The organism is Streptomyces sp. NPDC037126 (assembly GCF_055605965.1).
Genome location: NZ_JBVJTD010000006.1, coordinates 112548 through 167411, shown reverse-complemented (window position 1 = coordinate 167411; position 54864 = coordinate 112548). Strand labels below are relative to the sequence as shown.

Sequence of the window (54864 nt, the reverse complement as noted above, 5' to 3'; positions counted from 1 at the left end):
GTGCCGAGGTGGAAGGCGGCGTCGTTGGCGGCGACCCAGTCCTCCCAGTCCTTCCAGCGGCCCTCGAACGCGATGTCCTGGTTCAGGTTGGCCTGGTACCAGATGTTCTCGCGGGCCGGGTTGACCACGCTGTCCACGATCATGCGGCGCAGGTGGCCCGGGAAGAGCGTGCCGTAGACGGCGCCGAGGTAGGTGCCGTAGGAGACGCCGAGGTAGTTGAGCTTCTTCTCGCCCAGCCCGGCGCGGATGACGTCGAGGTCACGGGCCGTGTTCGGCGTGGTCATCTGCTGGAGCATCGCCCGGCCGGTGCGGTCCAGGCAGCCGTCGGCGTACTCGCGGGCCAGCTTGCGCTGGGCCAGCTTGTCCGCCCCGGTGTCGGGGACCGGGTCCGCCTTCGGCGCCTTCACGAACTCCTGCGGGTCCTCGCAGGAGATGGGGGCCGAGTGGCCGACGCCGCGCGGGTCGAAGCCGACGAAGTCGTAGGCCTTGGCGACGTTCGCCCAGACGGGGTTCTTGTTGGTGACCCGGGTCGGGAAGCGCAGCCCGGAACCTCCGGGGCCGCCCGGGTTGTAGACGAGGGCGCCCTGGCGCTCGGCCTGGGTGCCGGTGTTGCCTATCCGGTCCACGGCGAGCTTGATCTGCTTGCCGTAGGGGTGCGCGTAGTCGACGGGCACACTGACCCAGCCGCACTGGATGGGCTTCGCGAGCCCCCAGTCGGCCGGGCAGTCCTGCCAGTCGATGCCGGCCTTGGCGGCCCGTGCGGCGGCCACCTCGGCGCCCTGGGCCTCCCGGTCCTGGCTCGGCCGCCCGGCGGCGGTGGCCGCGGGAGCCGAGACGGCGCCGGCGATCAGGGTGGCGGTGACGAGTGCTCCGGCCGAACCGAGCGCCAGCAGACGGCTCTTCGGTCTGTTCTCCCTCAAGTGGGGCCCCTCCCGTGCATCGCTGCGAGTTCGTCAAGCGGGGATCCTCTCCGCTGTGAGGTCCCTGTGAACAGGGGGTGCCACCCATCTTTACCAATCCGATAACCGGATGATCATGTCCCGCTGAGCGGAACGGAGTTGATCAGCCGAGCAGGGCCCGGGCGTCCTCCAGCAGCCGCCGCAGCCGCAGCGCGTCCGGGGCCAGGGCGGTGACCAGTACGGCGGGCCCGGGAAGCGGCACCAGGGCGGCGCACTCCCCCAGCAGCCGTGCAGCCGGGGGCTGATTATCGAACTCAGGGCGTACAACGACGAGTTGGCCCACCGCACGGTGGCCGGCGAGCACGGCGGGGCCGTCCCAGCCACCCGGCGCCCCGAGGCCGCAGGCCAGTTCCTGGTCCAGCACGGTCCGGCCCTCGACCCGCACCGTCAACCGGCTGGTGAGCCGCCCGGGTTCCTCCCCCACCCGTCCGAGCACCTGCTCCTCGCGCAGCACCAGCCGGGCCCCGGCTTCGAGTTCGGCCCGGGTGGCGACGTACAGATCGCTCCCGTTCGCCGAGATCAACTGCTCGGGCAGCCAGTGCAGTTCGCCGCCGGGGGCGACGTCGAGCCGTACGTCGTAGCGGGCCTCGCCCTTGGCCTGGCCCGGCAGCGCGAGGGTGGCGGCGGCCGATCCGACGTGCAGCCGGGCGCCCGCCTCCACCCGTGCGCGCAGCGAGAAGCGGTCGCCGCCGAGCGGGCCGCTCATCGCGCCGACGACCATGACCCGCGCCTCGCCGCCGCTCGCCCGGGTGCGGCGCAGCGCGAGGGGGCCCTCGCCGTCCAGCACGGGCAGCGCCGTACCGCCGCGGCCGTCCGGGCGGGCGACGACGCGGGCGCGGGCCAGGACGCCGGTGGCCGTCATGCCGTCCACGCGGCGAGCCGCCCCCGGACCCAGGCGGCCACGTCGGCGACGCCGGTCTCGCCGCGCAACGACTGGAGGACCACGGGGAGCCGGTCGCGCTGGGCCTTGGCGTCGGCGGCCATCCGGACGAGGTCGGAGCCGACGTGGGGCGCCAGGTCGGTCTTGTTGACGACGAGCAGGTCGGCGGTGGTGACGCCGGGGCCGCCCTTGCGCGGAATGTCATCGCCCCCGGCCACGTCGATCACGAAGATCTGCGCGTCCACGAGGCCTTTGGAGAAGGTCGCGGTGAGGTTGTCCCCGCCCGACTCGACGAGGATCAGGTCCAGCGGGCCGACCGCGTCCTCCAGGTCCTCGACGGCTTCGAGGTTGGCGGAGATGTCGTCGCGGATCGCGGTGTGCGGGCAGGCGCCCGTCTCGACGGCCGTGATCCGCTCGGGCGGCAGCACGGCCTCCCGGAGCAGGAACTCGGCGTCCTCGCGGGTGTAGATGTCGTTGGTGACGACCGCGAGGGACAGCTCGTCGCGCAGGGCCCGGCAGAGCGCGGCGACGGTGGCGGTCTTCCCGGATCCGACGGGCCCCCCGAGCCCGATCCGCAGCGCGCGGCGCGTTCCGTCGGGGCGGTGCGCGTCGGCACTGAGGGCGGCCGGCCCGTCGTGGGTGTGGTCGAGGTGCATGGGTACGGCTCCTGTGAGGCCTGTCGCCCGGTCGGGATTGCCCCCGCGGGGGCGGCCGTTCCTCGGCCGGGCGGGTCGGACGGATGGGTGGGGGTGGGTGGGCGGGGTCAGGACGCGAACAGGCGTACCGGCCATGCGGCGTGCGCCTCGGCCATGACCTCCAGCAGCGGTGCGGAGGCCGCGGGCAGCGCGTCGACGCCCTCGTCGGGCACGGCGCGCGCCGCCCGCACCGCCGCGTCCGCGACACGGTCCAGCTCCGGCGCGAGGCGGGCCAGCACCCCCGTCGCCTCGAACGGGTCGAGGCTCAGCAGGCGCACGGTCGCCGTCGCCGGGCCGCTGACGCTCTCGTACGCCGCGCAGTGGGCCGCGTCCTCGGGTCCGAGTCCGGCCGCCCGTGCCGCGAGCCCGAGCACCACCGGCTGGTGCGCGCCCTTGGGGAACTGCCGTGCCAGCGCGTCCAGTTCGTCGCAGGGCCAGGCGGCCCTGGCGGCCCGCAGCAACTGGCGGCCGAGCCTGCGCGCGGCCGCCCGCAGCGCCGGGGACGGCGTACGGGCGTCCGCCGCCGCGTCCAGCTCACCGGGGTCGGCGCCGAGCACGGCGGCCGCGGCCAGGGAGCCCGCGACCAGACCGGTCGTGTGCAGCCGGCCCCGGCAGAAGTCCTCCAGACCGGCGGCGGAGGTGATGCGGCCCGCCCTGACGGCGGCCTCCGCCCCGCCCGAGTGCGCGTGTCCTCCGGCGGGGAAGCGCCCGTCCGCCAGGACGAGCAGCGCTGCCCTGGACATCAGAAGAGGAAGTAACGCTGGGCCATGGGCAGTTCGGCGGCCGGGGTCGCCTCGACCAGCTCGCCGTCGATGCGCACGGCGAAGCTGTCGGGGTCGATGCGCACGTCCGGTCTGGCGTCGTTCTCGCGCATGTCCGCCTTGGTCACCGCGCGCGTGGACTCGATCGCCACGAACTGCTTGCCCAGCCGCAGCCGTTCCGGCAGCCCGTCCTCGATCGCCTGCCCCGCCACGAAGTTGACGGAGTTGGCGGCCGGGGCACGGCCGATCGCGCCGTACATCGGGCGGGGCAGGATCGGCTGCGGGGTGGGGATGGAGGCGTTGGCGTCGCCCATCTGCGCATAGGCGATCTGGCCACCCTTGAGCACGAGGAGCGGCTTCACGCCGAAGAACGCGGGCTCCCACAGCACCAGGTCGGCGAGCTTCCCGGTCTCCACGGAGCCGATCTCGGCGGCGAGTCCCTGGGCGAGCGCCGGGTTGATCGTGTACTTGGCGACATATCGACGTACCCGATGGTTGTCCGCCCGCCCGTCGCCGGGCAGGGCACCGCGCCTCCGCTTCATCACGTGCGCGGTCTGCCAGGTGCGCAGGATCACCTCGCCGACGCGGCCCATGGCCTGAGAGTCGGAGGAGATGATCGAGATCGCCCCGAGGTCGTGGAGGATGTCCTCCGCCCCGATGGTGGAGGGCCGGATCCGGGACTCGGCGAACGCCAGGTCCTCCGGGACCGCCGGGTTGAGGTGGTGGCACACCATCAGCATGTCGAGGTGTTCCTCGGTGGTGTTGACGGTGAAGGGCCGGGTCGGGTTGGTGGAGCTGGGCAGCACGTTCGGCTGGGAGACCACGGTCATGATGTCCGGGGCGTGCCCGCCGCCCGCGCCCTCGGTGTGGTACGAGTGGATGCCCCGGCCCGCGATCGCGGCGAGGGTGTCCCCGACGAAGCCGGCCTCGTTGAGGGTGTCCGTGTGGATGGCGACCTGGATGCCCGTGCGGTCGGCGACCGTGAGCGCGGCGTCGATGACGGCGGGGGTGGAGCCCCAGTCCTCGTGCAGCTTCAGGCCGACGGCGCCGCCGCGGACCTGGGAGAGCATCGCCTCGTGCGAGACGGTGTTCCCCTTGCCGAGGAGGCCGACGTTGACCGGGTAGGCCTCCATCGCCTCCAGCATCCGGGCCAGGTGCCAGGGGCCGGGCGTGACGGTGGTGGCCTTGGAGCCCTCGGCGGGGCCGGTGCCGCCGCCGACCAGGGTGGTGATGCCGGAGGCGAGCGCCTCGTCGGCGACCTGGGGACAGATGAAGTGGACGTGCGCGTCGATGGCGCCCGCGGTGAGGATCCGCCCGTTGCCCGCGATGATCTCGGTCTCCGGGCCGATGACCAGGTCGGGGTGGACGCCGTCCATGGTGTCCGGGTTGCCGGCCTTGCCGATGCCGGTGATACGGCCGTCACGGATGCCGACGTCGGCCTTGACGACGCCCCAGTGGTCGACGACGACGGCGCCGGTGATCACGGTGTCGGGGGTGCCGTCGGCCCGTGTCGCGCGGGACTGGCCCATGGACTCGCGGATGACCTTGCCCCCGCCGAAGACCGCCTCGTCCCCGGCGGAACCGGGCCCGCCGGAGCGGTCCTCCTCGATCTCGATCAGCAGGTCGGTGTCGGCGAGCCGGACGCGGTCGCCGGTGGTGGGGCCGAACAGGTCGGCGTAGGCGGCGCGGGAGAGCTCAGGCATCGAGGGCGCCTCCGGTCTCCCCGCGCAGGCCGGGCACGATCCGGGCGCCGGTGATCGGCACGAGTCCGACCTCGACGGGGATGCCGGGCTCGAAGCGAACGGCGGTGCCGGCGGCGATGTCCAGCCGCTTGCCGCGGGCGGCGGCGCGGTCGAACTCCAGGCCGGGGTTGGCCTCGGCGAAGTGGTAGTGGGAGCCGACCTGGACCGGCCGGTCGGCGGCGTTGAGTACGGTCAGACGAGTGATCTCACGGCCGTCGTTGATGTTGACGGGATCGTCCGCGAACAGGACCTCTCCAGGGATCATCGCGGCCCCCTCAGACGATCGGGTCGTGGACGGTGACGAGCTTGGTGCCGTCCGGGAAGGTGGCCTCCACCTGGACGTCGTGGATCATCTCCGGGATTCCGTCCATGACGTCGTCCCTGGTGAGGAGCTTGCGGCCGCTGGACATCAGCTCGGCGACGGTACGGCCGTCGCGCGCGCCCTCGAGGATGTGCGACGTGATGAGGGCGACCGCCTCCGGGTGGTTGAGCCTGAGTCCGCGGGCCCTGCGCCTCTCGGCCACGTCGGCCGCCACATGGATGAGCAGCCGCTCTTGCTCGTGCGGGGTCAGTTGCACGTCCCACCTCACAGTCCTTGCTCCGGACCGTGCGGGGTCCGGTCGCCGCAGCCACCGCGACGGGCCAGGTGTAACACACAGACAAATGGCCCGAGGGGTGATCAACTCGGGCAGAAAAACCCCTGGTGGCGTGGAGTGGCAGGCTAGTTCGCCGGAGTTTCAAGGACGTTAACCAGCCTTTGATCGGCTCATGACCGCGCGAAGAGCCCGCCCATACCCGGGCGGCCGACGGCACACGCCCGCGCGGCGAGCCCACCCGCAACCGGGCGATCAGGACACGCCCGGCCTCCGGTGCTCGGCCGCGATGCCGAACCGCTGCCGTTCCCGCGGGGCGGACGCGGTGTCGCGCACGGTGGACACCGAGCGGACCACGGGCTCCTCGGCCGGCTCGTCGAGCGCGTCGAGGCGTTCCAGGTCGGCGGCCGAGACCAGCGCGACGAGCGGCTTGCCGTGCCGCGTCACGACGACACGCTCGCCGCCGTAGACCACCCGGTTGATCAGGTCGGCGAGCTCAGCCCTGGCTTGCGTCACCGGAATCTCGTAGGCCATGCCCCCATCATAACGTCAGGTACGTCCTGTACATTCTGTACAGAAGCCGGAGAGCGCCGGCTCCGCCGTGAGGAGGGGTGTGCCCATGTCCCGACCGTCCGCCCGTTATGTCCTGCCCGAGTTCACCGAGCGCACGACCAGCGGGGTGCGCACGCTCGATCCGTACGGAAAGCTGTTCGAGGAGCGAATCGTGTTCGTCGGGACACCGCTCGACGAGGCCGCGGCGAACGACGTGACGGCGCAGCTCATGTACCTCGAACACACGGCCCCCGACCGGGACATCACGCTCTACGTCAACTCCCCCGGCGGCTCCTTCGCGGCGCTGACGGCGGTCTACGACACACTGCGGTACATCGGTTGCGACGTGGCGACCTACTGCCTGGGCCAGGCCGCCGCGTCGGCCGCGCTGCTGCTCACGGCGGGGACCCCGGGCAAGCGGTTCACCCTGCCGGGCGCGCGCATGGTGCTCGAACAGCCCCGGCTGTCCGAACCCGCGCAGGGCACGCCCAGCGACCTGGCGATCCAGGCGGCGGAGCTGGAACGGACCCGCGCGCTGATGGAGGAGATGCTCGTCCGGCACACCGGACGCACGGCCGGGCAGGTCCACCGGGACCTGGAGCGGGACCTGGTCCTGGACGCCGCGGAAGCGGTGGCCTACGGCCTGGTGGACGCCGTCGTGCCAAGCCGCCGGACCGCTCCCGGCGCTTCCGGCGCGAGGTGAGCGGGCCGTGCTGCCGCCGGAGCCCCCTCCGCTGCCCGCGCTGACCCGCGCCGAGGGCGAGCTGATCGACCGTTACCTGGAGGCCGTCGACCTGCTGGGCCGGATCAACCCCGCGCGCCACGGGAACACCTACCAGGGGCTGCGCGCGGCGCAGGCGCTGGTGCGCAAGGCGGCCGAACTGCGTGACGCGCTCGCCCTGATGCACCAGCGGGGCGAGACGGAGCTGCACGGCGACACGCTGGCACGCGCCCTGCGGGTCCTGGACGGCGAGCGCCGTGCCGCGCGCGTCGCGCTCCCGCCGGACGGCGTCGGCTGAGCGGGACGCCCCTCCGGCCCGACGGGAGCGCCGAGTAGACGCACCGTCCGGGCCGGAGTTGAAACGGTCCGAACGACGTACGGCCGACCGGTGTATATCCGGATCGGTTTCCGGGCTTCCCGAGTTGCGCACCGGGCCGGTCCGAGGGGCATGAGAAGACACTTCGTCCCAGGTCCGGGGCTACGTCCGGATTCTGACGGTGTCTCGAACAGAGCAGTGTCCACCCGAACGGGTGAGTGGTGAGTAACGCCACAAATCCCCGGTTCCGTTGGGATTTTCGGACAGCTGTGAGTGAAGATCCCTGTCTGACGACAAGACCCCGCCACCGCGGCGGGGCGATCCGGGCGGACGCCGAGTCCTGCCGCCGCCCGGATGACCGGTCGACAGGAGTGGATCGGCAGGAGTGGAGGACCCAGGCAAGGCGGGTCGCCAGAACGGATGTTCGTCCGCGTGGAGCGGGCGGGCCGATGCTCAGGGCGACCCTTGGGGTGAAGCCGCGGCAACGCGGCCGGGCTACTTCGCCAGCCCGAATCCGACAGGTCATCCTTCACAGGCGGCTGACGAAGGGTTGCGCATGACTGCGCTCAATCGTGTCCCGTCGCTCATGGCCCGAGCCGGTACGGCCTCGGCTCTCACCCTCGCCGCCGTGGGTGGCTCGATCGCGGTCCCGGGCCTCGCCACCGACGCCTCCGCCGCGACCATGGGCGCGAAGGCTCTCCAGGTCGCGGCGTCCAAGAAGGGCTCCCCGTACCAGTGGGGCGCCACCGGACCGTACCGGTTCGACTGCTCGGGGCTGACGCTCTACTCGTTCAAGAAGGCGGGCAAGTCCCTGCCGCGCACCGCCGCCGCCCAGTACAACAAGACGCACCACATCTCCGCCGGCAGCCGCAAGGCCGGTGACCTGGTGTTCTTCCACTACGGCTCCAGCGTCTACCACGTCGGCATCTACGCCGGCCACAACAAGATCTGGCACGCCCCGAAGACCGGCGCAGTGGTGAGGCTCGAGAAGATCTGGACAAGGAGCGTCTGGTACGGCCGCGTCAGCTGACCGGGCCTCAGGGCCGGGAGCGGCTCCAGCAACAGGGCCGCTCCCGGCACCGCCGTCGTCACCCCCGGTGCCCGCCTGAAGCCCACGGGCGCCCCGGGGCCCCCACGGCCACCGGCAGCACCTCCCGGCGACGAGACCCTGCCGAGCGGGCGCACGGCCCCCTCGGACGTCCTGGCGGGCCGTCACAGCGGCCACAGGACACGAGCCCCGTCCGTGCGCGCCCAGCGCTCGGCGGGAGGGACCGACGCGCGTACCTGGCGACACCGCTCCCGTGCGGCCGCTACTCATCGGCACGGCATCGCGCCGTCCCGCGCGGCGGGAGATCGAGGCCCTGGCGGCCGGGGCGGGGCCCGTACCGGTGCTGTCGGTGCACGCTGTGCGCGCTCGTGGGCGTGGAGCCGGGTGTGGCGGGCGTAGCGGAGCCGGTGGGGCTCAGGGTGGCCACGGTGGTCGGCGTACGGCCGCTGGAGGCGGGGCGTCCGCGCCGCCCGGTCCCGGCCGGGACGCCTTCCGGGACCCCCGCTGCGCGGAGCCGGCGGCAGCCGGGCCGTCGGGTCAGGGCTGCTGGCCCGCCGCCGTGACCGGTTCGGCCGGGATCGCCCAGGGGAGTTCGATGGAGACCGTCTTGCCGCCCTCCCGGGTGGGGCGGACGCGGAGTTTGCCGCCGCACTCGGCGGTGAGCCAGCGGATGATGACCATGCCGCGGCCGTTGTCCTGCTGCACGGCGGCGGGCAGTCTCTTCGGAAAGCGCGGATGACTGTCCGTGACCCCGATGCGGAGGTGTTCGTCGCGGTCCAGCGCGATGTCCACCGTGAAGGTGGGTGACTGACCGAAGGTGTGCTGTACGGCGTTGGTCGCGAGTTCGGAGACGATGAGCCGCACGGTGTCGGCCACGTCGGTGTCGGACGGCAGGCCCCACTCCGCCAACGTGCCCACGACGTACGAGCGGGCGGCGGAGACCGAGGCGGGATCGCTCGGCAGAGTGACGGATGCTTCCAGATGGTCTGCCATGGCGAGGTCGTCCCTTTCCCACGGGACCGCAGTCCGACAAGCAGCGGATGGTTCGAGTACGGTCCCGGACTGGTGCTTGCTCGCCAGATTGCCATCACCGGGCCGGTCACGGGGAGCGATCCACCAAGATGTGCATATATCTGTCGCTCAAAGCGGTGAACTCTGCGACGCGAGACCGTATTTGGGCGGCACGTAGGGAGTAAGGAGGAGCCCATGCAGAACGGGCCGGCCGTGCGCCGCCGCAAACTGGGCGCCGAACTGCGCACGCTGCGTACCGACGCGGGGCTCACGAGTGGGGACGCGGCCCGTCTGGTCGGCTGGCACCAGTCGAAGGTCAGCCGCATCGAGACGGGCGCCAGTGGCGTGAAACCGACGGACGTACGGCTGCTTCTGGACGCCTACGAGGTACGGGACAGCCAACTGCGCGAGCTGCTGCTGATGTTGGCGGGGTCCGACGACACCGGTGACCGCAACCGCTGGTGGCACGCCTACCGCGGGGTGCTGCCCCCCACCTACCGGGACTTCATCAGTCTGGAGTCCCAGGCGGGCGCGATGCGCACCCTGGAGACCACCGTGGTGCCCGGCCTGCTGCAGACGGCCGAGTACGCCCGTGCGGTGACCCGGGCGGCCGTCAACGACCTGGACGAGGAACGTCTGGACACGCTGGTCGAGGTGCGCCTGGCCAGGCAGGACGTGCTGCGTTCGAACCCGCCGCTGGAGCTGAGCGCGGTCCTGGACGAGGCGGTGCTACGGCGCGAGGTCGGCGGCCCCGAGGTGATGGCCCGGCAGCTGGAGCGGCTGACGGATGCCGCGCGTCTGCCCCAAGTGCGGTTGCAGGTACTGCCGTTCGGGGCGGGAGCACATGTCGGCCTCACTGGCCCTTTCGTTATCTTCTCATTTCCGAGCACTTCTGATCTGGATGTGGTTGTTCTCGACCAGTTGACGAGTAGCCTCTACCTCGAACGGAAAGAAGACCTCATGGCCTACTCCGAGGCCTTCAACACCCTTCAGAATCACGCCCTTTCCCCCGAGGACTCGTTGGACTACATCGCCGGGATAGGTGACGGCGCGTAAGGAGGCACCATGTCTGCTCTGCCTCGGAACGTCCCTGCCAGTACCGACCTGCACGACGTGCGCTGGCTGCGCAGCAGCTACAGCACGGGAGCCAACAACTGCGTGGAGACGGCCCGGCCGCGCTCCGGACTGCTCGCCGTGCGCGACTCGAAGAGGCCGGCCGGACCCGCACTCCTCTTCTCCACCGACAGCTGGACCGACTTCCTGACCGCCCTCTGATCAGACCCGATCAACTCTTGTCAGTTCTGCGCGAGACACGGCCGTGTCACGCCGACTCATGGTCGCGTTTCGCCGATCACCCGTACAGCGCGTTCGATCTCGGTCCCGGAGAGGTCCGCACGGGCCGTCAGCCGCAGGCGTGAGACGCCGTCGGGCACGGAGGGAGGACGGAAGCAGCCCACGGCCAGCCCCGCCGTACGGCAGTCGGCCGCCCAGCGCACCGCCTGCTCCGGGGACGGAGCCCGCACGGAGACCACCGCGGCGTCCGGTCGTACCGCCTCCAGACCCGCGGCGGTCAGCCGTGCGTGCAGCTCCGCGGCCACCTCCCGGGCCCGGGCCGCCCGCTCCGGCTCGCGGCGCAGCAACCGCAGCGCCGCGAGGGCCGCGCCCACCGCCGCCGGGGCCAGGCCCGTGTCGAAGATGAACGTCCGGGCCGCGTTCACCATATGGTCGATGACCCGGGCGGGGCCGAGCACCACTCCGCCCTGGCTGCCCAGCGACTTGGACAGCGTGGCCGTGACCACCACGTCCGCCGCGCCCGCGAGCCCGGCCGCGAACGGCGCGCCGCGCCCGCCGTCGCCGAGCACGCCGAGACCGTGGGCATCGTCCACGACCAGTCCGGCGCCGTGCTCACGGCACGCCCCGGCCAGTTCGGCCAGCGGCGCCCGGTCCCCGTCGACGGAGAACACCGTGTCGGAGACGACGATCGCCGTTCCCTCGTGCGTGGCGAGCGCCTTGCGCACGGCCTCCGGGTCGGCGTGCCCGACGACCTGGGTGCCGCCCCGGGCGAGCCGGCACCCGTCGATGAGCGAGGCGTGGTTGCCCGCGTCGGAGACGATCAGCGAGCCGTGCGGGCCGAGCGCGGTGACGGCGGCCAGGTTGGCGGCGTAGCCGGAGGAGAAGACCAGGGCCGCCTCGAAGCCGCAGAAGGCGGCCAGCTCGCGCTCCAGCTCGGTGTGCAGTTCGGTGGTGCCGGTGACCAACCGGGAGCCGGTGGAGCCGCCGCCCCAGGTCCGGGCCGCACGGGCCGCACCCTCGGTCACCTCGGGGTGGTGGGCGAGTCCCAGGTAGTCGTTGCTCGCGAGGTCCAGCAGCGGCGAGGCGGCGGGACGCGGGCGCAGGGTCCGTACGAGTCCGGCGCTGCGACGCGCCCGCGCCTGGTCCTCGATCCAGCCGAACGCCATGACCCCTCCGGTGATTTTGTAGGTAGCGGACAGACCCTAACGGCACGGCCGGGCGCCCAGGGTGTGGCAATACCCACACGGTGAACCGTCTCCGTTGTGCAAACTCTCCTTGGCCGGAAGCGGCTCGGTAAGACAGGATCGGACCTCATGGACCTGCTGAACACGCTGGTGGACAAGGGGCTTCGGCGCGAGCTGCCGACCCGCGAGGAAGCGCTCGCCGTACTGGCCACCTCCGACGACGACCTGCTCGATGTGGTGGCCGCGGCCGGCAAGGTGCGCCGGCACTGGTTCGGCCGGCGCGTGAAACTGAACTACCTCGTCAACCTCAAGTCCGGCCTGTGCCCGGAGGACTGCTCCTACTGCTCCCAGCGGCTCGGCTCCGAGGCCGGCATCCTGAAGTACACCTGGCTCAAGCCCGGCGAGGCCTCCGACGCGGCCGCCGCCGGCCTGGCGGGCGGCGCCAAGCGCGTCTGCCTGGTGGCCAGCGGCCGCGGCCCGACCGACCGGGACGTGGACCGGGTCTCGGAGACCATCAAGGCCATCAAGGACCAGAACGAGGGCGTCGAGGTGTGCGCCTGCCTCGGCCTGCTCTCCGACGGCCAGGCCGAACGGCTGCGCGAGGCCGGCGCGGACGCCTACAACCACAACCTGAACACCTCCGAGTCCACCTACGGCGACATCACCACCACCCATACGTACGCCGATCGGGTGGACACGGTGCAGAAGGCGCATTCCGCCGGCCTGTCCGCCTGCTCCGGTCTCATCGCGGGCATGGGCGAGTCGGACGAGGACCTGGTCGACGTGGTCTACTCGCTGCGCGAGCTGGACCCGGACTCCGTTCCGGTGAACTTCCTGATCCCCTTCGAGGGCACTCCGCTGGCCAAGGAGTGGAACCTCACCCCGCAGCGCTGCCTGCGGATCCTCGCGATGGTCCGGTTCGTCTGCCCCGACGTGGAGGTGCGCATCGCGGGCGGCCGCGAGGTCCATCTGCGCACGATGCAGCCCCTCGCGCTGAACCTGGCCAACTCGATCTTCCTCGGCGACTACCTGACCAGCGAGGGCCAGGCGGGCAAGGCCGACCTGGAGATGATCGCGGACGCCGGCTTCGAGGTGGAGGGCACCGACCAGGTGACCCTGCCCGAGCACCGGGTCGGCGGCGGCTGCCACGACGACGCCCCCGGTGGCTGCCACGACGGTGGCGGGGTGTGCGGATCGGCGCCCGCCGAGCCGGCGGCCGAGCCCCGTACCGACCTCGTCGCCGTCCGCCGCCGGGGCGCCGGAACGGACCTCGCGCCCAATGCCTGACCTGCCCGGCCTGAGCGTTCCCGAGCTGCTGGAGCTGGACCGGCGGCATGTGTGGCACCCGTATGGCCCCATGCCCGGTCGTGCCGAACCGCTCGTCGTGGAGTCGGCGAGCGGGGTCCGGCTGCGGCTCGCGGACGGCTCGGGCGAACTGGTCGACGGGATGTCGTCGTGGTGGTCCGCCATCCACGGCTACCGCCATCCGGTGCTCGACGAGGCCGTGCGCGAGCAGCTGGGGCGGATGAGCCATGTGATGTTCGGCGGGCTCACCCACGAGCCCGCCGTCCGGCTCGCGAAGCTACTTGTCGACATGTCGCCTGACGGCCTGGAGCATGTGTTCCTGGCCGACTCCGGTTCGGTGTCGGTCGAGGTCGCGGTGAAGATGTGCCTGCAGTACTGGCGTTCACTCGGCCGCGGCGGCAAGCACCGGCTGCTGACCTGGCGGGGCGGCTACCACGGCGACACCTGGACCCCGATGTCGGTGTGCGACCCCGAGGGCGGGATGCACCAGCTGTGGTCCGGTGTGCTGCCGCGTCAGGTGTTCGCGGATGCGCCCCCGGCCGAGTACGACGAGTCGTACGCGGAGCAGCTGCGCGAGCTGGTCGCCCGGCACGCGGACGAGCTGGCCGCGGTGATCGTGGAGCCGGTGGTGCAGGGCGCGGGCGGTATGCGCTTCCACTCCCCCGCCTATCTGCGGGTGCTGCGCGAGGCGTGCGACGAACACGACGTGCTGCTGGTGTTCGACGAGATCGCCACCGGCTTCGGCCGTACGGGTGCGCTGTTCGCGGCGGACCACGCGGCCGTCACCCCGGATGTGATGTGCGTGGGCAAGGCGCTGACCGGCGGCTATCTGACGCTGGCGGCCACGCTGTGCACCGCGCGGGTGGCCGACGGCATCTCGCGCGGCGAGGTGCCGGTGCTGGCGCACGGCCCCACGTTCATGGGCAACCCGCTGGCGGCGGCCGTGGCCTGCGCCTCGCTCGGGCTGCTGCTCGGGCAGGACTGGCTCGCGGAGGTCAAGCGGATCGAGACGGGTCTGCGGGAGGGGCTGGCGCCGACCCTGGAGGAGCCCGGCGTGCGGGACGTCCGTGTGCTGGGCGCCATCGGCGTCGTCCAGCTCGACCACGAGGTCGACATGGCCGCCGCGACCCGGGCCGCCGTGCGGGAGGGCGTGTGGCTGCGCCCGTTCCGCGACCTGATCTACACGATGCCGCCGTACGTCACGGCCGAGGAGGACGTGGCGCGGATCGCGCGCGCGGTGTGCGCCGCGGCACGGGAGGGATGACATGCCGGTACTGATGATCACGGGCACGGGCACGGAGATCGGCAAGACGATCACCACGGCCGCCGTCGCCGCCGCGGCGCTCGCGGCGGGGCGCTCCGTGGCCGTGCTGAAGGCCGCGCAGACGGGTGTGGGGCCGGACGAGCGCGGCGACGCCGACGAGGTGGCACGGCTCGCGGGCCCGGTCACGGCCACCGAGCTGGCCCGCTATCCCGAGCCGCTGGCCCCGGGCACCGCCGCCCGGCGGGCCGGGATGGCGCCGGTGCTCCCCCAGGAGGTGGCCGAGCGGGCCGCCAAGCTGGCCACCGAGCACGATCTGGTTCTGGTCGAGGGGGCGGGCGGGCTGCTCGTCCGCTTCGACGCGGCGGGCGGGACGCTGGCCGACGCGGCGGGGCTGCTGGGCGCGCCGATGGTGGTGGTCACCCCGGCCGGCCTCGGGACGCTGAACTCGACGGAGCTGACGGCGCGCGAACTGCGGCGGCGCGGTGTCGAGTTGGCGGGTGTGGTCATCGGCAGCTGGCCGGACTCCCCCGACCTGGCCGCCCGCTGCAACGTGGCGGACCTGCCGGAGGTCGCGGACGCCCCACTGCTCGGCGCGCTGCCCACCGGGGCCGGGGCGCTCCCGCCCGACGAGTTCCGGGCGGCGGCACCGGGTTGGCTCGCGCCACGGCTGGACGGCACCTGGGACGCGGAGGCGTTCCGGGACCGGGAGGCGAGCTAGGGCCTGTCTGACCATGCGCGTCGTCGCCCGAAGGGCGGCCGCGCGGGGTCAGGTGCGTGCTCTCGGCGTGCCGGCCCCAGGCCCTCGTACCGGACGTCTGGGGCCGGCACGGCGAGCGTGCGTGCATGGCGTCGCGCGGCAGACGGGAATGGTCAGACAGGGCCTTAGGGGCCGTTCGGCCGACGGCGCCTCCCACGAGCGGGTGAGCGCGGATGACGGTCTCTCCCCGGGGCGCGGCGGAAGCCCTGGGGGAATCGGTGGCGGACGGACGTGCCGACCGGCCGGCCGCGCGACCCCACCGCACGAGAGCCTGGGGCCCCTCTCCACCGCCGCACAGGTGTGCCCATTCCACGGTGGGCCGTCCGGCGGGGGGTGCGGCGCCGCTTCCCGGGGGACACTGTCCCTAGGCCCGTCCTGTCCGGGAGGTTGCCATGCGGCTGCTGTCCACCAGCTCCGGCCCGGTGTCGCGAAGTCCCGACCACCACCCGCTCTTCGCCCGTTGTTACGCCCGGATCAGCGTGGGCGCCGAGAAACGGCTCGGCATGGCCGAGGTCCGTGACCGGCTGCTCGCCGGGTTGTCCGGGCGGGTGATCGAGATCGGGGCGGGCAACGGGCTGAACTTCGCGCACTACCCGGGCACGGTCGCGGAGGTCGTCGCCATCGAACCCGAGCCGTTGCTGCGGCAGTTGGCGCTGGAGTCGGCGCTGCGCGCCCAGGTTCCGGTCGACGTGGTGCCCGGCGCGGCGGAGGCGCTGCCCGTCAAGAGCGAGGCGTTCGACGCGGCCGTGCTGTCGCTGGTGCTGTGCAGCGTGCGGGACGTGGCGCGGGCGCTGGGTGAGGTGCGGCGGGTGCTGAAGCCCGGGGCACAGGTGCGGTTCTTCGAGCACGGGCGGGGTGGCGGGCGGGCGATGACGCTGACTCAGCGCGCCCTGGACCTGACGCTGTGGCCCGTGCTGTTCGGCGGCTGCCACCTGGCCCGGGACCCGGTGGCCGAGCTGCGTTCGGCCGGGTTCGAGCTCGGTCCGCACCGGCAGGTGCTGCTGCCGGAGCGACCGACGCTGCCGACCTCGTTCTGTTCGCTGGGCACCGCCTGGCGGCCGGAGGAGCCGGTCGCGCGCTGATCACAGGCTCCAGCGGCGCAGCTCCCGTGCGATGTCGTCGACGCTCGCCGCGCCGTCCTTCACCAGCCGGGCGAGGTCGCGGACCTGTTCGGGCGAGGTGACGACCTTCGCTCCGCCGGCGACCAGGTAGGCGTAGGCGACCGCCGAGGCGAACAGCGCGTTGGAACGCTCCAGGGCCGGCACATGGATGAGCAGCTGGAGCAGGGACGCGGCGCGGGCGTGCGGGCTGTCGTAGACGGGGACGCCGAATATCTCGGCCCTGTGCCGGGCGACGGCGGCGATGAGCGCGCCCCAGTCGGTGACCTGCGGGTCCCCGGGGGTCTTCTGTTCGGCGAGCATGAGCAGCCAGGCGAGGTCGATGCTGAGCTCGTTCGAGTGATCACTCAACGGGATCAGCTACGGCCTTCGGCCGGTTCGGTGCCGCGCGCCTCGGTGAACTCCTCGGCGAACACGGACTCGTACTGCTTCATGAAGTCGGCGGCGGCCTCGACGAACGTACGGCCCACCTCGCCGGTGTCCTGTCTGACCAGTTCCTCGATGTAGCGGTTGACGCTCATCCCGCGCGCCAGAGCACGTTCACGCGCCGCACGCGCGGTGCCCTCGTCCACGCGCACGTTCAACTGTGTCTTGGCCATACCCCGACGCTAGCGCCGAACCACTAGCAGAACAAGCGCGGCCGGGGTCGGCGAGGTGGCGCGGGGGCGCATACGGCGGGACGGGGGCGCGCTGCGGCGAGACGGGGTGCGGTAGAGCGGATGAGGGCGCACGGGCTCGGACGGGGAGGGCCGCACAAGACTGCCCGCACGCGGGCGCTGTGGACCGGGAGGACTGCGCAAGGCCGCCCGCGCGCAGACCCTCCGACCAGGAAACGCCGAGCCGCCGCAGGCGAGGACGCACGCAACTGCCCAGCTGCCGCGCACGGACGCTCCGGCCCAGGAGGCGCCCGAGTTCACCGCGAGTGAGAGCGCCCGCCACCACCGGGCTGCCCGCGCACACGCTCCGGCCCGAAACGCGTCGAGTCCGTTGTGGGCAGGGACCCACGCCACCACCCGGCTGCCGCGCACGGGCGCTCTGCCCCAGGGCGGCGTCCTTGGTTGCTGCGAGAGCGCACCGTGCCGGTGGAGGCAGACGCTTCTGGGGGTGGAGGCGACCGGGTGGAGGGTGGCCCTTACACCCGTCTGCTTCGTCGGACCCGCGGTGGATTCCCGGTGTGGGCCCGATCACATTAGGCTCGCCGGGTACGGGAAGAACCGGCGACCGGGAGGCGGTCTTGTCCACATCCGCTGCAGAACAGCACGCCCCGGGCCGCGCGCCGGGCGAGGGGATCGCGGCCGGCGCCCGCGGGCTGACGAAGGCCTACGGCTCGGGCGAGACGGCCGTACTGGCGCTCGACTCGGTGGACGTCGACATCACGCGGGGCCGTTTCACCGCCGTGATGGGCCCCTCGGGGTCCGGCAAGTCCACGCTCATGCACTGCCTGGCGGGGCTCGACACCGTGTCGGCGGGCCAGGTCTGGCTGGGCGACACCGAGATCACGGGGCTGAGGGAACGGGAACTGACCCGGCTCCGGCGCGACCGAATCGGCTTCATGTTCCAGTCGTTCAACCTCATCCCGACCCTCACCGCGGCCGAGAACATCACCCTGCCGATGGACATCGCGGGCCGCAGGCCCGACGAGCAGTGGCTGGAACAGGTCATCGACCGGCTCGGCCTGCGGGACCGGCTGAAGCACCGGCCGGCGCAGCTCTCCGGCGGCCAGCAGCAGCGGGTCGCGTGCGCGCGGGCCCTGGCGTCACGACCGGAGCTGATCTTCGCCGACGAGCCGACCGGCAACCTCGACTCGCGGGCCGGCCTGGAGGTGCTCGGCTTCCTGCGGGACGCGGTGGACGACCTCGGGCAGACCGTGGTCATGGTCACCCACGACCCGGGCGCGGCCGCCCACGCCGACCTTGTGCTCTTCCTGGGCGACGGGCGGATCGTGGACGAGATGGAACGGCCGACGGCGGACGCGGTCCTGGAACGGATGAAACGTTTCGACGTGGTCCGTGGCCGGATCGGCGAACCCGGCACCCCGCAGGAGGACTGACCCGGTGCTGAAGGCGACCCTGAGGAGCTTCCTCGCGCACAAGGGGCGGCTCGCCCTGTCCGCCCTGGCCGTCGTGCTGTCCGTGGCCTTCGTCGCGGGCAGCCTGATCTTCTCCGACACCGTCGCCCGCACCTTCGACCGGCTGTTCGCCTCCACCGCCGCCGATGTGACGGTCGAGCCGAAGCAGGACCTGGTGTCGGCGCGGACGAGCGGCGCGGTGCAGACCCTGCCCGCGTCGCTGCGGGACCGGGTGGCGAAGGTCGACGGGGTCGCGGCGGCGCGCGCCGACGTGCAGGTGCAGAACATCGTGGTGGTCGACGGCCGCAACAAGTCCGTCGGCCCGACCACCGGCGCCCCCACTCTCGCCAACGCCTGGTACGTCACCCCGCACAACCCGGTGACCCTGACCTCGGGGCACGCTCCGCGCGGCGCGGGCGAGGCGCTGCTCGACGCCGACACCGCCGCCAAGAAGAACGTACGGATCGGTGACGCGCTGACCGTGCAGGCCCAGCCCGGCTCCTTCCGGGTCCGGGTCGTCGGGATCGCGACGTTCACCACGACCAGCCCGGGCGCGGCCCAGATCTTCCTGGACCCCGCGGTCGCCGGCCGTGAACTGCTCGGCTCGTCCGCGCGGGCGACCGGCATCTCGGCGGACGCGGCCAAGGGGGTGTCCGACACGGTGCTCAAGCACCGGATCGGCGCGGCGATCGGCACCGGGACCTACGACCTGAAGACCGCGAAGGAACACGCCAAGTCGGCGGCGGCCAACCTCGGCGGCTTCCTGGGCGTGATCAAGTACGTGATGCTGGGATTCGCCGGTGTCGCGCTGCTCGTGGGCGTGTTCCTGATCGTCAACACCTTCTCCATGCTGGTCGCCCAGCGCACCCGGGAGCTGGGACTGCTGCGGGCGCTCGGCGCCGACCGGCGGCAGGTGCGGCGGTCGGTGCTGACGGAGGCGGTGCTGCTCGGGCTGGTCGGTTCGACGCTCGGTCTCGTGGCCGGGATCGGGCTGGCGTTCGGCCTGATCCGGCTGATCAGCGCGTTCGGGATGAACCTGAAGGCCGCGGAGATGGTGATCGGCTGGAGCACGCCCGTCGCCGCGTACGTCGTCGGTCTCGGCGTCACCTTCGTGGCGGCCTATCTGCCGGCCCGGCGGGCGGCGGCGGTGTCCCCCATGGCGGCGCTGGCCGACGCGGAAGTCGCCGGTGTGGGCAAGCCGTTGAAGGTCCGCGCGATCGTCGGATCGGTGGTCGGGGCGGTCGGCGTGGCCGCGCTGGCGGGGTGTGCCGCGGCCACGAAGACGGCGCCGGCCGCCGCGCTGCTGGGTCTCGGCGTGGCGCTGACCCTGGTCGCGGCCGTCGTCGCCGGGCCGCTGCTGGTCCGGCCGGTGATCCGGGTGCTGGGCGCGGCCTTCCCCGCGCTGTTCGGCCCGGTCGGCCGGATGAGCCAGCGCAACGCCCTGCGCAATCCGCGCCGCACCGGCGCCACGGCCGCCGCGCTGATGGTGGGGCTCGCCCTGGTGGGCGGGATGTCGGTGGCGAGCGCCTCCCTGTCGGCGTCGTTCGACCGGCAGATCGACAAGACGCTCGGCGCCGACTTCATCGTCCAGGGCGCCGACTTCATCCCGTTCACCAGGGAGGTCGCCGACCGCGTGGCCGCCACACCCGGTGCCGGGCTCGTCGTACCGCAGCGGCTCACCCGGGTCGCCGTACGGCTGCCGGACGGCCAACGGGTGGAGACGGGCGCCGCCGGCTACGGCCCGCGGCTCGACGACGTCGTGCACATGACCTACAGGCGGGGTGGCGCGGCCGCCGCCCTGGCCGACGGGCACCTCGCCATGGACGTGACCTTCGCCGAGGACCACGACGTGCGGGTGGGCAGCGTGCTGCCGGTTCAGTTCCCGGGCGGTCGGCGGGCGCAGATGACGGTCGGCGCGCTCACCGACCAGGCCTCTACCGAGAGCTTCGGCAACCAGGGCGGCCTGTTCTTCGGGCTCGGGACCCTCGAGAGGTACGCGCCCGGCGGGCAGGACTCGGCGCTCTACGTCAACGCGGCCCCCGGCACGAAGGCGCAGGACCTGCGCTCCGGTCTGGAGCGGTCGCTCGCGGCGTTCCCGCAGGTCCAGGTGCGCAACCAGACCGACTACAAGAAGGCGGTCCACGACCAGATCTCCGTGCTGCTCTCTCTCGTGTACGCGCTGCTGGGCCTGGCGATCGTCATCGCAGTGCTCGGTGTGGTCAACACGCTCGCCCTGTCGGTGGTGGAGCGCACGCGCGAGATCGGGCTGCTGCGGGCGATCGGCCTGGGGCGGCGCCAGTTGCGTCGCATGATCCGGCTGGAGTCGGTGGTGATCGCGGTGTTCGGGGCGGTCCTCGGGCTGGCGCTGGGCCTGGTGTGGGGCGTGTCCATGCAGCAGGTGCTGGCCCTGCGAGGTCTGACGGCGTTCGCGATTCCCTGGACCACGATCGTCGCCGTCGTGCTCGGCTCGGCTGTGGTGGGTGTCGTGGCGGCCCTGCTGCCGGCGCTGCGCGCGTCGAGGATGAACGTGCTGGCGGCGATCGCGCACGAGTGACGACGCGGGACGTGGTGTCGCGGCGTCAGGGGGTACGAGGTCCGCATGACGGAATTCCCGGAGCGCCGACGCCCGTTCGCGGCACGCTGACCCCATGACCGACTTGCGCACACGTCCCGCGGCACCCGAAGACCTCGACGGCGTACTGGCCTTCTGGAGGACGGCCGCCGAGGGCACGAGCATCAGTGACGACCGTGCCGGGGTGGAGCGGCTGGTCGAGCGCGACCCCGGGGCGTTGGTCCTGGCCGAGCGCGACGGCGAGCTGGTGGGCACGGTGATCGCGGGCTTCGACGGCTGGCGGTGCCATCTGTACCGGCTCGCGGTGCATCCGGAGCGGCGGCGCCAGGGCATCGCTTCGGCCCTGCTGGCGGCGGCCGAGGAGCGGTTCGCACGGCTCGGCGGGCGGCGCGCGGACGCGATGGTGCTGGTCCGCAACGAGCTCGCGCACCATGCGTGGCGTGCGGCCGGATACGGGCCCGAGGAGCAGTGGCGGCGGTGGGTGAAGCCGCTCGCCGACTGACCCCGGAATTACTTTGCCCATCCTTTACCATTGGGGGAGCACTCGTTCCTCCATGAAAGGTTGTGAGCGTCCGCCCATGGGCGAGCCTCCCAGTACGCGCCCGCGACACCGCGCATTCCGCCCCGCCCTGCCCGATCATGGGACGGGGGTGACCCGATGACGGAAGTGCTGCTCCTTCTGGTGGCGATCCTGCTGTCGCTCGCCTGCGGCGCGTTCGTGGCGGCGGAGTTCTCGCTGACCACGGTCGAACGCGGTGAGCTGGAGCGGGCGGCCCGGCGCGGCGAGCGCGGCGCCCCGGGCGCCCTGAAGGCCGTACGGAACCTGACCTTCCAGCTCTCCGGCGCCCAGCTCGGCATCACCGTCACCAACCTGGTCGTCGGCATGCTCGCCGAACCCTCGATCGCCAAGCTGCTCGCCGGGCCGTTCCGGGCGCTCGGGCTGTCCGCCGGCGCGGCGAGTTCGGTGGCGCTCATCCTGGGCACGGCCCTGTCCACGGTGTTCCTGATGGTCGTCGGCGAACTGGTGCCGAAGAACTGGGCGATCTCCTCGCCGCTGGCCGTGGCCAAGCGGGTGGGCAATCCCCAGCGCCTGTTCAGCGCGGCCTTCCGGCCCTTCATCACGCATCTGAACAACACGGCCAACCGCGTCGTGCGCCGGCTGGGCGTCGAGCCCGCCGAGGAACTGGCCTCCGCGCGCGGACCGCAGGAGCTGGCCGCCCTCGCCCGGCACTCCGCGAAGCAGGGCGCGCTGGAGGCGGACACCGCCGAACTGTTCGTGCGGACGCTGAACCTCGCCGACCTGACGGCGGAGAACGTGATGACCCCGCGCGTCCAGGTCGTCGCCCTGGAGGCGCAGGCGACCTGCGAGGACGTGGCGAACGCGACCCGGGCGACCGGACTGTCCCGGTTCCCGGTCTACCAGGGCACCCTGGACGCCGTCGTCGGCATCGCCCACATCAAGGACGTCCTGACCGTGCCCGCGGAGCAGCGGCGCCACCGCCTGGTCTCCCACGCGATGCGCGAGCCGCTGCTGGTGCCCGAGTCCCTCACCGTCGACCGGCTGCTGGACCGGCTCTCCGGCAAGCGGACCATGGCCGTCGTCATAGACGAGTACGGCGGCACGGCGGGCGTGGCGACCCTGGAGGACATCGTTGAGGAGGTCGTGGGCGAGGTGCGGGACGAACACGACCCGCACGAGACGCCCGACCTCGCCCCCGCGGGCGCCGACGCCGCGGGCCGGGCCCTGTACTCGGCGGACGGCGCCGCCCGCACCGACCAGCTGGCGCGCGTGGGCCTGCGCGCGCCCGAGGGCCCGTACGAGACGCTGGCCGGCCTGGTCGCCACCGAGCTGGGCCGGATACCCGAGATCGGCGACAGCGTCGAGATCGCCGGCTGGCGGCTGGACGTGGTCGACGCCTCCGGCCGCCGGGCGGCCCGGGTGCTGCTGCACGCTCCGCTCGACGACGACCGGACCGACGAGACCACGGAGGGGGCGCGATGACCGCCGTACAGCTGCTGATCGGTCTGGCCACGCTCGTCGTGAACGCCTTCTTCGTCGCCGGCGAGTTCGCGCTGATCTCTGTGCGCCGCTCGCAGATCGAACCCCTCGCCCAGGAGGGCGACCGGCGCGCGAAGAGCGTGCTGTGGGGGCTGGAGCACGTGTCCGCGCTGCTGGCCGCCGCCCAGCTCGGCATCACGCTGTGCACGCTGGTCCTGGGTGTGGTCGCCGAGCCCGCCATCGCGCACCTGCTGGAGCCGGCGTTCCACGCGCTGGGCGTGCCCCCGAGCGCGGGCCACGTCGTCTCCTTCGTGATCGCGCTGACCCTGGCGACGTACCTGCACATGCTGATGGGCGAGATGGTCCCGAAGAACATCTCGCTCGCGGAGCCGGTGCGCAGCGCGCTGCTGCTCGGCCCGCCCCTGGTCGCGCTGTCCCGGGCGCTGCGCCCGGTGATCTTCACGGTCAACGCCTTCGCCAACGGACTGCTGAAACTGCTCAGGGTCGAGGCCAAGAACGAGGTCGCGGCGACGTTCACGGACACCCAGCTCGCCGAGATCGTCAAGGACGCCAGCGCGGCGGGCCTGATCGACGACCGGGCGCAGGAGCGGCTGCACGACGCCCTGGAGCTGGGCAGCCGGCCGGTGCGGGACGTCGTGGTGCCCCTGGAGCGGGTCGTGTACGCGCGCGTGGGCGTCACCCCGGAGGAGGTGGAGCGGCTGTCGGCCGAGTCGGGCTTCTCCCGGTTCCCGGTGGTCGACGTGGGCCGCCGGATCGTGGGCTATCTGCACGTCAAGGACGCGCTGGACGCCTCGCCACCCGATGTGCCGTTCCGGCTCAGGGACATGCGGTCCATCGCGCGCGTACGGGCGAGCACCCCGCTGGACGACGTGCTCACCGCGATGCGGGGCAGCCGGACCCACCTCGCCGCCGTGCTGGGCGACGACGGGCGCCTGGCCGGCCTGGTGACCATGGAGGACGTGCTGCGGGAGCTGTTCGGCCAGCCGGCCTGACCCGTGTTCCCCCGCACGCCCCGGGCCGACCGACCGGCAGGTATGGAGCCGGGATACCATCGCTGACGCCATGCAGACGAATTCCACTCCTTTGCCGTACCGCAGCCTGGTCGCGATAGGCGACTCCTTCACCGAAGGCATGTCGGACCTGCAGTCCGACGGCTCCTACCGGGGCTGGGCCGACCTGCTCGCCGCCCGGATGGCGGCCCGCACGCCCGGCTTCCGGTACGCCAACCTCGCGGTGCGCGGGAAGCTGATCGGGCAGATCGTCGACGAGCAGGTGGACGTGGCGGCGGCGATGGACGCCGACGTCATCACCCTCGTCGGCGGGCTCAACGACACCCTGCGGCCCAAGTGCGACATGGGCCGGGTGCGCGGTCTGCTGACGGAGGCGGTGGAGCGGCTCGCCCCTTCGTGCCGGCAGCTGGTGCTGATGCGCAGCCCCGGCCGGCAGGGCCCCGTGCTGGAGCGCTTCCGCCCGCGCATGGAGGAGCTGTTCGTCTGCGTCGACGAGCTGGCCGCGAGGCACGGCGCGCTGGTGGTCGACCTGTACGGCGCCCCCTCGCTGGGCGACCCGCGGCTGTGGGACGTGGACCGGCTGCATCTGACGGCCGAGGGGCACCGCCGGGTCGCCGAGGCGGTGTGGCAACAGCTCGGTCACGAGCCGGAGGACGCCGAGTGGCACGTGCCGATGGCGGCCACCGCGCCGCCCGGCTGGGTGACCCGGCGGACGGCTGACGTGCGGTTCGCGCGCAGGCACCTGCTGCCGTGGATAGGGCGCCGGCTGACCGGCCGCTCCTCCGGCGACGGCCGCGCGCCGAAGCGGCCGGAACTGCTGCCGTACGAGGGGCCGGCGCAGTAAGCGCCGCGACCGCGCCCACCTGCTGGAACGGCCGGGACCGCTGGACCCGGTCCCGGAGCCGCACGGCGGGACGCCGGCCTGCCGGTGCGCGCCCGAGCCGTGGCATGCCGACGGGCCGGCCGAGCCCGCCGAGACGCCCTCGTAGGTTCCCACGAAGACCCCGGTGGCGCTGAGCTGCAGGAATCGCCAGTAGAATCCGGTTACGTGACTTCAGCGCCCGCCAAGCCCCGTATCCCGAACGTCCTCGCCGGACGCTACGCCTCCGCCGAGCTCGCCACGCTCTGGTCGCCCGAGCAGAAGGTGAAGCTGGAGCGGCAGCTCTGGCTCGCCGTGCTGCGCGCCCAGAAGGACCTCGGCATCGAGGTGCCGGACGAGGCGATCGCCGACTACGAGCGCGTCCTCGACACCGTCGACCTGGCCTCGATCGCCGAGCGCGAGAAGGTCACCCGGCACGACGTGAAGGCGCGGATCGAGGAGTTCAACGACCTCGCCGGGCACGAGCACGTGCACAAGGGCATGACCTCCCGTGACCTCACCGAGAACGTCGAGCAGCTGCAGATCCGGCTCTCGCTGGAGCTGGTGCGCGACCGCACGGTGGCCGTGCTGGCGCGTCTCGGCAGGCTGGCGGGCGAGTACGCCGAGTTGGTCATGGCCGGCCGCTCCCACAACGTCGCCGCGCAGGCCACGACCCTCGGCAAGCGTTTCGCGACCGCCGCCGACGAGCTGCTCGTCGCGTACGGCCGGGTCGAGGAGCTGCTGGGCCGCTACCCGCTGCGCGGCATCAAGGGCCCGGTGGGCACCGCGCAGGACATGCTGGACCTGCTGGGCGGGGACGCCGCGAAGCTCGCCGAGCTGGAGCACCGGATCGCCGGGCACCTGGGCTTCTCGCAGGCCTTCACCTCGGTCGGCCAGGTGTACCCGCGCTCGCTGGACTACGAGGTCGTCACCGCGCTGGTGCAGCTGGCGGCGGCGCCGTCCTCGACGGCCAGGACGATCCGGCTGATGGCCGGGCACGAGCTGGTCACCGAGGGCTTCAAGCCGGGCCAGGTCGGCTCCTCCGCCATGCCGCACAAGATGAACACCCGCTCCTGCGAGCGCGTCAACGGACTCATGGTGATCCTGCGCGGCTACGCCTCGATGACCGGTGAGCTGGCGGGCGACCAGTGGAACGAGGGCGACGTGTCCTGCTCGGTGGTGCGCCGGGTCGCGCTGCCGGACGCGTTCTTCGCCCTGGACGGCCTGCTGGAGACCTTCCTGACGGTCCTCGACGAGTTCGGTGCCTTCCCGGCGGTCGTCGCCCGCGAACTGGACCGCTACCTGCCGTTCCTGGCCACCACCAAGGTGCTGATGGGCGCCGTCCGCGCCGGGGTCGGCCGGGAGGTCGCGCACGAGGCGATCAAGGAGAACGCCGTCGCCACCGCGCTCGCCATGCGTGAGCAGGGCGCCGAGCGCAACGACCTCCTCGACAAGCTCGCCGCCGACGACCGCCTCCCCCTCGACCGCGACCAGCTGGCCGCGCTGATGGCGGACAAGCTGTCCTTCACGGGCGCCGCGGCCGACCAGGTCGCCGTGGTCGCCGGCCGGATCGAGGAGATCGTCAAGCAGCACCCGGCGGCCGCCGGCTACACGCCCGGGGCGATTCTCTGACCCGCTCCCCCCGCTTCACCAAGGCGGACCTGGAGGCCGCTCGCGACCGTCTCGTCCCGGACGTGGTCGCAAGCGGTCTCCACGTGCTGTTCTGCGGCATCAACCCCGGGCTGATGACGGCGGCGACCGGTCACCACTTCGCCCGCCCCGGCAACCGCTTCTGGCCGGTGCTCCACCTGTCCGGCTTCACGCCCCGCCTGCTGAAGCCGGCCGAGCAAGGGGAACTGCTGTCGTACGGGCTGGGCATCACGAACGTCGTGGCGCGGGCGACCGCGCGGGCCGACGAGCTGACCGGCGCGGAGTACGCCGAGGGCGGGCGGCTGCTGACCGACAAGGTGCGGCGCCTCGAACCGAGATGGCTGGCCGTGGTCGGGGTGACCGCGTACCGGTCCGCCTTCGGGGACCGCACGGCGCAGGTGGGGCCGCAGAAGCGGACCATCGGGGACACGCGGGTGTGGGTGCTGCCCAATCCCAGCGGTCTGAACGCCCATTGGACGGCGGCGACGATGGCGGAGGAGTTCGCCCGGCTGCGGGCTGCCGCTGAAGCCGGGTGATCAGGGCGGGTCGGTCTCGGTCACTATGCCGAGGAGCTGGAACGGAAGCTCCTTGTACCCGTGGGACACCCCGAGGGCGACCCATCTGCCCGAGCCGGGCGCCTGCCAGAGGTGGACGTCCGGCACGTGCTCGCTCAGCCCGGCCCAGGGCTCTTCCAGGTCCTCGCCCGCCAACGCCCGGTCGAGGACACTGCGCAGGCTGAACTGCTGCGCCGGCCCCCACCGCCCGGTGAGCCGCGCGGCCACGCCGTCCCGGTCCGCCTCGTACTGCGCCGCCGCCTCCTCCCACGCCGTGCCGTCGTCGTCCCAGAAGTCGCCGCTGGTCTCTAAGGCGGCCGTGTGGAAACCGGGCCCGCTCTCGCCGTGCTCCGTCACGCCGTGCTCCCCGGGGAACTCCCGGGCGCACAGCAGGTCGATGACGGTCAGGCACTTCGCGATGTCCATGCGATCCAGTAAAGCGGGCCCCACTGACAATTGGCGGGCCGTCAGGCGTCCCTGCGGTGGAGGGTCCAGGCGCCCGCCAGCAGGGCCGCCGCCGTCCACAGCGCGCTCACGGCGAGACCGCTCCACGGGCCGAGGGGGCCGTCCCAGGTGCTGTGCAACACCACTTGACCGGCCCGGTCGGGCAGGAAGTCGGCGACGCCCGAGGACATGTCACCGATGACGAAGGACACGATCAGCAGGAACGGGATCAGGACGGAGAGGGTCGCGACGCCGCTGCGCAGCACGGCCGTGAGACCGGCGGCGAACAGCGCCATCAGCGTCAGCTGCAGGCCGCAGCCGACGGCGCCGCGCACCCCCTCCCCCCAGCTCGGTCCCGAGGTGCCGAGGGCGGCCTTGCCCACCAGCAGCGTCACCGCCCCCGTGAGCAGTCCGACGGCGAGCGCGGGCAGGGCGATCGCCGTGACCTTCGCAGCGAACCAGCGCCGCCGGTCGGGCACGGCCGCCAGCGTCAGCCGCAGCGCGCCGCCCCGGAACTCCGACGACACGGCCGTCGTACCGAAGGCGATCGCGGCGATCTGCCCGAAGCTGATGCCGAAGAACGCCGAGAACAGCGGGTCCGGGTCGGCCGGGTCGACGGAGGCCGAGGCGAGCGCGGAGAACACCGCAGTGGCGAGCAGGACGGCGGCGAGGGAGCCGAGGAGCGAGCGCAGCGTGCGGATCTTGATCCACTCCGCGCGCAGAACCGGGGTGAACGGCATGGTCAGGCCTCCTGGGTCTGGGCGGTGAACTCGGCCTCGCCGGCGGTCAGATCGAAGTAGGCCTGCTCCAGGGTGCCCTCCTGGGCGGCCAGTTCCAGTACGGGCAGGCCCGCCTCGGCCATGAGGCGGCCGAGGTCGTCCACGCGCGCGTGCCGCACGGTCCAGGCTCCGTCCTCGTGCCGGGTGGCCTCGTGGCCGTGCCGGCCGAGCAGGTCGCCGAGGGCGGTGGTCTCGGTGGTGCGGATCCTGACCTGCGGCCGTACGCGCGCGTGGATGAACTCCCGGACGGGGGTGTCGGCGAGGAGGCGGCCCCGGCCGAGGATCACGAGGTGGTCGGCGAACGCGGCGGTCTCGTTCATGAGATGGCTGGAGACCAGGACGGTACGGCCGTCGGCGGCGAGGTCGCGCAGCAGGGTACGGATCCAGACGATGCCCTCAGGGTCGAGGCCGTTGGCGGGCTCGTCCAGCAGGACCACCTCGGGGTCCCCGAGCAGGGCGGCGGCGATGCCGAGCCGTTGGCGCATGCCGAGCGAGTAGGTCCTCACCCGGCGCCGGGCCACCTCGGCGAGGCCGGTCTGCTCCAGGACCGTGCCGACCCGGCGGTCCGGGATGCGGTTGCTCGCGGCCAGGGCCCGCAGATGGGCGTGCGCGGTGCGGGAGCCGTGCGCGGCGCCGGCGTCCAGCAGGGCGCCGACCCGGCGCAGCGGCTCACGGAGTTCGGCGTAGGCGCGGCCCCCGATCAAGGCGGTGCCGGAGGTGGGGCGGTCCAGTCCGAGGACGAGCCGCATGGTGGTGGACTTGCCGGCGCCGTTGGGGCCGAGGAATCCGGTGACACGGCCGGGCATGACGCTGAAGGTCAGGTGGTCGACCGCCCGCCGGGCGCCGTACTCCTTGGTGAGGTCTCGTACGTCGATGCTGGTCATGGCTTCAGCCTGGCCTCGTGGAGGAGTTGGCGCCTCCCCCGCGCGTGGAGATCGTCTCCCCCGTGCGGGGGAGGCCCGTTGTCGGTGCCTGCTGCGACGATGTCCCCATGGTTCGCCTCCTGCGCCCGCTGCTGCGCGGGACGACGTACACGCGGCTGCTGCACCTGTGGGTGCCCATGCTGATGGAGAGCGTGTGGCTGTTCATCGACATGTCGAGGCCCTGGGTGCCCGCCCTCGTACTCGTCCCGGTGGGCCTGCTGCCCGCCGTGCGGACCGGCGAGGGGGTGCAGGCACGGCTGCTGCTGACGCCGGGCGAGAAGGAACCGGGCATCTCCGAGGCGCGGTCCGCCACCTGGCGGGACCGGCTGCGCACGGTGCTGTGGCTGGAGCTGCGGTGGGTTCTCGGCTGGGCGGCCACGTTCACCACGGTGTGGCTGCCCGTCATCGGCGTCGAGCTGGCGGGGTGCGCGTGGGGGCGGGCGCCGTCCGGGATCCCGCTGCTGGACCGGCTGCCGCCGGACCGCGCCTGGGCACTGCTGACACCGCTGCCGCTGATCGTCCTGTACGGCGTGGTCGTCGCCCTGGGCGAGCTGGTCACGCTCTGCGCGCGGCGACTGCTCGGTCCCTCCGCCGCGGAGCGGCTGGCCACCCTGGAGGAGCGCACCGAGCAGCTGCTGGAACGCACGCGCATCGCACGGGAGTTGCACGACTCGATCGGGCACGCGCTGACCGTGGCGGTGGTACAGGCCGGTGCGGCGCGGACGGCGGGCGATCCGGAGTTCACCTACCGGGCGCTGGGCGCCATCGAGGAGACCGGCCGGGCCGCCCTGGCGGACCTGGAGCGGGTGCTGGGAGTGCTGCGCGAGTCCGAACGCCCGGTGAGCGCCCGGCCGACGCTGGCCGAGGCCGGTCGGCTCCTGGAGTCGGCGCGGGCCTCCGGGGCGAAGGTCGACGCCGAGGTGACCGGTCCCGTCGCGGCCGTCCCGGGGCCCGTGTCGCGCGAGGGCTACCGCATCCTTCAGGAGGCGCTCACGAACGTGCTGCGGCACGCGGGAGCCGTTCCGGTGCGGGTCCGGGTAGCGGTCGGCGACGACATGCTCGTCCTGGAGGTGCGCAACCCGCTGCCGGCCGCGATACCCGGGCCCGGGCGGGGCAGCGGGCTGCGGGGCATACGGGAGCGGGCCGCTCTGCTCGGGGGCGGTGTCCGCACCGGTCCGGACGAGGGCGACTGGCAGGTGCGGGCGGAGCTGCCACTGAGTTGATCTAGGCTGGCCGGATGCCGGTCACCGTTCTCCTTGTCGACGACGAGCCATTGGTCCGCACGGGCCTGCGGGCGGTGCTGGAGGCGCAGCCCGACATCGAGGTGGTGGGCGAGGCGGCCGACGGTGCGGCGGTCATCCCGCTCGTGCGCCGGCTCCGGCCCGACGTGGTGGCCATGGACGTGCGGATGCCCCTGCTGGACGGGATCGAGGCCACGCGCGCGGTGCTGCGCACGGTCGCCGAGCCGCCGAAGATCCTCGTGGTGACCACCTTCGAGGACGACGAGTACGTGTACGAGGCGCTGCGCGCCGGTGCCGACGGCTTCCTGCTCAAGCGGGCCCGGCCCGCCGAGATCGTGCACGCGGTACGGCTGGTGGCCGAGGGCGAGTCGCTGCTGTTCCCCGCCTCCGTACGACGGCTGGCCGCCCGGTACGGCGACGGCGACCGGCCCGCGCGCGCCGCCCTGGAGCGGGCGCGGCTCACGGAGCGGGAGGAGGAGGTGCTGCGGCTCGTGGCACGGGGGCTGTCGAACTCGGAGATCGCCGCCCGGCTCGTGGTGGGCACGGAGACGGTCAAGTCGCATGTGAGCGCGGTGCTGGCCAAGCTCGGCGCCCGCGACCGCACCCAGGCGGTGATCGCCGCCTACGAGTCGGGGTTCGTCGAGCCGGGCTGAGCCGGCGTGCTCCGGGCTCCGCCGGTCCGTCGCCGCCGACGAGACGGGGCTGATCGAACTCGGGCTGAGCAAGCGTGCTCAGGCGCCGCCGGTCCACCGCCGCGCACGAGACGGGCTGATCGAAGCCGAGGTGAGCGAGCAACTGCGTTCCGGGCTCCGTCGGTCCACGGCGGCCTTCGGGCTTCGGGCTGGGGCGCGTAGGGCCCGAGTGAGCAGGGGCATCCGGAGCCGCGCCGGTGCACCGCCGTCCACGAGCCGGGCTCGCCGAGCCCGGGTGAGCAACCATGCCTCGGGCCGCATCGTTCCACCGCCGCACGGTGCCGGGGGCAACCCGGCGCTCGCCGGGGTGCGCCGGGCCGAGTACGATCCGCCCAACACGCCCGCGAGCTGGAAGGACGGACGGTGGGGCAGCTGACCGGCGGCGATCCCTCGCTGCTGCGAAGGATCAATTCCGCGGTGGTGCTGCACGCGCTGCGTGCCGCGGGCTGCGCGACGCTCACCGAGATCACCCGCGTCACCGGACTGTCCCGGCCGACGGTCGAGGGCGTGGTCGAAGGCCTGATCGAGGCCGGTCTCGTCGTGGAGACGGCCGCCGACGAGGGCACCGCACGCCGTCAGGGGCGGCCCGCCCGCCGGTTCCGGTTCCGGGCCGAGGCGGGGCATCTGCTGGGCCTGGAGATCGGCGCGCACCGGGTCTCCGCCCTGCTGTCCGACCTGGACGGGCGGGTGCTGGGCGCGCAGGCCAAGGAGGTCGACGAGACGGCGTCGGCGGACGAGCGGCTCGACCGGCTGCGCGGCGCGGTCGCCGAGCTGCTGCGGCGGGCCGGTGTCGCCCGCAGCTCGCTGCGCGCGGTGGGCGTGGGCACGCCGGGCATCGTGGAGGCCGACGGCACGGTCCGGCTGAGCACGGCGCTGCCGCAGTGGACCGGGCTCCCCCTGGGCGAACGCCTGAGCCGTTCCTTCAAATGCCCGGTGCTGGTGGAGAACGACGCCAACGCGGCGGCCGTCGCCGAGCACTGGAAGGGCGCGGCGAGCGAGACGGACGACGTGGTGTTCGTGCTGGCCGGGCTGAGCCCGGGCGCGGGTTCGCTGATCGGCGGGCGGCTGCACCGCGGCTACGGCGGGGCGGCCGGGGAGATCGGCGCGCTGCATCTGCTGGGCCGGGAGGCGACCCCGGAGACGCTGCTGTCCACGACCGACGAGCCGTTGCACCCGCTGGACGAGCAGGCGGTGGCCGAGGTGTTCTCGCTGGCGCGGGAGGGCGACCAGCGGGCGGGGGCGGCCGTCGAGCGGTTCATCCAGCGGCTGGTGCACGACGTGGCCGCGCTGGTGCTGGCGCTCGATCCGGAGCTGGTCGTGATCGGCGGCTGGGCGGCCGGTCTGGACGGCGTACTGGAGCCGCTGCGCCGCGAACTGGCCCGCTACTGCCTGCGGCCGCCCCGGGTGACACTGTCCGCGCTGGGCGAGGCGGTCGTGCCCACGGGCGCGCTACGGCTGGCCATCGACCATGTCGAGGAGCAACTGTTCGCGGTGGAGAGCACGGTGACGGCACGTCGCTGACCGAACGGGGTCGTGCCGTGCCCTCCCGGCTCTTCGCCGACGGCAACGCGAACGCTGGCCGCACACCCGGTCGTTGCGGCGGCTGCCCGCCCTCCAGATGTCGTTCGTGCGGCCGACCCGCCGGGCCGTGCGAACACCAGCCAGGCACCCGGCCGTTGGTGAGGCCGCTCGCCCTGCACGGGCCTCTGCTTGCGACCGGCCGCGGCGGCAGCACGGACGCCGAAACGGACCCGGCTCTTGCCGCGCCGTCCCGCGCCTGCACCTGCCGTTCGTGCGGCCGACCCGCGGTGGCGGCGTGTCGGGGAGCGCATCCCCCACTGGTGAAACGCCCTACGCCCCGGCGGAGTTCCGGGGTGTGACAGAGGGGCTTGGCACATCGGCGCGCCCGGCCCGTGCCCGGCGCATCGCCGCACCCGGCCCGTTCCCGAGACCCGCGCCGGACGCCCCTGCCATCACCCGTGCGGGCACCGCCGCCCCGGGATTGTCCCTGGACGGCGGTCCGGTGCGGGTCAGGACGCGCGTCGCTCCGGGTCGTGGTGTATCTCGACGTCCGCCGATTCGCCGAAGGTCAGCCGGCAGGTGTCGGCGCGGTAGGTCGCGACGGACAGTGCCGCGGTACGGCCCTGGGCGACGAAGCGAGTGGTGACGACGAGGACGGGCGAACCGGGAAGCCGGTCGAGTTCCCTCGCGTCGTCCGCCCGGGCCGAGCCCAGCTCGACGGCGCGCTCCTGACCCTCCAGCTCCAGATGGTGCAGCTCCCGCAGCACGGCACGCGCGCGTGCCGGACCGGAGGGCGCGTCGATCGCCGTCAGATCGGGCACGGAGGCGGCCGGGAGGTAGAGCAGCTCGGTGGCGACCCGCTGGCCGTGCGACATGCGGGAGCGGTACACGGTGTGCACGGGCTCGTCCGCGGCGGTCTCCAGGGCCGCCGCGACGGCGGCGGGCGGCGCGGCCTGCTCGCAGTCCACGGGCTGCCAGGCGTCGCCGGCGGCCCCCGGCCAGGTGTGCCGCTCGGTGCCGACGGCCACGCCCACGCGCGGGGGCGCGACCGTGGTGCCCACACCGCGGCGGCGCTGCAGCCGCCCCTCCAGCTCCAGCTGTTCGAGGGCCTGACGGAGCGTGGCACGGGCCACGCCGAAGCGGGCGGCGAGGTCGCGCTCGTTGGGCAGGATCTCGCCGACCGAGAACTCGGAGTCCAGTGCTTCGCTGAGCACTGTCTTGAGATGCCAGTACTTCGGTTCCGGTACCGAATCCAGCTGCGTGGTCCCCACCCTGTCCTCCGCAAGAGCCGTGGTCCGGCGGTTTTTAGCGCCCTTGTTTATTAAAGGTTGTTGCACTTCTCTGCGACCATAGGACGGCGCTCACCCTTGGTCAAGACCAATCCTCGATCCCTTGGGCGGCGCACGGGTGACCTGCGGCGAAGCGTTCACGAGGCGTTCGTACGCGCCGGGGTGTGTGACATCGCGGCAAAGCCCCCGTCGCACGACGGGGGCTTGCGGGGGGGCGCGTGGTCAGCGGTCGGCCAGGTACCGGAGCTTGTCGGGGTTGCGGATGATGTACACGGCCATGACACGGCCGCCGGCGGTGTCCAGCTGGATCAGGGTGTCGGGCTTGTCGCCGGACATGACCAGCAGGGCGGGGCCGCCGTTGACCTCCAGGTGGCGCGACGACAGGCCCGGCCCGGCGGTGGGGGTGACGGCGGCCAGGAAGCGGCCGATCTTGTCGGCGCCGTGCAGGACGCGGACCGGCGCCTTGGCCTTGCCGCCGCTGTCGCCGACCAGGAGGGCGTCCGGGGCGAGCAGGGACATGAGCCCGTCCAGGTCTCCCCCGCCCGCGGCGGCGAGGAAACGTTCGGTCAGCTCGCGTCGCTGGGCGGGATCGACCGTGTAGCGCGGCCGCCGCTCGTCGACGTGCCTGCGCGCCCGCCCGGCGAGTTGCCGTACCGCCGCCTCGCCGCGGTCGAGCAGCCCGGCGATCTCGGCGTACGGGTAGCCGAACGCCTCCCGCAGGACGAAGACGGCCCGTTCCAGGGGCGACAGCGACTCCAGGACGACCAGCACGGCGAGGGAGACGGTGTCGGCGAGGACGGCCCGGTCCGCGGCGTCCGGGGCGGCGTCGCCGAACTCGGTCGGGTACGGCTCGGGCAGCCAGGGCCCCACGTAGGCCTCGCCGCGCGCCTGCACCTGGCGCAGCCGGTCGATGGCCAGACGGGTGGTGATCCGCACGAGGTACCCCCGCGGCTCGCGGACCTCCGTGCGCTCCGCGCGCGACCAGCGCAGCCAGGCGTCCTGGACCACGTCCTCGGCGTCGGCCACCCGGCCGAGCATGCGGTAGGCGACTCCCGTGAGCAGGGGCCGGTGCTCTTCGAAGACCTCGGTGGCGGGATCGGCGGTCACCCGTCCATCCCATCCGACACGCCCCGCCGGTGTCCACCGGGAATCAGTGGGCCGGCCCGCGCGGCGGATCACAATGACCGCGGACCGCCGGGGCCGGCGGCCAAGAACCTGGAGGTTGCCGATGCGGTACGCGGTGCTGGGCACGGGGGAGGTGGGCCGCGCACTGGGCGGCAGACTGGTGGAGCTGGGCCACGAGGTGGTGCTCGGCTCGCGCACCAAGGACAACCCGGTGGCCCAGGAGTGGGTGACCGCCGCGGCGGGCCGGGCCCGCGCGGGGACGTTCGCGGAGGCTGCCGCGTCGGCCGAGGTGGTCGTCAACGCGGTGAGCGGCCGGGTGGCGCTGGACGCGCTCCGGGCGGTCGGCGCGGGGCACCTCGGCGGCAAGGTCCTGGTGGACGTCTCCAACCCCCTGGCGTTCGAAGGCGGGCTGCCCCGCCTGGAGCCGGTGGAGTCGGACAGCGTGGGCGAGCAGATCCAGCGGACCTTTCCGCACGCGCGCGTGGTGAAGACGCTGAACACCGTCAACTGCCAGGTGATGGTGGCTCCGGGGCGAGTCCCGGGCGACCACAACATGTTCCTGTGCGGCGACGACACGGCCGCCAAGGAGCAGGTGAGGACGCTGCTCGGCGAGCTGGGATGGCCCGCCGAACGGGTGCTGGACCTGGGTGGCATCGGGTCGGCACGCGCGCTGGAGATGTATCTGCCGCTGTGGCTCGGGCTCTCCCGGGTCCTCGGCCACGCCGACTTCAATGTCGAGGTGCGCCGAGCGCGTTGACGGGCGTGCAGCCGGGGCGAACAGGGGCTACCCGTCGGTAGTAATTGCTGACAAGCTGTCTACGGCGTCCGTCAGCAGCCCAGACGAGGAGCACCCCATGTCCGCCACCGTCACCTTCAAGGTCCCCACCCCGCACGGCCCCAAGGACGTGACCGTGGCCTACGCGCGCGTGGGACGCGGCGAACCGCTGGTCCTGCTGCACGGCATCGGCCACCACCGGCAGGCCTGGGACCCGGTCGTGGACATCCTCGCCACCGAGCGCGACGTCATCGCGGTCGACCTGCCGGGCTTCGGCGCGTCGCCCGGCCTCCCGGACGGCCTCGACTACGACCTGCCCACGACCGACGGCGTGCTCGGCGCCCTGTTCGAGGCGCTGGAGCTGGACCGCCCGCATGTCGCGGGCAACTCCCTGGGCGGTCTGCTCGCCCTGGAACTGGGCCGCGAGAAGCTCGTGCGGTCCGTCACCACGTTCTCCCCGGCGGGCTTCTGGACGGAGGCCGAGCGCCGCTACGCCTTCGCCGTGCTGCTCGCGATGCGGGGCGTCGCCCAGCGGCTCCCGCTGCCCCTGGTGGAGAGGCTGAGCCGCACGGCGGCCGGCCGTACCGCGCTGACGAGCACCATCTACGCGCGCCCCGCCCGCCGGGCCCCCGAGGCGGTGGTCGCGGAGACGCTCGCGCTCGTGGGCGCCCCCGGCTTCGACGCGACCCTCAGGGCGGGCACCACCGTCCGGTTCACCGACGACCTGCCCAGCCTGCCCGTCACGGTGGCCTGGGGCGCCCGGGACCGGCTCCTCGTGCGACGCCAGGGCGTCCGCGCCAAGCAGCTCATCCCGCACGCCCGGCTGATACGCCTGCCCGGCTGCGGCCACTGCCCGATGAACGACGACCCGGCCCTGGTGGCCCGGGTCATCCTGGACGGCAGCCGCTGAACGGCGCGGCGAGTCGCGTCCCACCGTGCCGTGCGTGCTGCGCACCTCCCGCCCCGCGCGCGCGTGCGAGGCGGCGCGGAGTAAGACGGGCGTCCCCCTCGCCGCTTTGTTCACCCGCGGTTCGCGTGCGCGCCGCGGCGCCCCAGTAGGTGTGGCTCCGCACACCGGCCGAATCCCGTTCTGGAGGCGCAGCCATGTCACACCGTCAGCTCCCGGGGCGCCGCGGCGTTCTGCGCGGCTCCCTCGCCGCGTCGGCGGCCCTGACCCTGCCCGTGGGCCTCGGCGCCGCCCCGGCGTTCGCGCGCTCCGGGCGCCCCGAGGCGGCCTGGGGCGTCCAGGCGGGCGACGTCACCGCCGACTCCGGCCTCGTGTGGGTGCGTTCGGACCGGCCCGCCCGGATGATCGTGGAGACCTCGGCCACCGAGTCGTTCCGCAACCCGCGCAGATGGCGGGGCCCGCTGCTCGGCGCCGGCACCGACTTCACCGGCACGACCCGGCTGCACGGACTGCCCGCCGGCGAGCAGGTCCACTACCGCGTGCTGCTGGCCGACCCGGACGACCCGCGCCGCACCGGCGAGCCGGTGACCGGCACCTTCCGCACCGCTCCGGCAGGGCGGCGCCATGGCGTGAAGTTCGTCTGGTCGGGCGACCTGGCCGGACAGGGCTGGGGCATCAACGAGTCGATCGGCGGCTACCGGATCTTCGACGCCATGGCGAGGACCGACCCGGACTTCTTCCTGTGCAGCGGCGACAACATCTACGCCGACGGGCCGATCTCCGCGACCGCCACCCTGCCCGGCGGCGGCGTCTACCGGAGCGTCACCACCGAGACGAAGTCGCACGTCGCGATCACCCTGGACGACTACCGCGGCAACTTCCGCTACAACCTGCTGGACCAGGCCCTGCGCCGGTTCAACGCCCAGGTGCCGAACATCATCCAGTGGGACGACCACGATGTCCGCAACAACTGGTACCCGGGCGAGGTGATCGGCACCGGCACCCCCTACCCGGCCGGCACACGGCTCGACGACCTGGCGGGGCGTTCGCGCCGGGCGTTCTCCGAGTACTTCCCGATCTCCACCGTCAGCGGCCGCCCGGACGGCCGGATCTACCGCGTCGTCAACCACGGACCGCTGCTCGACGTGTTCGTGCTCGACATGCGCACCTACCGCAACGCCAACTCCCCCGACGACCAGACCGTGGACCCGGTGGGCATCCTCGGCCGCGCGCAGCTGGAGTGGCTCAAGCGCGAGCTCTCCAGGTCCCGAGCGGTGTGGAAGGTGATCGCCAACGACATGCCGCTCGGGCTGGTCGTGCCGGACCCGGTCGAGGGCAGGCCGGACTTCGAGGCGGTCGCGCAGGGCGACCCCGGGGCGCCGCTCGGCCGCGAGCTGCAGATCGCCGAACTGCTGCGGTTCGTCAAGCACCGGCGGATCACCGGCACGGTGTGGCTCACGGCCGACGTGCACCACACCTCGGCCCAGCACTACGACCCGTCGCGGGCCGCGTTCAAGGACTTCGCCCCGTTCTGGGAGTTCGTCTCCGGGCCGCTCAACGCGGGCGCGTTCCCGGCCGGCGCGCTCGACGGCACGTTCGGCCCGGACCGGGTGTTCGTCAAGGCGCCGACCGCCTCGAACGTCTCGCCGGCCGAGGGGTACCAGTTCTTCGGCGAGGTCGACATCGACGGCGACAGCGGTGAGCTGACGGTCCGGCTGCGCGAGTACGACGGCACCGTGCTGTTCACGCAGACGCTGCAGCCGGGCCGGGTCGGCCAGTAGCGCCGGCGGAACCGCCGGTTCCCGTACCCTTCGAGCCGTGCCGCGCTCCGGCGTCATCCCCCGGAGCGCGGCACGGCAACCGGCCTGCAGGACGGGCGCTTTCGCAGGTCAGCCGGATTGTCAGTGGTCGGCTCTACGGTTTTTCCATGACGCGATCACTGCAGGCCGTGGCCTATCGGCGACCCTCCGCACTCGAGTCGGCCGCGGGCGGCCGCCGCCTCGGACTGGAAACGTCCCGGGGCGCGACTCCCACGGGCGCCCAGGACCATCCGCGGTTCTTCGCGGGCTTCCTGACCTCGCCCCAGGTGGCCGCGGCCGGGCTGCTCGCGGTGGCCGACGTGGCGGCGGCGCGGTACCACCAGCCGCAGCTGCGCGCCTCGCTCGACCCGGTGGTGACGGGCAACGGCGACCGACTGCGCTTCGAGTCCTTCTCCGGCTGCGGCGGGGTCTACGCCCGCCTGGACGTGCTCACCGAGGGCCTCGACGGCGGCGAGGTCGGGCACGGGACGACGAACGTGGACGTCAACAACCCGCTGCGCGAGGCGCTTTCGCGGATCGGCGGCGAGGATCCGCTGCACCTGCGCGTCGGCCCGGAGGAGCTCGCGGTCACCACGCTGGACGGTCCGGTGGTGGAGAAGAAGGTCCCGCTGCCCGACCGGTGGCTGCGCGGCTTCGCCGAGGCCCAGGTGATCGCGGCCGGGTTCGACCTGCGGGCCGAACTGACGGCGGACGAGGCGGTGCGGTTCCTGCGCGGGCTGCCCCGTTCAAGCGGCGCTCGGCGGGGCCCGGGCGGTCCGCGCTGGGTGGTGCCGGTCGGCCGGACGCTGCGCCCGACGACCCGGGTGGTGCCCGGCGCGGTCTGCCTTCCGGGCCCCGACCGGCTGGCGGCGCTCCAGCGGGTGCTGCGTCACGCGACGGCCCTGCGGGTGTACGGCCCCTCGGTGACCGGCACGGCCGCCGCTGCCGCCGCCTGGGAGGTGGTCCTGCCCGGTATGCGGCTGACGCTGACCCTCTCGCCGGACGCCTCGCGCGGATTCTCCGGCGAGGGCGGCGTCCTCGACGCGCTGGCCACCGAAGAGGCCGCGGCGGACGCCGAGTTGATCTCCGTGCTGCTGGCCTGGGAACCCCGTGTCGACGTGGCCGACCTCGCGGCGGGATCGGGCCTCACGCCCGAGCGGGTGCGCGCCGCCCTGGTCCGCCTCGGCACCTCGGGCCGGGTGGGGTACGACACGGCGGAGGCGGCCTACTTCCACCGTGAACTGCCGTACGACGCGGGGCGGGTCGAGCAGCACAACCCACGGCTGCGTTCGGCACGGGCGCTGGTGGCTTCGGGAGCCGTCGCCGTGGACGGCTCGCTCGCCACGGTGACCGCCGAGGACGGCCATGTGCACCGGGTGCGGGACGAGGCGGGGGTCCTTACCTGCAGCTGTCTGTGGTGGGCGAAGTACCGGGGCGGGCGCGGGCCGTGCAAACACGCGCTGGCGGTGCGGATGGTGCGACGGGGCGCCGTCGTGGACACGGCGAACGCGACCGTCGTGGCGGAGCGGGTTCCGGCGGGAATCGACGGGGGTGTGCGATGAGCGCGCTGACGGAGGCGGTACGGGCGGGAGGCACGGCGGAGACGCTGCGCGTGCTGCGGGGCATGACGGACACCGAACGACGTTCCGCCCTGCCGGAGTTGAAGGAGTTGCGCAAGGAGCTGCGGGCCACCCCGCCGTGGGCACCCGGGTCCGACCGGATCCGCCCGTCGCTCCATCTGGCCGGGGCGGCCTGCCACACCGGCGCGGCGGCCGCCGCCGACTGGCTGGCCGGGACGGACATGCGCTGGCGGCGGGCGCCGACGGAGAGCATCCTGCGGGTGCTGGAGCACCGGGACACCGGCTGGCTGGCCGATGTCGCACACCGGCTGGCGGGCCGGCCGGTCTCCGCGAACGTCCCGTACGACCTGATGGCCGGGCTGGTGAGCCGTGCCGGCTGCGACGTACCGGCCACGGACGCGTATGTGGTCAGCTGGGTCCGCAGCGTCGGCTCCGGCTGGGACCAGGGCTGCGTCCTCCCCCGGTTGCGCGGCGAACCACAGCTCGCCCCGCTGGTGGCCGGGCTGTTCACGCTCACGGACGTGCGCGAGGTCCGCTGGATGCTCGGCGACGGAGCGCACGCCTGGCAGGACGCCCTGGCCACGCTCGCCCGGGAGGGCGTCCTCGACCGCGCCTTCCTCGTCGACGCCTGCACGGCCCGGCTGCTGCGCGGCGGCGGCCCCACGGACCACCGGATCTTCCTGCCGCTGCTGACCGCACTGGCCCTGACCCGCACGGAGGAGCGGCAGCGCGTCACCGACTGGACGGCCCTGGCCCGCGAAGCGGTCCCGGCCGTGGCCGCGCACGCCCAGACGGTGCTCACGGCGCTGGCCCTGGACGGCCTGCTGACCACGCGGCAGTTGGCGGAGGCCTCCGAAGCGCTGCTGTTCCGCGCCGAGAAGAAGCTGGTCCGGACCCAGCTGGTGCTGCTCGGCAAGGTGCTCGGCCGTGATCCGGCCGTCGTACCCGAGCTGCTGCCGGTGGTGGCCCAGGCGTTCGGGCACGAGGACGCCCAGATCCAGGAGCGTGCGCTCAAGCTGGTCGAACGGCACGCCGGCGCACTGGACCGCGCCGACGACATCGCCGCCGCGGCCCGGCAGCTGGGTCCCGCCCTGCGCGTCCACGCGGCCACCGCGCTGGGCTCCGCCGCGGTGGGCGCGGCTGCGGAGGCGTACGAGGAGGTGCTGCCGCCCGCGCCCGAGCCGGAGCGGCTCGCGCCGACGCCGAGGACCGCGGCCGAGGTGGCCGAAGAGGTGGGGGCGCTGCTGGCGTCCGGCGGAGACGTCGCCGCGTTCGAGCGGGCGCTGGACGGCCTGGTGCGGCACACCCACCGGGACGCGGACGCACTGCGCGAGGCGCTGGCACCGGTGATCGCGAAGCGCTGGTGGGCCACGAAACAGCGCCTGGCATGGCCCGGAATCGACGATCTCTTCGGCAACGGCCGCCACGGCCTGCTCGACGCGGAGGAGGGACTCGACCTGCTCCTCGCGAGCCTGCACGGCAAGGTGAGGACGACCACGCTGCTCGACGCCGTCCGGCGCGGGCCGAAGGAGCACGAGTGTGCGCACAGCGGGCTCAGCCGGGTGTTCGACGCCCGGCTCCGCGAGGTGGCGCACCGCATCCGCAAGGACCCCCTGCCGCTGCTGCTCGCCACGCCGACCTGGAGCACGGGACTGCTGGATCCGGCGGAGCTGGTGGAGCGCCTGGCCGAGTACCGGCGCCTGGACGCGCGGGTCGGTGCGCTCGACTTCGGGCAGGCCCTGCTGCGGGTGCAGAGGGACGACCGTGCCGCGGCCGAGGACGCGGCACGGCGGGCGCGGGCGCTCGGCACCCGCGAGGGCGTCCGGCTGGCCAGGTGGCTGATGGCGGGGCACCCGGCCCCGCCGTCGGTCCGGCGCCGGACCGAGGGCGTGCGGGTGCTCCTGGAGCTGGGCGAAGTGCCGGAGATGGTCGAGAACTTCCCGCAGGAGTTCCACCGGCTCGGACGGCCGTTGTCGGCGTTCGACCGCTGGCACTGCAGCCACTGGAACTGGGGGGCTCGCCGGCACTGGCTCGCCGTGCTGCCCGAACGGCGCGAGTTGGTGGCGGCCCGGATCCTGCCCGACGTCGCCGCGACGGCCGCCCACGACAAACGGGGCTCCACCGTGCTGCCCCTGCTCGCCGAGTCCGGCGGCGAGGCGGGCGAGGCCGTGCACCTGTGCGTGGCGTACGGGCTGGGCGCGCGGCACGCCGAGGAGCGGCTGGCCGCCGTGGACGCCCTGCTCATACTTGCCGCACGAGGACAGCTCGACGCCGACCGGCTGGGCGCGGACCTGGGCGACCTGATGGTGCGCGGCGCGGTCAAACCGCAGCGGCTGGCCGACTCGGCGCGTACGGCGGCGGCCACGGGAGCCGAGGCGACGATATGGAGCATGCTCCGGCACACCTTGCCGGAGCCGCTCGCCGGTCTCGGTACGGCCCGGCCGGAGGCGGCGGCCGTGGCGGCACGGGGGCTCGGGGACCTGCTGGCCGTGGCGGCGGACTGCGCCGAACGGTGCGGGGCACACGGGGAACTGCCGCACCTGGCGGAGATCGCCGCCCGCAAGGGCGCCTCGCGCCTGGTGACCGAGGCCCGGCGGCTGCGGGCCGCGCTGGCCCCGGAGGTGGTGCCGGCCGCCTGAGTCGAACCGCCGTGCGACGGCACGCCGCCGAACCCCCCACAGTGAAAAAGGCAACAAAGGGTACGGAGCAGGCTTTTACCCATCGGTCACAAACAGTTCGTGATCACGCAACACCTTTCCTTCACAGTGGGTGCATGACTCCAGAGATGTCTGATGTGACCCGAGCGAAGCACGGACGGCCCGTGCACCACTGGCGGCGGGACCTCGTGGAACTCGCCGCGCTCTTCACGGCCGTCGCCGTGGCCGACGGGGTGGCCAATCTGATCGGGCACGGTCCCGACGGTCCGGCACTGCTGGTGATCTCGGCGATCGCGCTGGCCGCGACGGCGGGCTTCCACACCTGGTGGTCACGGCGCCATGGCCACGCACCGCCCGTGAGCGATACCGGTGCCCGGCCGGCCGCCGAGACGCGGTCGGCCGGGGCCGCCGAACAGCCAGGTGCCGCCGCCGACGAGGTGAGCGGTACCGGCGCGCTGTGGCGGATGCGGACGACGGTGAAGGACGAGCCCGGTTCGCTGGCCGCGCTGTGCTCGGCGCTGGCGGGGCGCCGGGTCGACATCCTGAGCCTCCAGACGCACCCGCTGGCCGACGGCACGGTGGACGAGTTCCTGCTGCGGGCGCCGGCGGCGCTGGCGGCGGCCGAGATCACCGAGGTGGTGTCGACGGCCGGGGGCACGTCCACCTGGATCGAGCGGGCCGACGCCCACGACCTGGTCGACGCACCGACCCGGGTGCTCGGCCTGGCCGCCCGCACCGCGCTGGACGCCGCCGAACTGCCGCTGGCGCTGCGCCAGTTGCTGGGCCGGTGCACGATCCGTTCGCTGCCGGGCAGGCCGGTCGGCGGGGGGCGCGGTCCCGAGCCGGTGCCGGTCGAGGGCGTGCTGGAGGACACCGTCATGCGACTGCCGGCGCCGGAGGGCGGAGTGCTCACCGTGGAGCGGCCGTATCTGCCGTTCACGCCGACCGAGTTCGCGCGGGCCCGGGCGCTGGTGGAGCTGGACGCGCGGCTCGGCCCGCGGATCCCGGACGGCCAGGACGTGCTGACGCTGCCCGAGGGCAACGACATCACCGTCCGCCGGATCGACACCGGTGACCTGGCCGCGGCCAAGGCGATGCACGAGCGGTGCTCGGCCCGCACCCTCGGCCTGCGCTACCACGGTCCGGTCGGCGACGCGGACCGCTATCTGACCCACCTGCTCAGCCCCCGCTTCGGGCGGACGCTGGCGGTGCAGACCACCTCGGGCCGCATCGTCGGACTCGGCCATCTGCTCTGGGACGGCGAGGAGACGGAGGTGGCGCTGCTGATCGAGGACGACTGGCAGCGGCGTGGGATCGGTGCCGAACTGCTCGGGCGGCTGGTGGCGATGGCGGTGGAGGCCGGCTGCGGGAGCGTGTACGCGGTGACCCAGGCCTCCAACACCGGCATGGTCGCCGCGATGCGCGGCCTCAGCCTGCCGCTGGACTACCAGGTGGAGGAGGGCACCCTGGTCATCACGGCCCGGCTGGACACCGCTCGCACCGCCGCCGGTCCGTCGCACGGCACCGCACGGGGCCGCCTGGGAAACCCGGCCCACCGCGACTGACGATCCCCACCCGGAGCACAGTGCCGGCGTCGCCACCACGGGCCGGCACCTTCCACCGGGCCCCGGTGCGGGGCACCCTCTTCGGCGAACCCACCAGCCGGCGACGACAGCGGAGCCGAACCCCGGCCCGCCGGGACGGCCGCCGGTCTCCCCTCACCGACCCGGCCCGGTGCCTTCCACCGGGCCGCGGTGCGGCGCGCGCCCCCCGCAACGGACCCGCCACACCGGCCCCACCCCGACAGCGCTCGCAGTCGGTGTGGGGCCGGTGTGGAGAGCGGATCTGCGGCGAGGGGCCCGTCAGGAGGCCGCCGCCATCCGCCCGCGTCGTCCGGGTGGCGCACCCGGACCACCCGCCCCTCCCCTCGTAGGGGCGGGGGCCGTTTCTCAGCCCACTGCCTCCCGCAGGGGCACCGGCGCCAGGACCCGCTCCCCCAGCGCCTGGTCCAGGTCCGCCCAGAGATCGTCGACGTCCTCCAGGCCGACCGACAGCCGCAGCAGGCGGTCGCTGACCCCCGCGCCGCGCCGGTCGTCGGCGTCGACGATGCGGTGACTGATGGAGGCGGGGTGCTGGATGAGGCTGTCGACGCTGCCGAGGCTCACCGCCGGGGTGACCAGACGGACCCGGGAGATGACCTCGTGCGGGTCTCCGTGCACCTCGAAGGCGATCATCGCGCCGCCGAGGCGCGGATAGCGCACCCGGGACACGCGCGGGTCGGCACCGAGCCGGCGGGCCAGTTCGGCGGCGTTCGCGGAGGCCGCCCGGACCCGCACCGGAAGGGTGGACAGCCCGCGCAGCAGCAGATAGCCGGCCAGCGGATGCAGCACCCCTCCGGTGGCGAACCGTATCTGCCGCAGCTTGCCCGCGAACTCCTCGTCGCAGGCGACCACTCCGGCCAGCACGTCGCCGTGGCCGCCGAGGTACTTGGTGGCGCTGTGCAGCACCAGCCGCGCGCCGTGCTCGGCCGGACGCTGCAGCACCGGCGTCGCGAAGGTGTTGTCGGCCAGCAGCGGAACCGAGCCGCAGGCGTGCGCGAGGGCCCGCAGGTCGACCTCGGCGAGGGTCGGGTTGGCCGGGGACTCGACCATCACCAGGCCGGTGTCCGGGCGCAGCGCGTCGGCGATGCCGGCCGGGTCGGTCCAGGTCACCTCGCTGCCGAGGAGCCCCGCGGTCAGCAGATGGTCGCTGCAGCCGTATAGCGGCCGTACGGCGACGACGTGGCGCAGCCCCATGGCGGACCGGGCGAGCAGGACCGCGCTGAGCGCGGCCATGCCGCTGGCGAAGGCGACCGAGGACTCGGTGCCCTCGAGCCGGGCCAGGGCCGTCTCGAAGCGGGCGACGGTCGGATTGCCGAGGCGGCCGTAGATCGGCGGGCCGGTCGGGTCGGCGCCGTCGCCGGCGAAGGCGTCGATGCGGGCGGCCTCGCCCCGGCTGTCGTACGAGGGGTAGGTGGTGGACAGGTCGATCGGCGGGGCGTGCAGCCCCTGCCCGGCGAGATCGTCGCGGCCGGCGTGCACGGCCTCGGTGGCCAGGGCTCTGGTTGCGGTGCGTACGTCGTCGTAGGCACCCGTCGTCGCTGTGTCCATGGGCGGAAGGGTGAACAATGAACGGTTCACTGAATTCGAACACCGTGCTACGTTCGGCCAATGGCCGAATCTGTCGTACTGGATCCGGTGGACCTGCATCTCCTGCGGCTGCTGCAGAACGACGCCCGGACCACCTATCGCGACCTCGCCGAGCAGGTGGGCGTGGCGCCGTCGACGTGTCTGGACCGGGTCACCCGGCTGCGCCGCTCCGGCGTGATCCTCGGCCACCGGCTGCAGCTCGACCCGGCCAGACTCGGCCGCGGGTTGCAGGCGCTGCTGTCTGTGCAGGTCAGACCGCACCGGCGGGAGCTGGTCGGGCCGTTCGTCGAGCGGATCCGCGCGCTGCCGGAGGCGCGGACGGTGTTCCACCTCACCGGGCCCGACGACTATCTGGTGCATGTGGCCGTCGCGGACATGGCGGATCTGCAGCGTCTGGTGCTCGACGAGTTCACGGCGCACCGCGAGGTGGCCAGGGTGGAGACCCGGTTGATCTTCCAGCAGTGGGAGTGCGGGCCGCTTCTGCCGCCCGGCCACGCCCAGAGCTGAATCCCCCCGAACGTGGGTGACGCGGAGATCCTCGCCGTATGAGGATGGGCGGCATGTCTGAGACCAAGAGCCCGCTGCCCCGACAGGTCGCCGACGCGTACGTCGACGAGCTCATCGCCCTCGACCCGGTCATGGGTACCTACCTCGGTGTGAAGGAGAGTTCGGGCAGACTCCCCGACTACTCACCCGCCGGTCAGGAGGCACTCGCCCAGCTGTCCCGGACCACCCTCGCCAGGCTGGACGAGGCGGAGCGGCAGCCCGGTGCGGACAGCGACGTGGAGCGGCGCTGCGGCCGGCTGCTGCGGGAGCGGCTGACCGCAGAGCTCGCCGTGCACGAGGCGGACGAGCACCTGCGCGCGGTGGGCAACATGCACACGCCCGGGCACTCGGTGCGGGACATCTTCACGGTGACGCCGGCGCGGACGGACGAGGACTGGGCGGCGATCGCCGAGCGGCTGCGCGCGGTACCGGGCGCGCTCGCGGGCTACCGCGAATCGCTGGAACTCGGCCTGGAACGCAAGCTGTTCGCGGCCCCGCGGCCGACCGCGACCTTCATCGAGCAGGTCAGCGAGTGGACGGACACGGACGGCAAGGGCCGCGGCTGGTTCGAGGACTTCGCCGCCGCGGGTCCGCAGGCGCTGCGCGCGGAGCTGGACGAGGCGGCCCGTGCGGCGACCGGCGCCCTGGTGGAGCTGCGGAACTGGCTGCGGGACGTGTACGCGCCGGCCGTCGAGGGCGCCCCGAACGTCGTGGGCCGTGAGCGGTACGCGCGCTGGTCCCGCTACTTCAACGGCACCGACCTGGACCTGGACGAGGCGTACGCGTACGGCTGGTCGGAGTTCCACCGGCTGCTCGGCGAGATGCGGCAGGAGGCGGAGAAGATCCTGCCCGGGGCCGAGACGCCTTGGGTGGCGCTGGCGCACCTCGACGAGCACGGCCGGCACATCGAGGGCGTCGAGGAGGTCCGCGCCTGGCTGCAGGGTCTGATGGACAAGGCCATCGAGGACCTGGACGGCACGCACTTCGAACTCGCCGAGCGGGTGCGGAAGGTGGAGTCCTGCATCGCCCCGCCCGGCGGCGCCGCGGCCCCCTACTACACGGCGCCGTCGGAGGACTTCTCCCGGCCGGGCCGCACCTGGCTGCCCACCATGGGGCAGACCCGCTTCCCGGTCTACGACCTCGTCTCGACCTGGTACCACGAGGGTGTGCCCGGCCATCATCTGCAGCTCGCGCAGTGGGCGCACGTGGCCGAGAACCTCTCCCGCTACCAGGCGACGGTCGGCGGGGTCAGCGCCAACGCGGAGGGCTGGGCGCTGTACGCGGAGCGGCTGATGGACGAGCTGGGCTACCTCACCGACCCGGAGCAGCGGCTCGGCTACCTGGACGCGCAGATGATGCGGGCGGCCCGGGTGATCGTGGACATCGGCATGCACCTGGAGCTGGAGATCCCGGCGGACTCGCCGTTCCACCCGGGTGAGCGCTGGACCCCGGAGCTGGCCCAGGAGTTCTTCGGTGCGCACAGCAGCCGGCCCGCGGACTTCGTGGAGAGCGAGCTGACCCGGTACCTGACCATTCCGGGCCAGGCGATCGGCTACAAGCTCGGTGAGCGGGCCTGGCTGCTGGGCCGGGAGAAGGCGCGCGAGCGGCACGGCGACGCGTTCGACCTGAAGGCCTGGCACATGGCGGCGCTGTCGCAGGGTTCGCTGGGTCTGGACGACCTGGTGGACGAGCTGTCCCAGCTCTGACCGCGGGGCGCGGCCGGGATCGCCCGGACCGCGCCCGGCTCGGCCGTCCGGCCGTCCCCCGGTGGCGGGGGCGGCGGGGCGGCCGCTAGCTGGTGCCCGGGGGCCGATGCGGAGGAGGCGGGCCGGGCATGCAGGAGTCGGGGCCGGGGCAGCGGGCGCTGGAGACACCGCGGGCCGCCGGGTGGGCCGGAGTCGCCTTCGCACTGCTGCTGGCGGCGGCGATCGTCCTGATCAGGCTCGGGGTCCCGGAGGGGGCCGAAGCGGCGACCGTTCAGGGTTCCATGAACTCGGGGCGGCGACGGGCGGTGCAGACGGCCGTGGAGCTGGTGCCGTTCGCGGGCATCTGCTTCCTGTGGTTCGTGGGCGCCGTACGGGCGCACATCGGGGAGGTCGAGGACAGGTTCCTCGCCACCGTCCTGCTCGGCAGCGGCCTGGTCTTCACGGCCACCATGTTCGGCGGCGCCGCCGCGGCGGGTGCCGTGCTCTCCGTCCAGCATCCCCCCGGCGGCACACCGGGGCCGGCCTACTGGGACTTCGGCCGTCATCTCGCGTACACGCTGCTCACGACGTACGCGATGCGGATGGCGGCCGTCTTCGTGTGCTCCATGTCGGTGATCGGCCACCGCCTGGGCGTCCTGCCGCGCTGGCTGACGGTCCTGGGCTTCCTCTGTTCCCTGACGCTGCTCGTCGTCGCGTCGAACGTGCCCTGGGCCGAACTGGTCTTCCCGGCGTGGTCGCTGCTGCTCAGTGTGTACATCCTCGTGGCGAGCGGCAGGAACCGGCCCCGGGCCGCCGCTGCCGCATGATCTCCGCCCGGCGCGGCGGCTCACTCGATCGGCGTGCCCGGCGCGCGGCCACCCCGCCTTCCCTTCCATGCTGGCGTGCGGGGGACGACCGCCGTCCGGAGCCGGACCGCGCGAGCCGCGCGGTGCGCACCGGACCCTGGCCATCGAAAGGGCGGAGCGTCGATGAGACTCGTCGTCGATCTCAACAAGTGTCAGGGATACGCGCAGTGCGCGTTCCTCGCGCCCGACGTCTTCGCCATGCACGGCGAGGAGTCGCTGATCTACAACCCGCGCCCGGACGAGGAGCAGCGGGAGCGGCTGGCACGGGCCGTCGCCGCCTGCCCGGTGCAGGCGATCACGGCGGACGGGCTGGACGGTACGGGCGGCCTCCCGCGGGAAGGTGAGGCCTCCGATGGCCGCTGACTACGTGGAGTGGCTCAGGCGCGAGGGCCGGATCGTGATCGTGGGCGCCTCGCTGGCGGGCCTGAGCGCCGCCGAGACCCTGCGCGCCGAGGGCTTCGCCGGCGAGCTGACCCTGATCGGTGACGAGCCGTACGAGCCGTACGACCGGCCGCCGCTGTCCAAGTCCGTGCTGCTCGGTCTGGCGTCCCCGCACCACACCGAGCTGCCCCACCGCCGGGAGATCGACGCCAAGTGGCGGCTCGGGATCGCGGCGACCGGCCTGGACCTGTCGGCCAAGCGGGTGCGGCTGGCCGACGGGGACGAGGTGGCGTACGACCGGCTGCTCATCGCGACCGGTGTGCGCGCCCGGCCCTGGCCGAAGGAGGACGAGGCCCGGCTGGACGGCGTCATGCTGCTGCGCACGCGGGACGACGCGGCCCGGCTGCTCCAGCGGCTCAAGGCGAAGCCCCGCCGGGTGTTCGTGATCGGCGCCGGGTTCGCCGGGTCGGAGGTGGCCTCGGCGTGCCGGGAGATGGACATCCCGGTCACCGTGGCGGAGCGCGCGGGCGGGCCTCTGGTGGGCGCGCTCGGCGGGGTGATCGGCGCGGTCGCGGCCGATCTGCAGACCGAGAACGGCGTCGACCTGCGCACCCATGTCACGGTGACCTCGCTGGAGGGCGACTCGGTGGGCAGGGTGCGGGCCGTGCACCTGTCCGACGAGAGTGTCGTCGAGGCGGACGTGGTCGTGGTCTCGCTGGGCTCGCAGCGGAACACGGAGTGGCTGGAGGGGTCGGGGCTCGGCGCCGGGCCCCGGGGCATCGCCTGCGACGCGGGCTGCCGTGCCTTCGACTTCCGGGGCATCGTCACCGACGACGTGTTCGTGGCGGGTGACGTGGCCCGCTCGCCGCACGCGGTGTTCGGCTACCAGTTCCTGTCCCTGGAGCACTGGGGCAACGCCGTCGCCCAGGCGGAGACGGCGGCGCACAACATGATCTGCCACGGCGCCGACCGACGCCCGCACCTGTGGATGCCCGCCTTCTGGTCGTCGATGTTCCGCGTGAACATCAAGTCGGTCGGCGTGCCGCCCATGGGCGACGAGCTCATGATCACGCAGGGCTCGCTGACCGAGCGCCGCTTCGTCGGCGTCTACGGCTACAAGGGCCGGGTCGTCGCCGCCGTGAGCTTCGACAACACGCGGTGGCTGGAGTTCTACGCGCGGCAGATCGAACAGGGCGCGCCGTTCCCGGTGGACTTCCCGACGATGGACCGGCGTCCCGAGGGGCGCCAGGCGGTGTCGGCGGACTTCCCCGACCCGTCGCTGCCGACGCACGGCCCGACGGTGACGCTCACCGGCTACTCGCCCTCCGACCAGCAGCTGGTCTTCCACCCCGCCCGGCACTGACCGGCGCCCTGCCCCGACGCTCCGAGGACGTGCCATGACGCAAGCCCCGCTGTTCCAACAGATCACCGACTTCGCCAACCGCGCCAACCCGTACCCGCTGTACGAGGAGCTGCGCAAGAACCCGGTCCTGCACGAGGAGGAGGGCGGCCCCTACGTCTTCAGCTCGTACTTCGACATCAAGGCCCTGCTGCACGACCCGCGGGTCAGCTCCGACGCCTCGAACCTCGCCGCCGCCGCGGCCGACGAGCTGGACCAGTCGGAGGAGACGGGCGGTCTGCCGCCGTCCTTCCTGCGGCTCGACCCGCCGGAGCACGACCGGCTCCGCCGCATCGCCAACAGCGCCTTCGGGCCGCCGCACCGGCCGCACCGGGTCGAGAGCATGCGCGGTGACATGGCGGCGATCGTCAAGGAGCTGATCGACGGCTTCGGGGACGCGCGGCAGATCGACCTGGTCGACCAGTTCGCCTATCCCTTCCCGGTGACCGTGATCTGCCGGCTGCTCGGGGTGCCCCGGGAGGACGAGCCCCGCTTCCGTGCCTGGGTCGATCCCCTGGTCGCCACCCTCGACCCGGAGACGCGCGAGAGCGCGGACCCCGAGTTCGTGAAGACGGCGCAGGACGCGCGGATGCAGCTCGGGATGTACCTGGCGGGACTGGTCGAGCAGCGCACCAAGGAACCGCAGGACGACCTGCTGTCCGACCTGGTCGACAGCCACGGCCCCGACGGTGCCATGACGATGATGGAGGTGCTCAGCACCGCCGTGCTGCTGCTGATCGCCGGTCACGAGACGACGGTCAACCTGATCACGAACGGCATGCTGACCCTGCTGCGCCACCCGGACATCCTGCGGCGGCTGCGGCAGGACCCGGGCCTGTCGGTGAAGATCGTGGAGGAACTGCTGCGCTACGAGCCGCCGGTGCAGATCGTGCCGCAGCGCACCACCATCACCGACATCGAGGTGCGCGGCGTCACCATTCCCAAGGGTGCCCGCCTCTGGCTGGTCCTGGCCGCGGGCAACCGCGACCCCGAGCGGTTCAAGGACCCCGAGCGCTTCGACCCCGACCGCGAGGACATCCAGCACCTCGGCTTCGGCAGCGGCATCCACAGCTGCTTCGGCGCGCCCCTGGCCCGGCTGGAGGCCCAGATCGCCCTGTCCGAACTGGCCCGGCGGCTGGAGGCCCCCCGGCTGGTCGAGGACCCGCCGCCCTACCGGCAGAACGCGGTGCTGCGCGGCCCGCGCCATCTGAACATCGCCTTCGAGGGCCTGAACCCGTGAGGGGTCAGGGGGCGATCCTCCTGAGCTGCACCAGCCCCACCCAGGTCTCCGGGCCCGGCTGGGCGTAGGCGGCGCGGACCGCGTAGGAGCCGGCCGCGAGCGGGACGCGCAGGTGTTCCGTGCGGTCGGCGTCGCCGCCCGGCCAGGCCGAGTCGAACAGCAGCACCGGGCCGGGCACGTCCCAGCGGACCTCCGGTTCCCAGGCGGCCGTCGCGAGCGCGGCGGGCACCCCGGCGAGCAGTTCGTCCTCGGAGCCGGCGGCGGACCAGCGCACGAAGGTGCCGTGCTCGGGCAGGTAGGAGGTGGCGGCCGGCTCGTCGCCCAGGACGAGGGCCGCGCTGTCGCCGACCGGGAGCAGTCCGGCGTATCCGGCGACCTCGCAGGCGCGGTCGTAGTCCGTGTCGAGTTCCTCGCTGTCGGCGCCCGCCCAGAACGGCAGAACCACCTCCGGAACGGCTATCAGCGGGCCGCCACCCGACTCCACCCACTCCAGCACGCCTGGGTCCGCATATCGAGCCATGGGCCCAGAACCTACACGGCCAGCCGTCAGCAGCCGCACTCGCCTGCCACGGGGGCCGTCAGCGCGTCGGGCTCGCGTCTCTCCGGGCCCTGCCAGGTCTCGTAGGCGAAGCCCTCGCGCGCCCAGTACTCGAAGCCGCCGAGCATCTCCTTGACGCGGAAGCCGAGTTCGGCGAGGGCAAGGGCGGCGCGGGTGGCGCCGTTGCAGCCGGGGCCCCAGCAGTAGGTCACCACCGGCACGTTCCTGTCGAGGAGTTGGGGGGCCTGTTCGGGGATGAGCGCGGTGGGCAGGTGGATCGCGCCGGGGATGTGGCCCTGGTCCCAGGACTCGGTGGAGCGGGAGTCCACGACGACGAAGCCGGGGTCGGCGCCGGCCGCGAGCGCTGCGGCCACGTCGGAGACGTCGGCGTGGAAGGCAAGGCTCGCCCGGAAGTGGGCGGCGGCCTCGGCGGGAGCCGCGGGAGCGACGCGCAGAACGGGGTGCGCGGCGCCGGTGGAGTTCGCGGGGTTCATGGTGATCATGGCTGAAATTCTCTGGCTCCCGGCCCGCCCGCTGAAGGGACGATCCACGGCTCCGCCCTTGTCCGGCCGGGGATTACCCTGCTATCCATCCGGGATGACCGTGTATTCCCCGGACGCCACCGACTGGCGCATCCTCGAGGTCCTGCAGCGCGACGGACGGGCCAGCTACGCCGAGCTGGCCCGCGCGGTGTCCATGTCGCCGAGCGCCGTCACCGAACGCGTCCGCCGGCTGGAGGAGGCGGGCGTGATCCAGGGGTACGCGGCGGTCGTCGACCCCGAGCGCCTCGGCCTGCCGATCCTGGCGTTCGTACGGCTCAGGTACCCGAACGGCAACTACAGGCCGTTCCACGACCTGGTGGCCGCGACGCCCGAGATCCTGGAGGCGCACCACGTGACGGGCGACGACTGCTTCGTCATCAAGGTCACCGCCCGCTCCATGTCCCACCTGGAGCAGGTCTCGGGAAAGATAGGCGCACTCGGCTCGGTGACGACCAGCGTCGTGTACTCCTCCCCCCTCCCCCGCCGCCCCCTGACCCACTGACCCTCAACCGTCGCCCCGCTGCCGCAGCGTCGAGCCCGATCTGGTTTTGAGGATCTCCAGTTGGGCGTGGATGCGGCGGCGCAGGTCGGCTACGTGGCTGACGATGCCCACGCTGCGGTCGCGTTCGCGTAGGGAGTCGAGGACGTCCAGGACCTCGTCGAGGGTTTGGTCGTCGAGGCTGCCGAAGCCCTCGTCGATGAAGAGGGTGTCCAGGCGGACGCCGCCCGTCTCGTCGGTGACGACGTCGGCGAGGCCGAGGGCGAGGGCGAGGGACGCGAAGAAGGTCTCGCCGCCGGACAGGGTGGCGGTGTCCCGTTCGCGGCCGGTCCAGGCGTCGACGACGTGCAGTCCGAGCCCGCTGCGGCCGCGCCCTGTGCGGCCGTCGGAGTGGACGAGGGTGTAGCGGCCCGAGGACATGCGCTGCAGGCGTGCCGTCGCGGCGGCGGCGACCTGTTCCAGGCGGGCCGCGAGCACGTACGACTCCAGGCGCATCCTGCGCTCGTTGTCGGCGGAGGTGCCCGCGGTGAGGGCGGCGAGCCGGGCGACCCGGTCGTACTCGTCGCGCAGCGGTGCGAGCCGCCGTACGGCGTCGGCCGCCCGTCCGGAGAGGCGGTCCAGCTCGGCGCAGCAGCGGGCGGCGGCGTCGCGCGCGGAGGCGGCCTCGCGCAGCCGGCGGTCCGCCGTGCCCGCCGCCCGCTCGGCGGTGGCCGGGTCGGCGGGCGGGCGCTGGGCGGCCGCCGCGGTGTCGGCCTCGGCGAGCACGGCGCGGACGGCGGCCTCCTCCGTCTGGAAGGCGTCCAGGCGGTGTTGCAGCTCGCGGTGGGCGGCGGGGTCGAGAAGGGCGGCGGCCGCGGCCGCGGGGGTCTCGAAACCGGCCCGGTAGGCCGCGTCGGCGAGCCGGGCGTCGGCGTCCTTCAGGCGCTGGGCGGTGTCCTCGGCGGCGCGCACGGCGTCGGCGGCGTCGGTGAGCAGCGCCGCCCGCCGCTCCAGCTGCGCCGCCCGCGCGGCCACGCTCCCCGCGGTGCCGCGCGCCTCCGCCAACTCCGTTTCCAGCAGGGCTTGTTCCCGCTCCAGGGTGTCGCGCCGGGTGAGCCGCGAGGCGGCCCGGACGGCGGCCTCCTGCCGGTCGGCGAGGCGCCGCTCGCGCTCCTGCTCGGCGCGCCGCAGCTCCTCGTGGGCGGCGTGCAGCGCGGAGGCCTCGCGGCGGGCGCGGGTGTACTCCAGCTCCAGCTCGTCCGCCTGCGCCTCGAGCCGGTCGGTGGGGAGGTCGCCGGCCTCGGCGGTGGCGGCGGCGAGGGCCTCGCGGACGACAC

General features: G+C 73.4%; 53 protein-coding genes, 1 pseudogene and 1 riboswitch (2 of these 55 running past the window's edge). Of the genes and pseudogenes, 33 read left to right on the top strand and 21 right to left on the bottom strand.

What is annotated here, in order from left to right; genetic code table 11:
• The 8 genes from ACZ7FF_RS16655 to ACZ7FF_RS16620 all read right to left on the bottom strand — a co-directional run.
• Nucleotides 1–920 carry the 5' portion of an alpha/beta hydrolase gene (locus ACZ7FF_RS16655; RefSeq protein WP_470812918.1) on the bottom strand. The gene continues 679 nt to the left of window position 1, outside the view, so only the first 920 of its 1599 coding nucleotides appear in the window; its start codon is at nucleotides 918–920; its stop codon lies beyond the left edge, outside the window.
• Between the two features lie 142 nt (nucleotides 921–1062).
• Nucleotides 1063–1821 (bottom strand): urease accessory protein UreD, encoded by a 759-nt coding sequence (locus ACZ7FF_RS16650; RefSeq protein ID WP_470812917.1) that lies wholly within the window; start codon nucleotides 1819–1821, stop codon nucleotides 1063–1065.
• On the bottom strand, nucleotides 1818–2495 hold the full coding sequence (ureG, locus tag ACZ7FF_RS16645; protein ID WP_470812916.1) for an urease accessory protein UreG: 678 nt from the start codon (nucleotides 2493–2495) through the stop codon (nucleotides 1818–1820). Before ureG ends, ACZ7FF_RS16650 begins: the two co-directional genes overlap by 4 nt.
• Nucleotides 2496–2602: 107 nt before the next feature.
• Nucleotides 2603–3277: an urease accessory protein UreF gene (locus ACZ7FF_RS16640; protein ID WP_470812915.1), complete on the bottom strand. Its 675-nt coding sequence runs from the start codon at nucleotides 3275–3277 to the stop codon at nucleotides 2603–2605.
• Nucleotides 3277–4998, bottom strand: a complete 1722-nt coding sequence (locus ACZ7FF_RS16635) for an urease subunit alpha (RefSeq protein ID WP_470812914.1) — start codon at nucleotides 4996–4998, stop codon at nucleotides 3277–3279. The genes ACZ7FF_RS16640 and ACZ7FF_RS16635 overlap by 1 nt, the downstream gene beginning before the upstream one ends.
• Nucleotides 4991–5302 carry an urease subunit beta gene (locus tag ACZ7FF_RS16630; RefSeq protein WP_470812913.1) on the bottom strand — a complete coding sequence of 104 codons (312 nt, stop codon included), beginning with the start codon at nucleotides 5300–5302 and terminating at the stop codon, nucleotides 4991–4993. Before ACZ7FF_RS16630 ends, ACZ7FF_RS16635 begins: the two co-directional genes overlap by 8 nt.
• 10 nt (nucleotides 5303–5312) lie before the next feature.
• Nucleotides 5313–5615, bottom strand: a complete 303-nt coding sequence (locus ACZ7FF_RS16625) for an urease subunit gamma (protein ID WP_470812912.1) — start codon at nucleotides 5613–5615, stop codon at nucleotides 5313–5315.
• A gap of 270 nt (nucleotides 5616–5885) precedes the next feature.
• The gene (locus ACZ7FF_RS16620; protein ID WP_470812911.1) at nucleotides 5886–6164 is read right to left on the bottom strand and encodes a type II toxin-antitoxin system Phd/YefM family antitoxin; all 279 of its coding nucleotides are present in this window, start codon (nucleotides 6162–6164) and stop codon (nucleotides 5886–5888) included.
• An 85-nt stretch (nucleotides 6165–6249) separates the two neighbouring features.
• Between ACZ7FF_RS16620 and ACZ7FF_RS16615 the strand changes: the two genes are divergently transcribed.
• The 3 genes from ACZ7FF_RS16615 to ACZ7FF_RS16605 all read left to right on the top strand — a co-directional run bounded on the left by ACZ7FF_RS16615 (nucleotide 6250) and on the right by ACZ7FF_RS16605 (nucleotide 8249).
• On the top strand, nucleotides 6250–6885 hold the full coding sequence (locus tag ACZ7FF_RS16615) for an ATP-dependent Clp protease proteolytic subunit (protein WP_470812910.1): 636 nt from the start codon (nucleotides 6250–6252) through the stop codon (nucleotides 6883–6885).
• A gap of 7 nt (nucleotides 6886–6892) precedes the next feature.
• Nucleotides 6893–7201 carry a hypothetical protein gene (locus tag ACZ7FF_RS16610; protein ID WP_470812909.1) on the top strand — a complete coding sequence of 103 codons (309 nt, stop codon included), beginning with the start codon at nucleotides 6893–6895 and terminating at the stop codon, nucleotides 7199–7201.
• A gap of 417 nt (nucleotides 7202–7618) precedes the next feature.
• Nucleotides 7619–7772: riboswitch (cyclic di-AMP (ydaO/yuaA leader) on the top strand.
• Between the two features lie 3 nt (nucleotides 7773–7775).
• On the top strand, nucleotides 7776–8249 hold the full coding sequence (locus ACZ7FF_RS16605) for a C40 family peptidase (RefSeq protein WP_470812908.1): 474 nt from the start codon (nucleotides 7776–7778) through the stop codon (nucleotides 8247–8249).
• A 555-nt stretch (nucleotides 8250–8804) separates the two neighbouring features.
• Here the strand turns inward: ACZ7FF_RS16605 and ACZ7FF_RS16600 are convergent.
• Nucleotides 8805–9260: an ATP-binding protein gene (locus ACZ7FF_RS16600; protein ID WP_470812907.1), complete on the bottom strand. Its 456-nt coding sequence runs from the start codon at nucleotides 9258–9260 to the stop codon at nucleotides 8805–8807.
• 213 nt (nucleotides 9261–9473) lie between these two features.
• On the opposite strand from ACZ7FF_RS16600, the gene ACZ7FF_RS16595 reads away from it, so the two are divergent.
• Nucleotides 9474–10334 (top strand): helix-turn-helix domain-containing protein, encoded by an 861-nt coding sequence (locus tag ACZ7FF_RS16595; RefSeq protein WP_470812906.1) that lies wholly within the window; start codon nucleotides 9474–9476, stop codon nucleotides 10332–10334.
• 9 nt (nucleotides 10335–10343) lie between these two features.
• Complete coding sequence (locus ACZ7FF_RS16590) at nucleotides 10344–10553, top strand: DUF397 domain-containing protein (protein ID WP_470812905.1); 210 nt, start codon at nucleotides 10344–10346, stop codon at nucleotides 10551–10553.
• Nucleotides 10554–10609: 56 nt separating this feature from the next.
• Here ACZ7FF_RS16590 and ACZ7FF_RS16585 read toward each other — a convergent pair whose 3' ends face one another.
• Nucleotides 10610–11737, bottom strand: a complete 1128-nt coding sequence (locus ACZ7FF_RS16585) for an 8-amino-7-oxononanoate synthase (RefSeq protein WP_470812904.1) — start codon at nucleotides 11735–11737, stop codon at nucleotides 10610–10612.
• Between the two features lie 147 nt (nucleotides 11738–11884).
• On the opposite strand from ACZ7FF_RS16585, the gene bioB reads away from it, so the two are divergent.
• The 4 genes from bioB (at nucleotide 11885) to ACZ7FF_RS16565 (ending at nucleotide 16163) form a co-directional block, all read left to right on the top strand.
• Complete coding sequence (bioB, locus tag ACZ7FF_RS16580) at nucleotides 11885–13042, top strand: biotin synthase BioB (RefSeq protein WP_470812903.1); 1158 nt, start codon at nucleotides 11885–11887, stop codon at nucleotides 13040–13042.
• On the top strand, nucleotides 13035–14324 hold the full coding sequence (locus ACZ7FF_RS16575) for an adenosylmethionine--8-amino-7-oxononanoate transaminase (RefSeq protein ID WP_470812902.1): 1290 nt from the start codon (nucleotides 13035–13037) through the stop codon (nucleotides 14322–14324). The genes bioB and ACZ7FF_RS16575 overlap by 8 nt, the downstream gene beginning before the upstream one ends.
• Before the next feature lies 1 nt (nucleotide 14325).
• On the top strand, nucleotides 14326–15042 hold the full coding sequence (gene bioD / locus ACZ7FF_RS16570) for a dethiobiotin synthase (RefSeq protein WP_470812901.1): 717 nt from the start codon (nucleotides 14326–14328) through the stop codon (nucleotides 15040–15042).
• Nucleotides 15043–15473: 431 nt separating this feature from the next.
• Nucleotides 15474–16163 (top strand): class I SAM-dependent methyltransferase, encoded by a 690-nt coding sequence (locus ACZ7FF_RS16565; RefSeq protein WP_470812900.1) that lies wholly within the window; start codon nucleotides 15474–15476, stop codon nucleotides 16161–16163.
• On the opposite strand, the gene ACZ7FF_RS16560 is transcribed toward ACZ7FF_RS16565, so the two are convergent.
• Together ACZ7FF_RS16560 and ACZ7FF_RS16555 are read right to left on the bottom strand one after the other, a co-directional pair.
• Nucleotides 16164–16502, bottom strand: a complete 339-nt coding sequence (locus ACZ7FF_RS16560) for a fic family toxin-antitoxin system, toxin component (RefSeq protein ID WP_470813091.1) — start codon at nucleotides 16500–16502, stop codon at nucleotides 16164–16166. It lies immediately after the preceding gene.
• 53 nt (nucleotides 16503–16555) lie between these two features.
• Nucleotides 16556–16798 (bottom strand): toxin-antitoxin system HicB family antitoxin, encoded by a 243-nt coding sequence (locus ACZ7FF_RS16555; protein WP_470812899.1) that lies wholly within the window; start codon nucleotides 16796–16798, stop codon nucleotides 16556–16558.
• Nucleotides 16799–17433: 635 nt separating this feature from the next.
• On the opposite strand from ACZ7FF_RS16555, the gene ACZ7FF_RS16550 reads away from it, so the two are divergent.
• From ACZ7FF_RS16550 to mug, 8 genes and pseudogenes are all read left to right on the top strand, one after another.
• Complete coding sequence (locus tag ACZ7FF_RS16550) at nucleotides 17434–18249, top strand: ABC transporter ATP-binding protein (protein WP_470812898.1); 816 nt, start codon at nucleotides 17434–17436, stop codon at nucleotides 18247–18249.
• Nucleotides 18250–18253: 4 nt separating this feature from the next.
• The gene (locus ACZ7FF_RS16545; RefSeq protein WP_470812897.1) at nucleotides 18254–20821 is read left to right on the top strand and encodes an ABC transporter permease; all 2568 of its coding nucleotides are present in this window, start codon (nucleotides 18254–18256) and stop codon (nucleotides 20819–20821) included.
• Nucleotides 20822–20906: 85 nt separating this feature from the next.
• Nucleotides 20907–21341: pseudogene (locus tag ACZ7FF_RS16540) on the top strand (GNAT family N-acetyltransferase); the annotation flags it as partial.
• A gap of 156 nt (nucleotides 21342–21497) precedes the next feature.
• On the top strand, nucleotides 21498–22841 hold the full coding sequence (locus ACZ7FF_RS16535; protein ID WP_470812896.1) for a hemolysin family protein: 1344 nt from the start codon (nucleotides 21498–21500) through the stop codon (nucleotides 22839–22841).
• A complete protein-coding gene (locus ACZ7FF_RS16530) occupies nucleotides 22838–23851 on the top strand; it encodes a hemolysin family protein (RefSeq protein ID WP_470812895.1) in 1014 nt (337 codons plus the stop codon). Before ACZ7FF_RS16535 ends, ACZ7FF_RS16530 begins: the two co-directional genes overlap by 4 nt.
• A 70-nt stretch (nucleotides 23852–23921) precedes the next feature.
• A complete protein-coding gene (locus tag ACZ7FF_RS16525; RefSeq protein ID WP_470812894.1) occupies nucleotides 23922–24713 on the top strand; it encodes an SGNH/GDSL hydrolase family protein in 792 nt (263 codons plus the stop codon).
• Between the two features lie 204 nt (nucleotides 24714–24917).
• Nucleotides 24918–26360, top strand: coding sequence for an adenylosuccinate lyase (gene purB / locus ACZ7FF_RS16520; protein WP_470812893.1), 1443 nt, complete (start codon nucleotides 24918–24920; stop codon nucleotides 26358–26360).
• Between the two features lie 113 nt (nucleotides 26361–26473).
• Complete coding sequence (gene mug, locus ACZ7FF_RS16515) at nucleotides 26474–26914, top strand: G/U mismatch-specific DNA glycosylase (protein ID WP_470813090.1); 441 nt, start codon at nucleotides 26474–26476, stop codon at nucleotides 26912–26914.
• On the opposite strand, the gene ACZ7FF_RS16510 is transcribed toward mug, so the two are convergent.
• Genes ACZ7FF_RS16510 through ACZ7FF_RS16500 form a run of 3 tightly spaced genes read right to left on the bottom strand, consistent with a single transcriptional unit; the run spans nucleotide 26915 to nucleotide 29039 of the window.
• A complete protein-coding gene (locus ACZ7FF_RS16510; protein WP_470812892.1) occupies nucleotides 26915–27358 on the bottom strand; it encodes a hypothetical protein in 444 nt (147 codons plus the stop codon). It lies immediately after the preceding gene.
• Nucleotides 27359–27399: 41 nt separating this feature from the next.
• Nucleotides 27400–28116, bottom strand: a complete 717-nt coding sequence (locus ACZ7FF_RS16505) for an ABC transporter permease (protein ID WP_470812891.1) — start codon at nucleotides 28114–28116, stop codon at nucleotides 27400–27402.
• Nucleotides 28117–28118: 2 nt separating this feature from the next.
• Nucleotides 28119–29039, bottom strand: a complete 921-nt coding sequence (locus ACZ7FF_RS16500; RefSeq protein ID WP_470812890.1) for an ABC transporter ATP-binding protein — start codon at nucleotides 29037–29039, stop codon at nucleotides 28119–28121.
• Between the two features lie 107 nt (nucleotides 29040–29146).
• Between ACZ7FF_RS16500 and ACZ7FF_RS16495 the strand changes: the two genes are divergently transcribed.
• From ACZ7FF_RS16495 to ACZ7FF_RS16485, 3 genes are all read left to right on the top strand, one after another.
• Nucleotides 29147–30301, top strand: a complete 1155-nt coding sequence (locus tag ACZ7FF_RS16495) for a sensor histidine kinase (protein ID WP_470812889.1) — start codon at nucleotides 29147–29149, stop codon at nucleotides 30299–30301.
• Nucleotides 30302–30315: 14 nt separating this feature from the next.
• Nucleotides 30316–30972 (top strand): response regulator, encoded by a 657-nt coding sequence (locus tag ACZ7FF_RS16490; protein WP_470812888.1) that lies wholly within the window; start codon nucleotides 30316–30318, stop codon nucleotides 30970–30972.
• A gap of 402 nt (nucleotides 30973–31374) precedes the next feature.
• A complete protein-coding gene (locus ACZ7FF_RS16485; RefSeq protein WP_470812887.1) occupies nucleotides 31375–32532 on the top strand; it encodes an ROK family transcriptional regulator in 1158 nt (385 codons plus the stop codon).
• A gap of 509 nt (nucleotides 32533–33041) precedes the next feature.
• Here ACZ7FF_RS16485 and ACZ7FF_RS16480 read toward each other — a convergent pair.
• Complete coding sequence (locus ACZ7FF_RS16480; protein WP_470812886.1) at nucleotides 33042–33803, bottom strand: GntR family transcriptional regulator; 762 nt, start codon at nucleotides 33801–33803, stop codon at nucleotides 33042–33044.
• 240 nt (nucleotides 33804–34043) lie between these two features.
• Complete coding sequence (gene sigJ / locus ACZ7FF_RS16475; protein WP_470812885.1) at nucleotides 34044–34928, bottom strand: RNA polymerase sigma factor SigJ; 885 nt, start codon at nucleotides 34926–34928, stop codon at nucleotides 34044–34046.
• A gap of 121 nt (nucleotides 34929–35049) precedes the next feature.
• Between sigJ and ACZ7FF_RS16470 the strand changes: the two genes are divergently transcribed.
• The 6 genes from ACZ7FF_RS16470 to ACZ7FF_RS16445 all read left to right on the top strand — a co-directional run bounded on the left by ACZ7FF_RS16470 (nucleotide 35050) and on the right by ACZ7FF_RS16445 (nucleotide 44229).
• Nucleotides 35050–35703 carry an NADPH-dependent F420 reductase gene (locus ACZ7FF_RS16470; RefSeq protein WP_470812884.1) on the top strand — a complete coding sequence of 218 codons (654 nt, stop codon included), beginning with the start codon at nucleotides 35050–35052 and terminating at the stop codon, nucleotides 35701–35703.
• Nucleotides 35704–35800: 97 nt separating this feature from the next.
• Nucleotides 35801–36631, top strand: a complete 831-nt coding sequence (locus tag ACZ7FF_RS16465; RefSeq protein ID WP_470812883.1) for an alpha/beta fold hydrolase — start codon at nucleotides 35801–35803, stop codon at nucleotides 36629–36631.
• 194 nt (nucleotides 36632–36825) lie between these two features.
• Entirely contained in the window at nucleotides 36826–38409 is a 1584-nt protein-coding gene (locus ACZ7FF_RS16460; protein ID WP_470812882.1) for an alkaline phosphatase D family protein, read from the top strand.
• Between the two features lie 146 nt (nucleotides 38410–38555).
• Nucleotides 38556–39989 carry an SWIM zinc finger family protein gene (locus ACZ7FF_RS16455; RefSeq protein WP_470812881.1) on the top strand — a complete coding sequence of 478 codons (1434 nt, stop codon included), beginning with the start codon at nucleotides 38556–38558 and terminating at the stop codon, nucleotides 39987–39989.
• A complete protein-coding gene (locus tag ACZ7FF_RS16450) occupies nucleotides 39986–42646 on the top strand; it encodes a DUF7824 domain-containing protein (protein ID WP_470812880.1) in 2661 nt (886 codons plus the stop codon). Before ACZ7FF_RS16455 ends, ACZ7FF_RS16450 begins: the two co-directional genes overlap by 4 nt.
• A 134-nt stretch (nucleotides 42647–42780) precedes the next feature.
• On the top strand, nucleotides 42781–44229 hold the full coding sequence (locus tag ACZ7FF_RS16445) for a GNAT family N-acetyltransferase (protein ID WP_470812879.1): 1449 nt from the start codon (nucleotides 42781–42783) through the stop codon (nucleotides 44227–44229).
• Between the two features lie 384 nt (nucleotides 44230–44613).
• Here ACZ7FF_RS16445 and ACZ7FF_RS16440 read toward each other — a convergent pair whose 3' ends face one another.
• On the bottom strand, nucleotides 44614–45813 hold the full coding sequence (locus ACZ7FF_RS16440; protein WP_470812878.1) for a trans-sulfuration enzyme family protein: 1200 nt from the start codon (nucleotides 45811–45813) through the stop codon (nucleotides 44614–44616).
• Nucleotides 45814–45873: 60 nt separating this feature from the next.
• On the opposite strand from ACZ7FF_RS16440, the gene ACZ7FF_RS16435 reads away from it, so the two are divergent.
• The 6 genes from ACZ7FF_RS16435 to ACZ7FF_RS16410 all read left to right on the top strand — a co-directional run bounded on the left by ACZ7FF_RS16435 (nucleotide 45874) and on the right by ACZ7FF_RS16410 (nucleotide 51969).
• Nucleotides 45874–46359 carry an Lrp/AsnC family transcriptional regulator gene (locus ACZ7FF_RS16435; protein ID WP_470812877.1) on the top strand — a complete coding sequence of 162 codons (486 nt, stop codon included), beginning with the start codon at nucleotides 45874–45876 and terminating at the stop codon, nucleotides 46357–46359.
• A gap of 53 nt (nucleotides 46360–46412) precedes the next feature.
• On the top strand, nucleotides 46413–48104 hold the full coding sequence (locus ACZ7FF_RS16430; protein ID WP_470812876.1) for a DUF885 domain-containing protein: 1692 nt from the start codon (nucleotides 46413–46415) through the stop codon (nucleotides 48102–48104).
• Between the two features lie 128 nt (nucleotides 48105–48232).
• Complete coding sequence (locus ACZ7FF_RS16425) at nucleotides 48233–48910, top strand: hypothetical protein (RefSeq protein ID WP_470812875.1); 678 nt, start codon at nucleotides 48233–48235, stop codon at nucleotides 48908–48910.
• Nucleotides 48911–49072: 162 nt separating this feature from the next.
• Nucleotides 49073–49312 carry a ferredoxin gene (locus ACZ7FF_RS16420; protein ID WP_470812874.1) on the top strand — a complete coding sequence of 80 codons (240 nt, stop codon included), beginning with the start codon at nucleotides 49073–49075 and terminating at the stop codon, nucleotides 49310–49312.
• Nucleotides 49302–50693, top strand: a complete 1392-nt coding sequence (locus tag ACZ7FF_RS16415; protein WP_470812873.1) for an NAD(P)/FAD-dependent oxidoreductase — start codon at nucleotides 49302–49304, stop codon at nucleotides 50691–50693. The genes ACZ7FF_RS16420 and ACZ7FF_RS16415 overlap by 11 nt, the downstream gene beginning before the upstream one ends.
• Before the next feature lie 34 nt (nucleotides 50694–50727).
• Nucleotides 50728–51969, top strand: coding sequence for a cytochrome P450 (locus ACZ7FF_RS16410; protein ID WP_470812872.1), 1242 nt, complete (start codon nucleotides 50728–50730; stop codon nucleotides 51967–51969).
• Between the two features lie 4 nt (nucleotides 51970–51973).
• Here ACZ7FF_RS16410 and ACZ7FF_RS16405 read toward each other — a convergent pair whose 3' ends face one another.
• Both ACZ7FF_RS16405 and ACZ7FF_RS16400 read right to left on the bottom strand, forming a co-directional pair.
• Nucleotides 51974–52489, bottom strand: coding sequence for an immunity 21 family protein (locus ACZ7FF_RS16405; protein ID WP_470812871.1), 516 nt, complete (start codon nucleotides 52487–52489; stop codon nucleotides 51974–51976).
• 26 nt (nucleotides 52490–52515) lie between these two features.
• Nucleotides 52516–53010, bottom strand: a complete 495-nt coding sequence (locus ACZ7FF_RS16400) for a rhodanese-like domain-containing protein (protein WP_470812870.1) — start codon at nucleotides 53008–53010, stop codon at nucleotides 52516–52518.
• A gap of 94 nt (nucleotides 53011–53104) precedes the next feature.
• Here ACZ7FF_RS16400 and ACZ7FF_RS16395 point away from each other — a divergent pair, with 94 nt between their 5' ends.
• Nucleotides 53105–53551 (top strand): Lrp/AsnC family transcriptional regulator, encoded by a 447-nt coding sequence (locus ACZ7FF_RS16395; protein WP_470812869.1) that lies wholly within the window; start codon nucleotides 53105–53107, stop codon nucleotides 53549–53551.
• Between the two features lie 3 nt (nucleotides 53552–53554).
• On the opposite strand, the gene ACZ7FF_RS16390 is transcribed toward ACZ7FF_RS16395, so the two are convergent.
• Nucleotides 53555–54864, bottom strand: the end of a protein-coding gene (locus tag ACZ7FF_RS16390; protein ID WP_470812868.1) for an AAA family ATPase. The gene runs 1684 nt beyond the window's last position; the window shows 1310 of its 2994 coding nt (coding positions 1685–2994); its start codon lies off the right edge, out of view; the stop codon is at nucleotides 53555–53557.

Excerpts from the sequence above, each read along its gene's own strand:
- ACZ7FF_RS16630 (WP_470812913.1), bottom strand. The coding sequence starts at position 5,302 with ATGATCCCTGGAGAGGTCCTGTTCGCGGACGATCCCGTCAACATCAAC.
- ACZ7FF_RS16450 (WP_470812880.1), top strand. The coding sequence starts at position 39,986 with ATGAGCGCGCTGACGGAGGCGGTACGGGCGGGAGGCACGGCGGAGACG.
- ACZ7FF_RS16455 (WP_470812881.1), top strand. The coding sequence starts at position 38,556 with ATGACGCGATCACTGCAGGCCGTGGCCTATCGGCGACCCTCCGCACTC.
- ACZ7FF_RS16635 (WP_470812914.1), bottom strand. The coding sequence starts at position 4,998 with ATGCCTGAGCTCTCCCGCGCCGCCTACGCCGACCTGTTCGGCCCCACC.
- ACZ7FF_RS16395 (WP_470812869.1), top strand. The coding sequence starts at position 53,105 with ATGACCGTGTATTCCCCGGACGCCACCGACTGGCGCATCCTCGAGGTC.
- ureG (WP_470812916.1), bottom strand. The coding sequence starts at position 2,495 with ATGCACCTCGACCACACCCACGACGGGCCGGCCGCCCTCAGTGCCGAC.
- bioD (WP_470812901.1), top strand. The coding sequence starts at position 14,326 with ATGCCGGTACTGATGATCACGGGCACGGGCACGGAGATCGGCAAGACG.
- ACZ7FF_RS16600 (WP_470812907.1), bottom strand. The coding sequence starts at position 9,260 with ATGGCAGACCATCTGGAAGCATCCGTCACTCTGCCGAGCGATCCCGCC.
- ACZ7FF_RS16620 (WP_470812911.1), bottom strand. The coding sequence starts at position 6,164 with ATGGCCTACGAGATTCCGGTGACGCAAGCCAGGGCTGAGCTCGCCGAC.
- ACZ7FF_RS16615 (WP_470812910.1), top strand. The coding sequence starts at position 6,250 with ATGTCCCGACCGTCCGCCCGTTATGTCCTGCCCGAGTTCACCGAGCGC.
- ACZ7FF_RS16410 (WP_470812872.1), top strand. The coding sequence starts at position 50,728 with ATGACGCAAGCCCCGCTGTTCCAACAGATCACCGACTTCGCCAACCGC.
- ACZ7FF_RS16565 (WP_470812900.1), top strand. The coding sequence starts at position 15,474 with ATGCGGCTGCTGTCCACCAGCTCCGGCCCGGTGTCGCGAAGTCCCGAC.
- ACZ7FF_RS16445 (WP_470812879.1), top strand. The coding sequence starts at position 42,781 with ATGACTCCAGAGATGTCTGATGTGACCCGAGCGAAGCACGGACGGCCC.
- ACZ7FF_RS16650 (WP_470812917.1), bottom strand. The coding sequence starts at position 1,821 with ATGACGGCCACCGGCGTCCTGGCCCGCGCCCGCGTCGTCGCCCGCCCG.
- ACZ7FF_RS16640 (WP_470812915.1), bottom strand. The coding sequence starts at position 3,277 with ATGTCCAGGGCAGCGCTGCTCGTCCTGGCGGACGGGCGCTTCCCCGCC.
- ACZ7FF_RS16605 (WP_470812908.1), top strand. The coding sequence starts at position 7,776 with ATGACTGCGCTCAATCGTGTCCCGTCGCTCATGGCCCGAGCCGGTACG.
- ACZ7FF_RS16430 (WP_470812876.1), top strand. The coding sequence starts at position 46,413 with ATGTCTGAGACCAAGAGCCCGCTGCCCCGACAGGTCGCCGACGCGTAC.
- ACZ7FF_RS16590 (WP_470812905.1), top strand. The coding sequence starts at position 10,344 with ATGTCTGCTCTGCCTCGGAACGTCCCTGCCAGTACCGACCTGCACGAC.
- ACZ7FF_RS16490 (WP_470812888.1), top strand. The coding sequence starts at position 30,316 with ATGCCGGTCACCGTTCTCCTTGTCGACGACGAGCCATTGGTCCGCACG.
- bioB (WP_470812903.1), top strand. The coding sequence starts at position 11,885 with ATGGACCTGCTGAACACGCTGGTGGACAAGGGGCTTCGGCGCGAGCTG.
- ACZ7FF_RS16465 (WP_470812883.1), top strand. The coding sequence starts at position 35,801 with ATGTCCGCCACCGTCACCTTCAAGGTCCCCACCCCGCACGGCCCCAAG.
- ACZ7FF_RS16435 (WP_470812877.1), top strand. The coding sequence starts at position 45,874 with ATGGCCGAATCTGTCGTACTGGATCCGGTGGACCTGCATCTCCTGCGG.
- ACZ7FF_RS16460 (WP_470812882.1), top strand. The coding sequence starts at position 36,826 with ATGTCACACCGTCAGCTCCCGGGGCGCCGCGGCGTTCTGCGCGGCTCC.
- ACZ7FF_RS16525 (WP_470812894.1), top strand. The coding sequence starts at position 23,922 with ATGCAGACGAATTCCACTCCTTTGCCGTACCGCAGCCTGGTCGCGATA.
- ACZ7FF_RS16440 (WP_470812878.1), bottom strand. The coding sequence starts at position 45,813 with ATGGACACAGCGACGACGGGTGCCTACGACGACGTACGCACCGCAACC.
- ACZ7FF_RS16495 (WP_470812889.1), top strand. The coding sequence starts at position 29,147 with ATGGTTCGCCTCCTGCGCCCGCTGCTGCGCGGGACGACGTACACGCGG.
- ACZ7FF_RS16400 (WP_470812870.1), bottom strand. The coding sequence starts at position 53,010 with ATGATCACCATGAACCCCGCGAACTCCACCGGCGCCGCGCACCCCGTT.
- ACZ7FF_RS16585 (WP_470812904.1), bottom strand. The coding sequence starts at position 11,737 with ATGGCGTTCGGCTGGATCGAGGACCAGGCGCGGGCGCGTCGCAGCGCC.
- ACZ7FF_RS16505 (WP_470812891.1), bottom strand. The coding sequence starts at position 28,116 with ATGCCGTTCACCCCGGTTCTGCGCGCGGAGTGGATCAAGATCCGCACG.
- ACZ7FF_RS16470 (WP_470812884.1), top strand. The coding sequence starts at position 35,050 with ATGCGGTACGCGGTGCTGGGCACGGGGGAGGTGGGCCGCGCACTGGGC.
- ACZ7FF_RS16500 (WP_470812890.1), bottom strand. The coding sequence starts at position 29,039 with ATGACCAGCATCGACGTACGAGACCTCACCAAGGAGTACGGCGCCCGG.
- ACZ7FF_RS16560 (WP_470813091.1), bottom strand. The coding sequence starts at position 16,502 with ATGCTCGCCGAACAGAAGACCCCCGGGGACCCGCAGGTCACCGACTGG.
- ACZ7FF_RS16595 (WP_470812906.1), top strand. The coding sequence starts at position 9,474 with ATGCAGAACGGGCCGGCCGTGCGCCGCCGCAAACTGGGCGCCGAACTG.
- mug (WP_470813090.1), top strand. The coding sequence starts at position 26,474 with ATGACGGCGGCGACCGGTCACCACTTCGCCCGCCCCGGCAACCGCTTC.
- ACZ7FF_RS16415 (WP_470812873.1), top strand. The coding sequence starts at position 49,302 with ATGGCCGCTGACTACGTGGAGTGGCTCAGGCGCGAGGGCCGGATCGTG.
- ACZ7FF_RS16530 (WP_470812895.1), top strand. The coding sequence starts at position 22,838 with ATGACCGCCGTACAGCTGCTGATCGGTCTGGCCACGCTCGTCGTGAAC.
- ACZ7FF_RS16555 (WP_470812899.1), bottom strand. The coding sequence starts at position 16,798 with ATGGCCAAGACACAGTTGAACGTGCGCGTGGACGAGGGCACCGCGCGT.
- ACZ7FF_RS16535 (WP_470812896.1), top strand. The coding sequence starts at position 21,498 with ATGACGGAAGTGCTGCTCCTTCTGGTGGCGATCCTGCTGTCGCTCGCC.
- ACZ7FF_RS16405 (WP_470812871.1), bottom strand. The coding sequence starts at position 52,489 with ATGGCTCGATATGCGGACCCAGGCGTGCTGGAGTGGGTGGAGTCGGGT.
- ACZ7FF_RS16420 (WP_470812874.1), top strand. The coding sequence starts at position 49,073 with ATGAGACTCGTCGTCGATCTCAACAAGTGTCAGGGATACGCGCAGTGC.
- ACZ7FF_RS16425 (WP_470812875.1), top strand. The coding sequence starts at position 48,233 with ATGCAGGAGTCGGGGCCGGGGCAGCGGGCGCTGGAGACACCGCGGGCC.
- ACZ7FF_RS16575 (WP_470812902.1), top strand. The coding sequence starts at position 13,035 with ATGCCTGACCTGCCCGGCCTGAGCGTTCCCGAGCTGCTGGAGCTGGAC.
- ACZ7FF_RS16510 (WP_470812892.1), bottom strand. The coding sequence starts at position 27,358 with ATGGACATCGCGAAGTGCCTGACCGTCATCGACCTGCTGTGCGCCCGG.